Origin of the sequence: Paenibacillus sp. BIHB 4019, assembly GCF_002741035.1 — a bacterium.
Lineage (GTDB): Bacteria > Bacillota > Bacilli > Paenibacillales > Paenibacillaceae > Pristimantibacillus.
The window spans coordinates 3,520,686-3,577,500 of the sequence record NZ_CP016808.1; the positions used below are offsets into that span (position 1 = coordinate 3,520,686).

General features: G+C 47.1%; 57 protein-coding genes (2 of these 57 only partly in view). 33 read left to right on the forward strand and 24 right to left on the reverse strand.

The features are described 5' to 3' along the window. The 5 genes in view from BBD42_RS15030 to BBD42_RS15050 are tightly spaced (at most 29 nt apart) and all read right to left on the reverse strand, a layout consistent with a single transcriptional unit that may run on beyond the window. Positions 1-361: the start of an STM4011 family radical SAM protein gene (locus BBD42_RS15030; protein ID WP_099518804.1), read on the reverse strand. 524 nt of this gene lie to the left of the window's left edge; the window shows 361 of its 885 coding nt (coding positions 1-361); its start codon is at positions 359-361; its stop codon lies off the left edge, out of view. Continuing rightward, positions 358-1,716 (reverse strand): STM4012 family radical SAM protein, encoded by a 1,359-nt coding sequence (locus BBD42_RS15035; protein ID WP_237163523.1) that lies wholly within the window; start codon positions 1,714-1,716, stop codon positions 358-360. The genes BBD42_RS15030 and BBD42_RS15035 overlap by 4 nt, the downstream gene beginning before the upstream one ends. Before the next feature lie 26 nt (positions 1,717-1,742). Further along, complete coding sequence (locus BBD42_RS15040; protein WP_099518806.1) at positions 1,743-2,528, reverse strand: STM4013/SEN3800 family hydrolase; 786 nt, start codon at positions 2,526-2,528, stop codon at positions 1,743-1,745. 29 nt (positions 2,529-2,557) lie between these two features. Continuing rightward, on the reverse strand, positions 2,558-3,763 hold the full coding sequence (locus BBD42_RS15045) for an STM4014 family protein (RefSeq protein ID WP_099518807.1): 1,206 nt from the start codon (positions 3,761-3,763) through the stop codon (positions 2,558-2,560). After that, positions 3,763-4,605, reverse strand: coding sequence for an STM4015 family protein (locus BBD42_RS15050; RefSeq protein ID WP_099518808.1), 843 nt, complete (start codon positions 4,603-4,605; stop codon positions 3,763-3,765). Before BBD42_RS15050 ends, BBD42_RS15045 begins: the two co-directional genes overlap by 1 nt. A gap of 526 nt (positions 4,606-5,131) precedes the next feature. On the opposite strand from BBD42_RS15050, the gene BBD42_RS15055 reads away from it, so the two are divergent. Together BBD42_RS15055 and BBD42_RS15060 are read left to right on the forward strand one after the other, a co-directional pair. Beyond that, positions 5,132-5,551: a hypothetical protein gene (locus BBD42_RS15055; RefSeq protein ID WP_099518809.1), complete on the forward strand. Its 420-nt coding sequence runs from the start codon at positions 5,132-5,134 to the stop codon at positions 5,549-5,551. 48 nt (positions 5,552-5,599) lie between these two features. Beyond that, a complete protein-coding gene (locus tag BBD42_RS15060; protein ID WP_099518810.1) occupies positions 5,600-10,537 on the forward strand; it encodes a DUF4132 domain-containing protein in 4,938 nt (1,645 codons plus the stop codon). Positions 10,538-10,640: 103 nt separating this feature from the next. Here BBD42_RS15060 and BBD42_RS15065 read toward each other — a convergent pair whose 3' ends face one another. The 3 genes from BBD42_RS15065 to BBD42_RS15075 form a co-directional block, all read right to left on the reverse strand. Beyond that, positions 10,641-11,957 (reverse strand): DUF5050 domain-containing protein, encoded by a 1,317-nt coding sequence (locus BBD42_RS15065; RefSeq protein WP_099518811.1) that lies wholly within the window; start codon positions 11,955-11,957, stop codon positions 10,641-10,643. 181 nt (positions 11,958-12,138) lie between these two features. Further along, the gene (locus tag BBD42_RS15070) at positions 12,139-13,101 is read right to left on the reverse strand and encodes an alpha/beta hydrolase (protein ID WP_099518812.1); all 963 of its coding nucleotides are present in this window, start codon (positions 13,099-13,101) and stop codon (positions 12,139-12,141) included. 118 nt (positions 13,102-13,219) lie between these two features. After that, the gene (locus tag BBD42_RS15075) at positions 13,220-14,146 is read right to left on the reverse strand and encodes a DMT family transporter (protein ID WP_099518813.1); all 927 of its coding nucleotides are present in this window, start codon (positions 14,144-14,146) and stop codon (positions 13,220-13,222) included. A gap of 136 nt (positions 14,147-14,282) precedes the next feature. On the opposite strand from BBD42_RS15075, the gene BBD42_RS15080 reads away from it, so the two are divergent. Both BBD42_RS15080 and BBD42_RS15085 read left to right on the forward strand, forming a co-directional pair. Next, positions 14,283-15,179 carry a LysR family transcriptional regulator gene (locus BBD42_RS15080; protein ID WP_099518814.1) on the forward strand — a complete coding sequence of 299 codons (897 nt, stop codon included), beginning with the start codon at positions 14,283-14,285 and terminating at the stop codon, positions 15,177-15,179. Between the two features lie 130 nt (positions 15,180-15,309). Next, the gene (locus BBD42_RS15085) at positions 15,310-16,137 is read left to right on the forward strand and encodes a PPK2 family polyphosphate kinase (protein ID WP_099518815.1); all 828 of its coding nucleotides are present in this window, start codon (positions 15,310-15,312) and stop codon (positions 16,135-16,137) included. Between the two features lie 133 nt (positions 16,138-16,270). Here BBD42_RS15085 and BBD42_RS15090 read toward each other — a convergent pair whose 3' ends face one another. The 4 genes from BBD42_RS15090 to rbsK all read right to left on the reverse strand — a co-directional run bounded on the left by BBD42_RS15090 (position 16,271) and on the right by rbsK (position 19,886). Continuing rightward, a complete protein-coding gene (locus tag BBD42_RS15090; protein WP_099518816.1) occupies positions 16,271-16,867 on the reverse strand; it encodes an SMI1/KNR4 family protein in 597 nt (198 codons plus the stop codon). Beyond that, a complete protein-coding gene (locus BBD42_RS15095; protein WP_099518817.1) occupies positions 16,864-17,763 on the reverse strand; it encodes a hypothetical protein in 900 nt (299 codons plus the stop codon). The genes BBD42_RS15090 and BBD42_RS15095 overlap by 4 nt, the downstream gene beginning before the upstream one ends. A 199-nt stretch (positions 17,764-17,962) precedes the next feature. Continuing rightward, entirely contained in the window at positions 17,963-18,946 is a 984-nt protein-coding gene (locus BBD42_RS15100) for a LacI family DNA-binding transcriptional regulator (protein WP_099518818.1), read from the reverse strand. Positions 18,947-18,974: 28 nt separating this feature from the next. Beyond that, entirely contained in the window at positions 18,975-19,886 is a 912-nt protein-coding gene (gene rbsK / locus BBD42_RS15105) for a ribokinase (protein WP_099518819.1), read from the reverse strand. A 244-nt stretch (positions 19,887-20,130) separates the two neighbouring features. Here rbsK and BBD42_RS15110 point away from each other — a divergent pair, with 244 nt between their 5' ends. After that, a complete protein-coding gene (locus BBD42_RS15110) occupies positions 20,131-20,496 on the forward strand; it encodes a hypothetical protein (RefSeq protein WP_099518820.1) in 366 nt (121 codons plus the stop codon). 30 nt (positions 20,497-20,526) lie between these two features. Then, positions 20,527-20,817 (forward strand): hypothetical protein, encoded by a 291-nt coding sequence (locus BBD42_RS15115; RefSeq protein ID WP_099518821.1) that lies wholly within the window; start codon positions 20,527-20,529, stop codon positions 20,815-20,817. Positions 20,818-20,865: 48 nt separating this feature from the next. Here BBD42_RS15115 and fliB read toward each other — a convergent pair whose 3' ends face one another. The 3 genes from fliB to BBD42_RS15130 all read right to left on the reverse strand — a co-directional run bounded on the left by fliB (position 20,866) and on the right by BBD42_RS15130 (position 24,676). After that, on the reverse strand, positions 20,866-22,095 hold the full coding sequence (gene fliB, locus BBD42_RS15120; protein ID WP_216364939.1) for a flagellin lysine-N-methylase: 1,230 nt from the start codon (positions 22,093-22,095) through the stop codon (positions 20,866-20,868). Between the two features lie 180 nt (positions 22,096-22,275). Beyond that, entirely contained in the window at positions 22,276-23,340 is a 1,065-nt protein-coding gene (locus BBD42_RS15125; protein WP_099518823.1) for an ABC transporter substrate-binding protein, read from the reverse strand. 94 nt (positions 23,341-23,434) lie between these two features. Then, positions 23,435-24,676, reverse strand: coding sequence for a helix-turn-helix domain-containing protein (locus tag BBD42_RS15130; RefSeq protein WP_099518824.1), 1,242 nt, complete (start codon positions 24,674-24,676; stop codon positions 23,435-23,437). 348 nt (positions 24,677-25,024) lie between these two features. Here BBD42_RS15130 and BBD42_RS15135 point away from each other — a divergent pair, with 348 nt between their 5' ends. The 3 genes from BBD42_RS15135 to BBD42_RS15145 are packed head-to-tail and all read left to right on the forward strand — an operon-like array spanning position 25,025 to position 27,194. After that, entirely contained in the window at positions 25,025-25,504 is a 480-nt protein-coding gene (locus tag BBD42_RS15135) for a GreA/GreB family elongation factor (protein WP_099518825.1), read from the forward strand. Then, on the forward strand, positions 25,494-25,988 hold the full coding sequence (locus BBD42_RS15140) for a cation:proton antiporter regulatory subunit (RefSeq protein ID WP_099518826.1): 495 nt from the start codon (positions 25,494-25,496) through the stop codon (positions 25,986-25,988). Before BBD42_RS15135 ends, BBD42_RS15140 begins: the two co-directional genes overlap by 11 nt. 3 nt (positions 25,989-25,991) lie before the next feature. Next, positions 25,992-27,194 (forward strand): cation:proton antiporter, encoded by a 1,203-nt coding sequence (locus tag BBD42_RS15145; RefSeq protein WP_099518827.1) that lies wholly within the window; start codon positions 25,992-25,994, stop codon positions 27,192-27,194. 130 nt (positions 27,195-27,324) lie between these two features. Here BBD42_RS15145 and BBD42_RS15150 read toward each other — a convergent pair whose 3' ends face one another. The 6 genes from BBD42_RS15150 to BBD42_RS15175 form a co-directional block, all read right to left on the reverse strand. Beyond that, positions 27,325-27,993 (reverse strand): PspA/IM30 family protein, encoded by a 669-nt coding sequence (locus BBD42_RS15150; RefSeq protein WP_099518828.1) that lies wholly within the window; start codon positions 27,991-27,993, stop codon positions 27,325-27,327. Positions 27,994-28,020: 27 nt separating this feature from the next. Next, entirely contained in the window at positions 28,021-28,236 is a 216-nt protein-coding gene (locus tag BBD42_RS15155; RefSeq protein ID WP_099518829.1) for a PspC domain-containing protein, read from the reverse strand. A 203-nt stretch (positions 28,237-28,439) separates the two neighbouring features. Further along, a complete protein-coding gene (locus tag BBD42_RS15160) occupies positions 28,440-29,426 on the reverse strand; it encodes a FecCD family ABC transporter permease (protein WP_099518830.1) in 987 nt (328 codons plus the stop codon). Continuing rightward, complete coding sequence (locus BBD42_RS15165; protein WP_099518831.1) at positions 29,423-30,430, reverse strand: FecCD family ABC transporter permease; 1,008 nt, start codon at positions 30,428-30,430, stop codon at positions 29,423-29,425. Before BBD42_RS15165 ends, BBD42_RS15160 begins: the two co-directional genes overlap by 4 nt. A gap of 42 nt (positions 30,431-30,472) precedes the next feature. Then, positions 30,473-31,456: an ABC transporter substrate-binding protein gene (locus BBD42_RS15170; protein ID WP_237163483.1), complete on the reverse strand. Its 984-nt coding sequence runs from the start codon at positions 31,454-31,456 to the stop codon at positions 30,473-30,475. A 62-nt stretch (positions 31,457-31,518) separates the two neighbouring features. Then, entirely contained in the window at positions 31,519-31,980 is a 462-nt protein-coding gene (locus BBD42_RS15175) for a MarR family winged helix-turn-helix transcriptional regulator (protein WP_237163484.1), read from the reverse strand. A gap of 194 nt (positions 31,981-32,174) precedes the next feature. On the opposite strand from BBD42_RS15175, the gene BBD42_RS15180 reads away from it, so the two are divergent. The 16 genes from BBD42_RS15180 (at position 32,175) to BBD42_RS15245 (ending at position 45,619) form a co-directional block, all read left to right on the forward strand. Next, a complete protein-coding gene (locus BBD42_RS15180; RefSeq protein ID WP_099518833.1) occupies positions 32,175-33,428 on the forward strand; it encodes an outer membrane lipoprotein-sorting protein in 1,254 nt (417 codons plus the stop codon). A 144-nt stretch (positions 33,429-33,572) separates the two neighbouring features. Next, on the forward strand, positions 33,573-34,766 hold the full coding sequence (gene alr, locus BBD42_RS15185; protein ID WP_099518834.1) for an alanine racemase: 1,194 nt from the start codon (positions 33,573-33,575) through the stop codon (positions 34,764-34,766). Positions 34,767-34,997: 231 nt separating this feature from the next. Then, positions 34,998-35,279, forward strand: a complete 282-nt coding sequence (locus BBD42_RS15190) for a CopG family ribbon-helix-helix protein (RefSeq protein WP_046233825.1) — start codon at positions 34,998-35,000, stop codon at positions 35,277-35,279. A 3-nt stretch (positions 35,280-35,282) separates the two neighbouring features. Next, positions 35,283-35,633, forward strand: a complete 351-nt coding sequence (locus BBD42_RS15195) for a type II toxin-antitoxin system PemK/MazF family toxin (RefSeq protein WP_046233824.1) — start codon at positions 35,283-35,285, stop codon at positions 35,631-35,633. A 353-nt stretch (positions 35,634-35,986) separates the two neighbouring features. Further along, on the forward strand, positions 35,987-36,712 hold the full coding sequence (locus BBD42_RS15200; RefSeq protein ID WP_099518835.1) for a CpaB family protein: 726 nt from the start codon (positions 35,987-35,989) through the stop codon (positions 36,710-36,712). Continuing rightward, positions 36,712-37,557 (forward strand): CpaE/TadZ family protein, encoded by an 846-nt coding sequence (locus tag BBD42_RS15205; RefSeq protein WP_099518836.1) that lies wholly within the window; start codon positions 36,712-36,714, stop codon positions 37,555-37,557. Before BBD42_RS15200 ends, BBD42_RS15205 begins: the two co-directional genes overlap by 1 nt. Next, on the forward strand, positions 37,554-38,933 hold the full coding sequence (locus BBD42_RS15210; protein ID WP_099518837.1) for an ATPase, T2SS/T4P/T4SS family: 1,380 nt from the start codon (positions 37,554-37,556) through the stop codon (positions 38,931-38,933). Before BBD42_RS15205 ends, BBD42_RS15210 begins: the two co-directional genes overlap by 4 nt. After that, positions 38,926-39,861 carry a type II secretion system F family protein gene (locus tag BBD42_RS15215; protein ID WP_237163485.1) on the forward strand — a complete coding sequence of 312 codons (936 nt, stop codon included), beginning with the start codon at positions 38,926-38,928 and terminating at the stop codon, positions 39,859-39,861. Before BBD42_RS15210 ends, BBD42_RS15215 begins: the two co-directional genes overlap by 8 nt. A gap of 48 nt (positions 39,862-39,909) precedes the next feature. Continuing rightward, positions 39,910-40,800, forward strand: a complete 891-nt coding sequence (locus BBD42_RS15220; protein WP_099518838.1) for a hypothetical protein — start codon at positions 39,910-39,912, stop codon at positions 40,798-40,800. Positions 40,801-40,841: 41 nt separating this feature from the next. After that, a complete protein-coding gene (locus tag BBD42_RS31795) occupies positions 40,842-40,991 on the forward strand; it encodes a hypothetical protein (RefSeq protein WP_172455506.1) in 150 nt (49 codons plus the stop codon). Between the two features lie 41 nt (positions 40,992-41,032). Then, positions 41,033-41,179 carry a hypothetical protein gene (locus tag BBD42_RS31800; protein ID WP_155973668.1) on the forward strand — a complete coding sequence of 49 codons (147 nt, stop codon included), beginning with the start codon at positions 41,033-41,035 and terminating at the stop codon, positions 41,177-41,179. Next, positions 41,176-41,601, forward strand: a complete 426-nt coding sequence (locus tag BBD42_RS15225; RefSeq protein ID WP_099518839.1) for a hypothetical protein — start codon at positions 41,176-41,178, stop codon at positions 41,599-41,601. The genes BBD42_RS31800 and BBD42_RS15225 overlap by 4 nt, the downstream gene beginning before the upstream one ends. 80 nt (positions 41,602-41,681) lie before the next feature. Then, positions 41,682-42,170 (forward strand): hypothetical protein, encoded by a 489-nt coding sequence (locus BBD42_RS15230; protein ID WP_099518840.1) that lies wholly within the window; start codon positions 41,682-41,684, stop codon positions 42,168-42,170. A gap of 122 nt (positions 42,171-42,292) precedes the next feature. Beyond that, positions 42,293-43,522, forward strand: a complete 1,230-nt coding sequence (locus tag BBD42_RS15235) for a M24 family metallopeptidase (RefSeq protein WP_099518841.1) — start codon at positions 42,293-42,295, stop codon at positions 43,520-43,522. Positions 43,523-43,533: 11 nt separating this feature from the next. Beyond that, positions 43,534-44,013, forward strand: coding sequence for a PH domain-containing protein (locus BBD42_RS15240; RefSeq protein ID WP_099518842.1), 480 nt, complete (start codon positions 43,534-43,536; stop codon positions 44,011-44,013). Then, entirely contained in the window at positions 44,006-45,619 is a 1,614-nt protein-coding gene (locus tag BBD42_RS15245) for a PH domain-containing protein (RefSeq protein ID WP_172455507.1), read from the forward strand. Before BBD42_RS15240 ends, BBD42_RS15245 begins: the two co-directional genes overlap by 8 nt. A 52-nt stretch (positions 45,620-45,671) precedes the next feature. Here the strand turns inward: BBD42_RS15245 and BBD42_RS15250 are convergent, their stop codons facing one another. Continuing rightward, positions 45,672-46,316 (reverse strand): GNAT family N-acetyltransferase, encoded by a 645-nt coding sequence (locus BBD42_RS15250; RefSeq protein ID WP_099518844.1) that lies wholly within the window; start codon positions 46,314-46,316, stop codon positions 45,672-45,674. A gap of 2 nt (positions 46,317-46,318) precedes the next feature. Continuing rightward, positions 46,319-46,882, reverse strand: a complete 564-nt coding sequence (locus tag BBD42_RS15255) for a hypothetical protein (protein ID WP_099518845.1) — start codon at positions 46,880-46,882, stop codon at positions 46,319-46,321. A gap of 145 nt (positions 46,883-47,027) precedes the next feature. Here BBD42_RS15255 and BBD42_RS15260 point away from each other — a divergent pair, with 145 nt between their 5' ends. The 8 genes from BBD42_RS15260 (at position 47,028) to BBD42_RS15295 (ending at position 56,346) form a co-directional block, all read left to right on the forward strand. Next, entirely contained in the window at positions 47,028-47,630 is a 603-nt protein-coding gene (locus tag BBD42_RS15260) for a TetR/AcrR family transcriptional regulator (protein WP_099518846.1), read from the forward strand. A 151-nt stretch (positions 47,631-47,781) separates the two neighbouring features. After that, a complete protein-coding gene (locus BBD42_RS15265; protein WP_099518847.1) occupies positions 47,782-48,162 on the forward strand; it encodes an ATPase in 381 nt (126 codons plus the stop codon). A 168-nt stretch (positions 48,163-48,330) separates the two neighbouring features. After that, on the forward strand, positions 48,331-48,618 hold the full coding sequence (gene gatC, locus BBD42_RS15270) for an Asp-tRNA(Asn)/Glu-tRNA(Gln) amidotransferase subunit GatC (protein WP_056043972.1): 288 nt from the start codon (positions 48,331-48,333) through the stop codon (positions 48,616-48,618). A 67-nt stretch (positions 48,619-48,685) separates the two neighbouring features. Continuing rightward, a complete protein-coding gene (gene gatA, locus BBD42_RS15275) occupies positions 48,686-50,143 on the forward strand; it encodes an Asp-tRNA(Asn)/Glu-tRNA(Gln) amidotransferase subunit GatA (RefSeq protein ID WP_099518848.1) in 1,458 nt (485 codons plus the stop codon). A gap of 329 nt (positions 50,144-50,472) precedes the next feature. After that, the gene (gatB, locus tag BBD42_RS15280; RefSeq protein ID WP_099518849.1) at positions 50,473-51,918 is read left to right on the forward strand and encodes an Asp-tRNA(Asn)/Glu-tRNA(Gln) amidotransferase subunit GatB; all 1,446 of its coding nucleotides are present in this window, start codon (positions 50,473-50,475) and stop codon (positions 51,916-51,918) included. Between the two features lie 173 nt (positions 51,919-52,091). Next, positions 52,092-54,008 (forward strand): DUF4097 family beta strand repeat-containing protein, encoded by a 1,917-nt coding sequence (locus BBD42_RS15285; protein ID WP_150131556.1) that lies wholly within the window; start codon positions 52,092-52,094, stop codon positions 54,006-54,008. 71 nt (positions 54,009-54,079) lie between these two features. After that, positions 54,080-54,508, forward strand: coding sequence for a peroxide-responsive transcriptional repressor PerR (perR, locus tag BBD42_RS15290; RefSeq protein WP_056043983.1), 429 nt, complete (start codon positions 54,080-54,082; stop codon positions 54,506-54,508). Positions 54,509-54,672: 164 nt separating this feature from the next. Further along, complete coding sequence (locus tag BBD42_RS15295) at positions 54,673-56,346, forward strand: glycosyl hydrolase family 18 protein (protein ID WP_237163486.1); 1,674 nt, start codon at positions 54,673-54,675, stop codon at positions 56,344-56,346. 196 nt (positions 56,347-56,542) lie between these two features. Here BBD42_RS15295 and BBD42_RS15300 read toward each other — a convergent pair whose 3' ends face one another. After that, a protein-coding gene (locus tag BBD42_RS15300; RefSeq protein ID WP_231594383.1) for a YgzB family protein crosses the window boundary here: on the reverse strand, positions 56,543-56,815 show its 3' portion. Its footprint extends 78 nt past the window's final position; only the last 273 of its 351 coding nucleotides appear in the window; its start codon lies off the right edge, out of view — the gene reads right to left on this strand; it ends in the stop codon at positions 56,543-56,545.

Here is a 56,815-nt window from a genome sequence, read left to right on the forward strand (position 1 = left end):
TCTGACCGGGGTGGTAAGTAACCCAAAAAGCAGCTTTCTCCGGGTTTAGCCGGTTTGTCCAGTCCAGCTTCGTAGAGAGATTTGTCTGAACAGCTACTTTGGAAACATGGGACATATGTGACAGCTCAATCATAGCCTCGCGGTACCAGCGATGGATCAGGGCTTCGCCATAAGGGTTGAAAAAAATAGACAATTCATGGCCGGCGCGACCTTGCTCCCGAACCCAATCCATGAACGTATGCAATTGCTCCTCATCCTTGCGAAGCGTAGCGGAACTGTCTTTATTTTTGCTAAATGGGCAGTAGGGACAGTCATAGTTGCAGGAAGAAAGCGATCCCCGAAAATACAGCACCGCCTTCATGACAGCTCGTACCCTTCCATCAATTCTCTAATTTCACCAGAAATAAATTCATCGCCGATTGCATCGGAATAAGCCATGCCAAGCTCCGTTAGACGAAGGGTTTGCCCGGCGTCCATTATTTGCGCAAAACCGAGTTGAATCAGTTCAGCCAGTTCGGAGTGATCGGCTAGTGCTTCGCTGCCAAAACGTTCTGAATAGCTTGCAAGTAACAAGCCTTCGGCATGCAGCAGCGCTTTTAAAACAAACCGCCGCTTCTGTTCAGCGACATTTAATATAAATCCGTAATTCGCGGATTGGAAATTTTCTGTGGAAACATAATCGGCAATGATGCTTCTTGTAGCCGCTGCGCTTACACCATAACGGGATGCATAGTGCACTTCACGCGTATAAGAGCGCGCACCGCAGCCGAGTCCTGCCATACCTTCCTCCTGACAGCTAAACGGTAAAATATTTTTGTGCGTAAACGTTATTTCTTTAGCGAACCGCCGCATGGAAAATTGCTTATAGCCTGCCGCCTTAAGGCGTTCGCATGCAATATGATAGAGTTCCAGCCGTGCATCGATGCCTTGGCGCTGAATTTGGTCTGGTTTTAGAATAGTATGCTCTCGCGTATATAACGGGTAAATGAAAATTTCTCCTGGAGAGAAGCTAATTGCTTTCTCTAGCGAATAAATCCATGAATCGGTCGTTTGGCCCGGCAAACCATAAATCAGATCAATGTTCAGCAATGGAAAATCAAAAGCTTGCAGCATAGTAATGGCTTGTTCAGCAAGCTTAGGCTTCTGCGGGCGATAAATCGCTGAGGCCTCTTCATCGATAAAGCTTTGCACACCAATGCTGACCCGGTCAGTTCGGCGGTCTTTTAAAATTTGCAGCCGCTCTTCACTTACTGTATCAGGAGAGGTTTCCACGGAAATAGACGCCTGCGATGTATCCAGCCCCATAATATCTTCGGCAATTGTGAACAGCCGATTTAGCTGAGTAGCTTCAAGCAGCGTAGGCGTGCCGCCGCCAATGGCGAAGCGGGAAAAAGGCTTTCCTGTAATAATAGGAGCCCACTGCAAAGCTTGGCGTTCAAGTGCGTCTACATACTGCTCATGCACATGGGTACGGCGATCAGGCAGCGTAAATAAATTGCAGAATCCGCAGCGCACGCCACAGAAAGGGATATGCATATATAAAAAATAATAATCAGCCGGTTCGTGCTTCCAGAGCTCATCAAGGGGCAACGCCGGCGTTATTGGCCGATAAGCAGTCTTATGCGGATAGGAATAAAGATAGGAGCGGTAAGGGGAGGCGAACCAGCGCTTGCCCCATTCCGGCAAATCTGCTGGTCTCGTTAGTGATGTTGGCATAGACATCCGGCATCTCTCCTCTTTCATTATAAAATAAATTCACGGTACGGGACGTTCCATACAACCTCATGTGCCAGTCGATGGCCGTCATATCCGTCTTCGCCATAGGCAGTTCCATGATCGGAGAAGGCAAGGCAAAGGGTTTTGCCGCGGCTTCGCAGCGCATCGAACAATATGCCAAGCTGGCTGTCTACGTATCTCAGTGCTGCACGCTGTGACTCAATGGAGTCTTTTCGTGATCCGCCAGGGAGAAAATAATGATTCGGCCCATGAATAGCTGAGACGTTTAGGAACAGAAACAATCTTTTATGGGGATCAGCATTTTCCAGCAGCTTTAGAGCATGATTAACTTGATGTTCAGTAGAACGAGGGTTGGTAACACCAAAAGTCATGCGCCAGTAGCTTTCTTGAAAATATCCGGGAAGTACTTTTGCAAGCTTGTTTTTCTTAGTGAAAAAAATGACGCCTCCAATACATATCGTTCGGTAACCTGCTTCGGCAAGGCCGCTTACAAGATCAGGTGCATCAAACTGCCACGTATGGGGATGTGTTTTTAAGCCTGTATTTTTGGTATGGAATAATCGCACATGCGATGCTTTATCTGTATTAGCGGGTGTAGGGAGAAAGCCGCCAAAAAAGGCGTGATGTGCAGCATATGTAAAGCTGCCAGGCGTATGCCGCTTCTCCCATGGTCCATCTGCACATAAGTTGCGGCAGTTGGATTCTTCGAGCTTGGCTACATCATAACGCAGCGTATCGAGCGTAATCATGACAATATCATGGGAGCCCACGATCTGGTTCATATCAATCATCCTGAGCATCCTCTCTACGTAAGCTTTTACTACTTTAAATTAGACATTTGCCATTCGTAAGTATTCATTCCCTTATGCTCGGCATGATAAAGCAAATCGCCGAAGGGATTAACATCGCATATGTAGACCCGGCCCCGTTTTTTTTGTACAAGGACATCAATTCCCGCGACCGACGAACCAGTGAAAGCGGCAAGTGCGGATACTGCGGTAGCTTCAACCTGTTCTTTCAATTCAGTTGGCAGCGTGCCATCTGTTATGAAAAGCCGCTCATTGCGCAAATGCAAATTAGTAATTGGCGTGCGGCTTAGCCTTGCCAATGCATGGCAAGGGGAACCGTTAACGACAAGCTGCCTAATATCGTAGCTGCTGCCATTAATACTGTCTTTTTCAATCCAACGCTCAATTTGAGCACCTTCACCGCATACCCAATCAATAATTAAGCGGATCGTTGAATGATCGGTGTAACGCCGCAATTTACCAGAATTGTAGTAAAGCTGTTCGCCGTTATGTTGTTCTACACCAACCGTTGTAATTGCAATTTCTGACCCGGTTGCAGGATGCCGCTGATAAGCGATAATGCCTGAGGCTGCAGAGCCATAAGCAAGCTTAATGAATAAGCGGTTCATGCGGCTTGATTGAACAGCCGCCAGCAGCGATTCATAATCTTGAATAGAGCCAGCAGGAGCTGGCAGAGCAGGTGTGGGAACACCATTTTGTGAAAGCAGCTGCTGGCAGCGACGCTTGTCGAACATAACGGCAACATCCGCCGGATCGTTGACCCAGCGGATAGGAAATTCACTTTGCTGTGCAGCTTCACGGAGCTCGGCCAGCAAACGGCAGTAGCCACGGTACCATTGCCCTGGAAAAAGAATTCTTCCATATTGTTCGGGAAGCCGCAATGACTCGGCCGCAGTAACCGATAAGCCGCTGCTTAAATCTTTCCTGCTGCTCTCGAATTCTGCTCCCCAAGCAATTAATTCACGCTCCACAAGTGGATTTTCCCCGGGAGCCTCCAGCCGGATAATAATAGGCTTTCCTTCAAGGGGCTGTGAGTTTGCTGCCATCTGCTGAATCAATTCTCCTAAATGAATAGAACGTTTCAGCAAATCCGAATAAGGAAGAACGATAGCGGGAGGAAGCCCAAGCTTGTGTCTGGCAGCTTGTAGGCCAAGCGTACGTTTGTTGCCCGGGTTCCCAATTATCAAATAGGGCTGTATAGAAGCGGAAGCGGCCATTATTCCGTAATGAAGGGATAGCGCCAGTCATCCTCATCAGCATCTTGTTCATCGCTAAGATCAACAGAAAGACCAGTAGCTTTCCAGCGCTCAATCATTTTTTCGCTCATATAGTGGTAATTAAGATCTAAATGTTTAAGCTTCTTAACCCGCTCGCTCGTTATGAGAGCTTCTGCGCCTACGTCGGTTAGTGTGCCGTAAGACAAATCAAGCGTATCCAATTGGTCAACAATTGGTGAGTCAGCAATCGCAATAGCTATCTCATCCTGAATCTCGCTATTTTTTAAACCCAAATAGGTGAGCTTAGGAAATAGCTCAGGTTTTGCGACTGCCAAAACCTCTTGCAGCGATGCATCAAACCCATAATTATCTACACCGAGAAAAAGCTCGAGTCTGCGAAGCTCGGGAAGCTGGGAGCCAGCAATTTGTTTAATTACACTTTTCGGCAATCCGCCGCAAATAATTTTTAGTTCTTGAAGTGCTGCATGCTTCAGGGGCTCAAAGCTTAAATTAGTGCTTCCTTTAACCGTCAGGGAACGAAGATTAGGGTAGGCCTCAAGCAGTGGAGCGATGTTCGTCTGATTAATCCAGGATACTTCGCATTCCTCCGATTCCATATCTCCAAGAAACACGCTGCTTAATCCTGTGAAAATATGTTTGTGCTTAATGAGTGATTCGATGGCATCTTCAGGGCCGTTCTCATAGGCCTGTCCCCAATCGCCGATCGTAAGGACGGAAATGTTAGCTGCGTTCGGTTTTTCAGTGAGCTGTTCAATAAGCTGGGAAATGCGAACACCATTTTCATATTCATCGTAATCAACGGATAAACGAATCTCAATCATTCATAATCCCTCCAAAAGTTTCCATGTCAAAATTAAAAATAACACGCTCTGCTCAGCAGCGTCAATCCAGCTGCTTTCCTGAAAATGATTAAAAAACAATTTAGCATTAAGGCAAAGTTTCCAATAGAGGGTTATACCCAAACTAAGGGATGATCAAACATTCTTTTTTTAATGAATTAACAAATCCAAATAATCAAATGCAGAAGGAAGACGCTGGAATTTCATTGACTAAGAACATATGTTCCTGTAATATGAATTATAGAACCTATGTTCTCTTTTGGCAAGCCATAAATAGTAAAGGGCAATTAAACATACATGATGACGAAATATTAAAAATTTATGCATCGAGTTCTACAGCTGCAATATGTGTAAATAGTCTATGTCACGTATTTTCGAGTGTAATTGGTCCTAGCTGTTTAGAGATAATTTCATTATTTCCTCCTAATGGCATGAAGGGCGTCCTTTCCTTATTATGGTACTATTATGGTAGTCAGGGGACATTATAAGTATCCGGAGGTAGTCAGTCATGATTGTGTACATAACAGTTAAGAGCCTTGGTAAGAAGAAAAGCTATTTAGATCGTCTCGAATGGACATTTGCAAATAAACCGGATACGTTGAAAGCGCTAATTACGGACCTGATTACTGTAAATGTTCAGAAATTCAATCAGAAGGAGACGGATGTTCCGCTTGTGCCATATTTAACGCAGAGTGATGTAGAGCTGCAAGCCGAGACGGGAAAAGTCGGTTTTGGCTCTATATATAATGAGCAAAGGGCGAGCTTAGATGAAGCGCTCTGCACCGCATTGCTGGCGTTTGAAGATGGACTATACAAGGTATTTATTAATGGCGATGAAATCGAACAAATGGATAGTCCTTTACATATACAGGATGGAGACGATCTCGCATTGATTCGATTTACAATGTTGGCAGGTAGAATGTGGTAGCCAGATTGGTTCATATTTCAATTTAGATATACAGGAGGCTGTTACAATATGGAGTTGGAAGCGGGTAAGGAATATTTTAAAGAGATGCTGGATAAAGCGGGCACTTTAAATAAGGATGAATCTTATCGCAAGCTTGCCGTTCTAGTAATTGAATCTGCTAAAAATAGATATGTGGATAGCGACATGAAGAAAGAATTGAAGCAGCTGTTGACGCAAATAGCAGCAGAGGGTAATAGCAGCTGGTTTGAGCCGCTCGTTATTATTATGGACAAGCTGTTTGATGACTCTTATGCAGCTGTATTCCGTTATATTGTTAACTATTGCGTGGAGTATCCGCACAGCAATGGTTATTTGCGTCGTCCATTCCGCACGTCAAATTTAGAAATACATACAGAAAGAGTAGTAGAGAAATGCATCTCCCTCTTTTATATGCAGGCGGCGAAATTCGATGTGAAAGATTATTTAACAAAAGTGGATCATTCTTCTCTTTCGAATTACAACCGCCTTATGCTTGCCGCAGCAGATATGATTGCCTATGAGATCGACAGAGGCAACGAAGAAACATTTGAAGATTTAAGAGAAATTATATATGGGGACAATAACACCGCACTGCTATCCCGTTCTATGATTTCCGGCATATTTTTGAGCCACAGCGAACGGGCTTATCATATGATAGGCGAGCTTCTTGTTGCTGCCCGTCTGCAAGAAGGCTTAAGGCAAAGTATTGTCGAGCAAATGGACTCGGGTACGATTGAGGCTATGATATTTATGCTGAAAATTGTGGAGGAGAATAATTTAATCCGTTTTAGTTCAGTTGTACGTGCGCTGGACGTGTGGACAGGCCTGAATTTGGAGGCTGCTAATGCGCGTGTATCGAAGCAATGCCTTAGCTACGCCTTCCAGTCCCTTAGTAACAAGGCACTATGTGAGCAGTGGCTGGATAGCAGCAACGTAAATGAAGTATTTATGGCTTTGTGGTCGACAGCTGTTTATGAGGAAGATGATTTGAATGACAAGATCGCGTATTTAATGGGAAGCCAAGAAACGTACCGTAAAGTGGTTGCCCAGTATGTTCTTGCACAGAGCACCAATACAGCGATGCGTTTTGCCATTGCTAGAAATTGGCTTGATGAGACAGATTTTGAACTGCAGTATTGGCTTCTTGATAATTATGCCTATGGATATAGCTATGAATGGCATATGGATAAAGATAATACGTTGACCTATACAAGCACGCCCTTGCTTGAAGAGAAATCGGAGCGACAAAGCCATTTCCGGAAATTTTCTGCGATGCTGTCTGGGATGAATGAAAAAGAAATTACGAAAAACTCCCGTGTATTTGATTGGAGAAGTTATACGCTACGTGCCGATGATATAGTAAGTAAAATGCTTTATCTTATTGCTTACGATATGGACAATGAAATGATTGCTGAAATGATAGCTCTTAAAGATACATTGAGCCCTAGCATGCGTGGCGAGCTGCTAAAGTATTTCCTTCCCGATTTGAAAAATAATGCACAGCGAGGCTTTTTGTTTGCAAGCCTTTCAGATAAAAGTACAAGCAATCGTGAAATCGCGATTAGTAAAGCTGCCAAGCTTCAACTTAATGAGGAGGAGTTGTCCTCCATATCCGCTCTTCTAAAGCTAAAGAAGGGAGCGCTTCGCCAAGGTGCCATTGAGCTCCTTCTTAATCAGCCAGCGTCCAGTCTTAAGGCTGTAACAGAGGAACTGCTGCAAAGTAGGGTGGAGCTTCAGCGTCTGGCTGCGTTGGAATTGCTGACTGAGATGAAGGAAGACGGGCAGCACGCAAAGCTGTTTGCGGAGCTACAGGATCAGGTAGAGGTTCTTACTGAGCCAACGGACAAGGAACGGCTATTACTAGCAAAGCTGAAGCAAGAAACCACCTATTCTTTAGCAAATGGTTTCGGCTTGTACAACCTTCCGGAGAAAGTGGATCGGCTTTTGCAAATAGAACCATTGCCGCTGTCAGCCTTGGAAGAAGTTAAGCAATATTTTACGTTGCCGGTGGACAAAATGCAGCGTTTTCTGGAAGGATTATCCGAGCTTATGCACGAGTATCGGGAGCATGAGTATGAATTTCAAGATTATTATGAGGCTAAACAGTCTGTACTTCTCGGGACAAGGCTGTCTACCACTAGCTGGCGCTATGATCCCGAAGATCCAACACCCGTATTGGATCGGTATCCCCTAGCTGAAGTATGGCGAAGTTATTTGGATTCGAGCGGTTTTGGCCCGCTTGAGCTAATGCAGCTGGAGTTTTATTGTCAGGCCAATTTCTTGCATCGCTGCTGTACGGGAGAATTGAATAGCTGGGAAATGTACAGGTCCAACGTTAAGGCGATAGAGAACTGGGGCAAGGAACTGATTGAAGCCATTTATCCAATGAATAAGGTGGCGGAAATGCAGGCGATTTATAAGCAATTGAATTATGAGAAGCAGGTCAATGAAATTATTGGCGCTTATATTTCAGATAGTGATAAGCGGGAGCGTTTTGACAAATCGAATCATGCGCTGCGTTTAATTATTAGCTGCTTTCCATATGACAAAGAGGATGAATACCAGGGCATTTTAAATGCCTTGACGAGTTTCTGGCGAAGCTGGCAAAAGTCTGAATTGCATAACGATGAGGCATTCAAAACGTATTTTGAAGTATATTACTGGTTATTTGCACTTCAGGACTACGATGGCTATTTGCTTGGAATTGGGGATTTTGCAAGGGCGTACAGCTTGGAAATACTGACTGAACATGAACTTATTCGATTATTAATGTCTAGACCAAGAAGCGATAATTATATTAGGGAAATGACTAGCCCGAAAAATCATGATTTAGACTCATATCCAGCAATTAAAGCTATTAATAATCGGATTATCGAGCGGGTTTTGGAAATTGAACTTAACCGCGGTGATCTTCCGACAGATGTCACCAAGCTTGCAACAAGCATTTCACATATTCAGGGGACTTCTTATTTCCTTCGTATTTTGACAGGACTGGATAAAGAATCATTCGTTCGGGGCTACATTTATAGCTATGGCAAAGATACGACGAAGAAAGAATCGTTCAGCCAAATGCTTAAAGTATGCCACCCTGCTGCGGGGGAAAACGAAGAGACGTTGAAAGAACTGCTTAAAGGTAGCAAAATAAGCGAGGTCAGACTGCTTGAAGCCGCGATGTATGCACCGCAATGGGTTGATATTATAGCAAAATATTTGGGCTGGGATGGTCTGCGAAGTGCAGCCTGGTATTTTCACGCTCATATTAATGAGACGTTTTCAGGAGAGAAAGAAACGATTGTAGCACATTATTCTCCGATTTTGCCGGAGGACTTCAACGATGGCGCATTTGATGTGAACTGGTTCCATTCGGCCTATAAAGAGCTGGGAGAGACGCGGTTTGACCAACTCTATCAGTCTGCAAAATACATTTCGGCTGGTTCCAATCACAGACGCTCTCAATTATTTGCCGATGCGGTGCTAGGCAAGCTTAAGCTTGCAGATTTGAAAAAATCAGTAGCAGATAAGCGCAATAAAGATCATTTGCTGTGCTATAGCCTAGTTCCATTGGAGCAGGACAAGCAGCGTGATGTACTGGAGCGTTATGAATTTATTCAGCAATTTCTTAAAGAAAGCAAAACATTTGGAGCCCAGCGCCGAGCTACAGAGTCAAAAACAAGCTCTATTGCATTGGATAATTTAGCCCGAAATGCAGGGTACACAGATGTTGTTCGTTTAACCTGGGATATGGAAGGGCGGAAAATCGACGAGCTTCTGCATTACTTTGATCCTGTCGCTTTGGATGAGGATGTGACGGTACAGCTTATTATTGATGAAGAAGGAAAAGCAGAAATCCGTTTGCTCCGCAAAGACAAGGAGCTTAAATCGGTTCCGGCCGCTTTTAAAAAGCATGAATACATGGAGACGTTAAAACAAATTAAATCGGAGCTTTCCGATCAATACAAGCGGGCGCGCAAGGAGCTTGAACGCTCCATGGAAACAGGAAGTCTCTTCACTAAGGAAGAGATTAACAAGCTCGCGAAAAATCCGGTTATTGCGCCTTTAATTAGGACATTAGTATTTGGTGCCAATGGAAAGCTCGGTTATTTTGAAAATGGGGCGCTGCTGGGAGCAGATGAGGGGTCATATGAAGTTGGCGAAGGCGAGGAGCTGTTTATTGCCCATCCTCTGCATTTGCTAAATAGCGGACTGTGGAGTTTGTACCAGAAGGATATGTTTGATAGGCAGTTGAAGCAGCCGTTCAAACAAGTATTCCGGGAGTTGTATATACCGAATGCTGATGAACTGGCTAGTGGTGCGATATCCCGCAGATATGACGGACACCAGGTACAGCCTCGTAAAACCGTTAGCTTGCTGAAAAGTCGTTTATGGACGGTAAGCTATGAGGAAGGGCTGCAGAAGGTTTATTACAAGGAAAATATCATTGCGAGCATTTATGCGCTTGCTGATTGGTTCTCGCCATCGGATGTCGAATGCCCGACGATCGAGACCGTCCGTTTCTTTGACCGCCATACTTATAAACCGATTGATATTGAAAATGTGCCGCCGCTTGTCTTCTCTGAAGTGATGCGTGATGTGGATTTAGTCGTCAGTGTGGCGCATGTAGGCGGAGTAGATCCTGAGGCGAGTCTGACAACGATTGAAATTCGCCAAGCTATCGTTCGTGAATCGTTGCGCTTGCTCAAAATTGACAATGTAAGATTGGAAGGCAATCATGCTTTAATTGCAGGACAATTAGGCGAATACAGCGTTCATTTGGGCAGCGGTATCGTATATAAACAGGCTTCTGGTGCAGTTGCCATTATTCCGGTTCATTCCCAGCATCGCGGCAAGCTGTTTCTGCCGTTTATAGATGAAGATCCAAAGACAGCAGAGATTTTATCCAAAATTGTTCTGCTTGCACAAGATACAAAAATTAAAGATCCGCAAATTCTTGAGCAGATTAAAAGGTAAAAAATCAGATATTTTATAAAAGAAAAAGAGGAGCAGATTTTAAAATTCTGCTCCCCTTTTTTTAAAAAAGCGGATTTACCTATTAGGACTAAAAAATAGCAGCTTATTGTTTAGCAACAAGCAGAACGCGGCTAATCGATTGCTCGCTAAGCGTGGATGCCGTTTTGCCATCGCTGCTCAGTTGGAACAACTGCCCGTAGCCAGCGTCCTTGGAGTCGTCATTGATGTAGTAAATGCCATCAACGTCTTCACTAAGCTGCATATAATCCCAGTTCAATCCAGGTATCTTTTGAACCGACAAATCCGATTTCAGCAAATAGCTGGCATTGTCACCGAAAAAGATTGTAGAAGTGATTTTGCCGCCTGACATAATGTTGTATACGGAATGAAGCTTAGAAATGTTAAGATTTTTTTTGCTGGTAACTTTATTGTTTTTTATCGTGGCAACATAACCTTTGTCCGCTGAATCAATAAAAGCCACTTTGTCAGTGCCTACATTTGCAATATCATAGACGCCTGTGCTGTGCAGGGAGAAGGTTTTGCCGCTTGTGTTCAAGAGGTAGCCTTTACCGGTGCTATAGTTGAAATGCCCTTCGGAATCAAGGCGAATGCCTTTATTGAAGAGGTAGTACGTATTTTTTGCCCAAATACCGGAATATGCAGCATTTGCATCAATTGGAGCATTTAAGTTGAGGGCTTTAGCTGCGCCGCCTTTTTTAGGAACGCTATAAAGCACGATGCAGTCAAGCGAATACATTTGTTCTTCCGGCTTGGTATTGACAATAATATTGACGGAATTAGCAGTTGTTTGGATATGGTGATCCTGCTCAATCGCACCCGCTGCAATGTATTGCACTTGTCCTGCGCCTGTAACTGCTTTGGAGGCTACCCATGTGGAACGACCATTACGCACGGTATTGTAATAGATTTTTCCATCAATGATTTTGAATTCTTCAAAGTCTGTATCAGCTTTATCAGCGATTTGTTTTGCTTCCGATACAGCAGCAGCATTAGCAGAAACCGAATAGATTTTCCCAGCGCTTGTCATGTAGTAAAGCGTTCCATTCACAATGGAATAGTGCAGCACATCGTTATAAAATACTTCATCTTCGGTTGCTGTGCCGTCGATCGGCAAACGTAGCAGCGTAGTTGATCCGCTGTAAGACAAATAATACAAATAGTTGCCACCGCGATTCAGTGCAGTACCGGGAACGTCAAAATCCTCCATTATGAGAGCGGCACCAGTGCCATCTGTTTTAATACGGAACAGGTCTTGGTCAGATGTGTAATAAACATAACCGCTGGCGTTTGCTGCTGCCTCGGCTGTCGGTGCTGTTACTGTGCCGAAGCTAGTAAACAGCAGGGTGAAAATAAAAAGCATGCAAACATTCTTTTTTGTGAAAAGGTGAAGCTTATTCATTACTTAATCTTCCTTTCTAGTGCTGTGGAATAGTATTTGCTGTAAACAACTCTCTTTTAGTGAAAAAAAGGAAGCTGCTTGAATACTTATCGGTTTATAGGACGAAAAACATTATACTAATATTATAATTATTTATACAAAATTTATTGAATAAACATGGGAGAAGCTGGTGCGAGTTGTGTTATTTGGCGGTTGTTGAGGCAAGATTAGCGAGAAATTGCAGGACAGCAGCACTTAATTGTTCAAGTCCTGGCTGTTCAATCGGAAAATGTCCGGCTCCTTCCAGCAGCACCAGCTTTTTCGGACAAGCCAATCTATTATAGAAGCTTTCGCTAAAAGCATATGGGGTCATGGGATCGGCTTCTGGGTGAACCAGCAGTACAGGACAGGAATTAAAGTTTTCTGGCTGCACTTCCGGCGTCATGTTCAGAAAAGTTCTTAGCAATTTAAGAGGCACACGGGTTGCTGCTGCACGGGGATCCTCCATAATAAGCTGGGCTAATTCCGGATGGTTGGCTATTAGATTCATGCGCGATACTTTGGAAACAGGCAGCCGAAATGAATCTAGTAAAATGGGGAATGCATCCATTAGCCATTTGCCATACACCGCTACATATTTATTAGGGGCAAGCTGGAGTCGCATAGCAGCGTCACTGGTGTCTACGAAGGTTGTAGCAATTAGACCTTGCACATACGGACTACGGGCAGCAACATGATAGGCGAGCATGCCCCCAATGCTGGCGCCGAGCAGTACGATAGGCTTGCCATCACGTTTATATTCGCTTTCAACTAAATCAACTAAAAGCTGGATCCAGTCTTCATAACGAATCGTTCTGGAGGGAGGGCTTAATTGGCTGAGCCCATAGGGAGGGAGGTCCGGAGCGAGCATTTCATAGCCGTGCTTTTGCAGCAGCTTGCCATAAGGGGCGAATAAACGGCCATTGCCTCCAGCACCATGCACGAGTACAATTTTGAGCGGACTTTCGGGTGCGGGCAAACGATCTAAGTGAATTTCACTATTATTCCATTGCCACCATTCTTCAATAGGCAGGTTATTTTCTTTTAACTGTATTTCTTCAGGGAAAAATCGTTGATAGCTCTCCCAGTAGATGCTGTTATTATTGTAATCTCTTTGTTTGTTCATCGTTGATCGCTCCTGTTCTGCTATCTATTATGAATGGATGAATTCATAAATAGCAATGCAGGCTTATAGGTCGAAACGGCTAATTTGCGTAATGCGATGCCATTTTTCAAGAGAGTGTCTACTGTAGTGCCTCTTTTTCCCTAGCTCTACCCGGAACTTGAACCGGGCCCTTAACGGGCAACGGAGCGCCATCATGGCGCTTCCATTTTATTTCGGAGGCGACGACAGCAAGCAGCACGAGCGCTGCTCCGACATAGCCCTGCGGCGGCAAAATTTCATGTGCAAACCAAAAGCCTACGGTTGCCGCAAACACAGGCTCCAAGGCGAAAATAAGCCCCGTTCGCGTGGGTGTCGTGTATTTTTGGGCAATGGGCTGAATAATGAAGCCAAAGCCGCTGCATAAAAGGCTTAGCGCAAGCACAGCCCCCCAGCTGGCAGGCGTTTGCGGCAAAGTCGGGGTCTCGAACAGCAGCATGCCGATTAAGCCAAAACCGCCCGCAAAGCCTAGCTGTAAAATGCCCAGATTCAGCGTGTTTGAAGTTTTCGCCGCCGAGTTCGTTAATATAATATAAAGGGCATAAAAAGCAGCTGACAGCACGCAAAGGATATCTCCACCCCCGATGCTGAATGGCAGTTTTAGCGTCAGCAGCGCGATGCCGGTAAGGGCTAGCACAACACTGAGCCGCATGGATGGAGCAAGCTTCTGCTTGAACAGCATAACCGACAGCAGCGGAACGAAGATGACGGTCATGCTTACAAGGAAGCCGGCATTAGACGTCGTAGTCGTCTTAAGCCCGAACAGGATGCAGGCAAAAACGGCGAATAGGAGGAAGCCGAGCATCGCACTATATTTAATCGTGCGCCAATCTGCCTTGCGCAGCGATTTCCAGAAGAGAAGAGACGTAAGCAGGAAGGCGAGTCCGAAGCGCAGGGCAATTAAATTAAAGGCAGCAATGGATTCAAGCCCTATTTTCATAAATAAGTAAGAACAGCCCCAAAATACGGTTGCGAGCACGATGAGTAATTCGGCGTTTCTAGGTTTCATGAGATTTATCTTCTCCGACTTTAATAGAATAGGCTTATGGGCCGAAACCTAGTATACTGGGGTTTGATATATAAGTATAACGGGGATTTCTTGTTTTAAACATGAGAAATGCTCATGTAAATAGAGGAGACGCAGGATGAGCATTAATAAATATGAAATATTCGTACAGGTTGCGCGGCTTGGCAGTTTAACGAAGGCGGCGGAAATACTCGGCTTTACCCAATCGGGCATTAGCCACGCGATCAACAGCTTGGAGAGTGAAATCGGTTTTAGGCTGCTGCAGCGCAGCCGCGCAGGCATTCAATTGACATCGGAAGGCGAGCGGCTCTTGCAGCCAATGCGCGAGGTGCTTCAAGCCAATGTCCGATTGCAAGAAGAGATCGCTGCAATCAGGGGGCTGGAGGCTGGAACGATTCGTATCGGCACGTTCACAAGCGTATCCGTCCACTGGCTGCCGCGGATGATGAAAGCTTTCCTGAACGATTATCCGCAAATTGAATTTAAGCTGATGGAGGGGGACTATCAGGAGGTTGAGGAATGGCTGGAGGAGGGGCAAATCGACTGCGGTTTTTTCTCCTTGCCCACGAGTGACAAGCTGGAGGTGTTCCCGCTAAAAGAGGATCGGATGCTGTGCATTTTGCCCCAGGAACATCCGTTGTGCGGAGCCGCCTTTTTCCCGCTTGCGCGGCTTGCGGAGGAACCATTCATTATCCCTAAAGCGGGCTCGGATCATGACGTTCGGCGTGTGCTTAAGAAGGCGGCGATTACGCCAAACGTCAGATTTGAGGCGGGTGATGATGCGGCTATTATTGCCATGGTTGAACAGGGACTGGGCATTAGCATATTGCCTGAGCTCGTAATTGAAGGGCGCAAGCATCATGTCCACGTCATGGAGCTGGAAGAACCAAGCTTTCGGTCGCTTGGCATCGCCGTCCATTCTATGAAGTTTTGCTCGCCTGCTACGAGGCGATTCCTTGCCCATGTACAATCATGGCTGGAAAAGCAGCAGCTATTGCAGGCCAATAATGCATAACTAAGGTGTGGAATTCATTAGGGCTGTGGAGTCTATCAAAAATTCAATTACAGGGTAAGATATTGGATAGGCGCAAGATTGATAAGATTGGCACAAAGTGGAATACTGGTACATAAGGAGCGTGAAACAGATGGCAAAAAACCATGAGCAGACGGCGAATAAAAAGGTTGTTTTGAGCAGCATCGATCCAAAGGATAAAGGTTCCTTTAACCATAAGGAAGAGGTGGAGAAGGAAGCGCTGAAGCTGAAGGAGGAATTGGAGCAGCTTCAGGAGAAGCTCGCGGCTGCGAAGGAGCAGGCAGTGCTGTTCGTCATTCAAGGGATGGATTGCAGCGGGAAGGATGGCGTAACGAAGCATGTGTTTGCCGGGCTGAACCCGCAGGGCGTGTCCGCTCATAGCTTCAAGGCGCCGACGGATGTGGAGAAGCGGCATGATTTTATTTGGCGGGCGCACAACAACGTGCCGGAGCTGGGCCAAATCGCGATTTTTAACCGTTCTTATTATGAGGATGTTTTGATTACAAGGGTGCATGGTGCAGTGTCCGACCAGGAGGCGAAGCGGCGCTTTAAGCATATTAACCATTTTGAGTCGCTGCTTGCGGATAGCGGGGTTAAGGTTGTCAAAATCTTTTTGCACATTTCCAAGGAGTTTCAGCTGGAGAAGCTGAAAAGCCGAATTGAGGATTCGTCGAAAAATTGGAAGTTTGACCCGTCGGACCTCCAGGAGCGGAAATACTGGGAACAATATCAGGGCTATTACGAGCAGCTGTTTGAAAAATGCAGCAAGCACGCGCCTTGGCATATCGTGCCTTCTGACCATCGCTGGTACCGCAATTATGCCGTGCTGCGCATTGCTGTGGAAGCCTTGAGAAGCATGGAGCTCCAAGAGCCGCCAGCGAATCCGGAGCTGAAAGCTTTTCTGAAGGAAATCAAGGAGCAAGAGCAGGAGCAGTCATAACGAATGCGGTCATAACGGATGCGTTTTTAGTGAATGCGTTCCGAATGAATAACGAAATGAAAATAACCGGTCATGCATCGCAAATCACAATGCGGTACATGGCCGGTTATTTTTTTACAAGCCGAATCAAGCGCTAGCTAAAGAAAAAATCCAAATATTGCTGTCCATGCTCGCGTCCTATAATCGCCGGGGCAAGCTCCATGGCGCGTTCAATAAACTCGCTCTTTACTTCGGAATCCTCGTCCGTGGCATCGAGTTCGAATTCCTCTTCCTCTACCTTCATCAATGCAGTAGTCATGGCGAAAAAATCGGACAGCGAGGCAGCGATTTGCGAATGCCGCTTCTGAATGCTGCCGTATACCGGCCCTTGCGGATCGGTCGAATCAACGATAAGCGCATCGCCATTGTAATCGGCGAAGACGATCCAGCCATCCGGCCATTTCGGATCAGGAGCAAGTCCGGAAGCCGTCATAATCCAGCGCCAGCCCTGCTGCGCCCGCTCCAGCTCCGGCAAACGGAAAAATTGCACGGCCAGAACACCGCCAATTATCGGATGCTCCTGCAATTCTATACAGCTGTAAAAGGTTCGCAGCGCTTCTCCAAGTGGAAGCGGCTCCTGAACGGGCAGCGGCTCATCATGATAATAAACCTCGCCAAGGTCAATGTCATGCCTCCCAAATACGGAAGCGAATTGCTGTAGTTGCGTCATTAATGTACTATTTACGCTCATGTAGCGTTCCCCCTCGTCGTCCATTTTTCCAAAATATCAATTAAATCTTCCCTTAATAAATCTACACGGTAGCTCAGCTTTTTCTTGCGCAGCTTTTCTTCCAGCAGGTCCACAATAACGAGCAAATCCGCTTTAAACAGCTGCTGCTGCTCCTGTAAAGACAGCTCGCCCTCCGCTCTCGTAAAATGCCTGGTCACCTCTAGTTTAAGCTCGCCCTTGCGGGAAGCCAGCTTGCCGACAGCGAATTTCGGCTTTATGTAATACCCTTGCTCGAACCCTGCTGGAACATCGTTTTGCTCATGAAAATATTCATACTGCAGCGTACGCTCGGCATCATCATGATGGCTAAAGAAGCAAGAAATACCGATGTAGCTAAAAGAATCGCCGTAAAGCTGCTGACGCATATGTTCATCCAGTGCGCTCCGCAGTTCGCTCAGGCTGTTTATGAAAGGCTTGGCTGACAGCTGATAGTTGCCGGAGCGGACGAGGCGCAGCGGATTTTTCGGCAGCAGATTGCGCTGGGAAGCAAAGGCGGCAATGCCATAATCGGTGTTGTCGCTGCCCTCATGGATGACGAAGCTGTCTTGCCGCTTGCTCCAGCCTTTGCAGGAGCCTTCGATCTGCTTGAAGGTGCGGGTGCGCAGCTCGGTGTAGAAGGAGCCGCTGATCCATTTTTCCGCAACTGCCTCTACGGGTGTCAAGGAAGTTCCCCAGCCAGTAATAGCAAGCGCCTCGCATACACGTACAAGCTCATTCCACTGCTTGATGTTGGCATAATGAAAAAGCCGATGATATTCGGCGATGAGCAGCTCGCGAAGCTCGTCCATAACCGGAGCCGCTTGAATGACTTCGTTCAGCTGCTCGAGCGTTTCTGTTTCAAAGATGGATCTAAGCATCGTAAATTCCCCCTGTAGAAAAATAGTAATCAGAGGCACCAGGTTATCTCTTATTATGCCATACCATTCCTTCAATTTCCTGTTTAACGGATGCATGGAAAAAACCTTCGAGATCCGCAGCAGCACAAGCGGAGTCGAAGGTTCATCTGTGCTGATATCAGCAAACTGAAATCAGTAAACGGAAATCAACATACCGAAATTAGGTCGTTGCTTTCTGGAGCAGCGCTACTTCCAGCTCATAGTTGCAGCGCTCAAGCGGCTCGTTGTTAATTTGGCGAATTAAATAGTTCATAGCGGTGCTGCCGAGCGTATAAATTTGCTGGGAAACGGTGGTCAGCTCCGGATATACCATATCCATTCGAACACCGTCGAAGCCAATTAGCTTCACTTGGGAGGGGACGGATACGCCAAGCTCATGCAGCGCCTTAAGCGCTCCTGCGGCCATAAGGTCATTGCCGGCGAATACGCCGTCCACATCGGGATGCTGGCGAAAAATATTTTTCATTGCCTCGTAGCCTCCTGCAACGCTGAAGTGGCCGAATGCGGTTAGGCTAGGCGTAAACCACGGCAGTTCAGAGCACATTTCCTCATAAGCGAGCGTTCGCTCACGCGCGGAATGCACATGCGATGGTCCGCATATATGGGCGATTTTGCCGCATCCCGCATCCAGCAAATGCTGCACGGCGAGCTGTCCGCCATAGCGGTTAGCTGCTGTAATCGTAACAATTGGATGGTCAGGAAAGCTTTTATCAATGACGACGATCGGAATCGACCGTTTTTGCAAGGCAATAATTTGCTCGGGTGAAATGGTATAAGAAGAAACGATAATGCCATCAATTTGTTTATTGATTAACGCTTCTATATACCTTTTTTCCTTGTCGGGATTATTGTCCGTGTTGCAAAGGACGAGCGTATAGCCTTGGGAGGCGGCTGCATCCTCAGCAGCACGGGCAATTTCTGGGAAAAAAGGGTTCAAAATGTCGGGTACCATTAAGGCGACTGCAGCTGTTTTTTTGCCCGCGAGGCTCCTGGCAATCGTATTAGGCTTGTAGTTCAGCTTCTCGGCAGCGGCTTGAATGGCGGCTTCCGCTTCCTTGCTTACATATCCGCTTTTATTGTACAGCCGAGAGACAGTGGCAACCGATACGCCGGCCAGCTTGCTGACATCTCTGATCGTGGTCATAAGGGCTAGATCCTTTCAAAAGTGAGCTTTAGTGTGATGCTTGCTGGATGAAAGCTTCGACATCCTTACGGAGCGGCATTCCGCTTTGGGCACCTAGCTTGGTGACGGATAGTGCGCTTGCGGCAACGGCGAACTGGACAGCTTCCTCTAGAGCGGCTCCTTCGCTTAGCTTCACAGCTAGTGCACCGTTAAACGTATCGCCTGCACCAGTCGTATCTACAACTTCGACCTTATGTCCCGTTACATGGCCTTGCGTCCCCTCCGCTGCTTTGTAATAAGCGCCGTTGCTGCCTGCTGTCATTACGATAGGATGCGGATACTGCTCCAGTAAAGATTCCGGAGTAGTTTGGCGCTCTAAACCCGTCACAATAGCCAGCTCAAATTCATTTGGCGTAATGAGATGCAATTGGGCTAGCAATTCCTCCGGCAATCTCACAGCAGGCGCCGGGTTCAAAATAACCGGTACGCCGAGTGAATACGCGAGCCTAATGGAAGCTTCGACCGTTTCAAGCGGAATTTCATGCTGCAGCATGACCATATCTGAGGCAGCGATGACATCCTTCAGTGCAAGGACATCTTCTGGAAGCAAGCAGTGGTTTGCCCCTGGAATAACGATAATGCGATTGTCGCCTTCGGTGACGGTAATGGCAGCGATGCCGGTAGCTTGATGAGGAACCGTTTTCACATATTGCATATCGATACCCTCAGCGCCAAGCGCGTCCCTTAGCTGCTGCGCCATCGTATCCTCGCCGACACAGCCGAGCATTGTAACCGCAGCCCCAAGTCTTGCGCAAGCGACTGCCTGATTAGCGCCTTTTCCGCCTGTAAAGCTGGAAAAAGCGTTGCCAATTAACGTCTCCCCTTGATTCGGCATCACATCCGTTTCTGTAACCATATCAATATTCAAACTGCCAATAACGGTAATTTTTGCTTGGGACATAGGAACACCTCTTGTTTTTGATTATGTGATGTGTAATCGGTTACACATGGTTGCTTCTCATTTTAAATAGCCCGTGTGCCATTGTCAACTATCAAACCTTATGATGAAGCTAGTTCTATTGGCTTAGCTGAGTCAAATAATCAGTCGGCAGACTGATATTATCGGGTTATAGCCGTATGATACAATTGTGAAATCATGTTTTTTGAGTTCCGGGGCATAATGGCCTTGGCTGGGAGGTGCTTTTATGGGGAATGCAGGACTTACATATAAGCTGATGACGGATCATGGGGAATTTAAGAAAGAAGAGATTAATATGTCGGTTATTACGGATATCATATATGGATTTGAACCGGATTATGAGGATTTTATCGTGCTCGAGCCGAGCTTGCCGCTAGACAACAGCATCTATTTGCAGGCCGCAACCGAAGGGAAAGGCATGATCGGCTTCGTTGTGGAAATCCGGTTCGTGTATGCCGATGATTCGTTCAAACACTATGATTACAAAACGACGGATAAAGGCGAGATTGTTCGAATGTTTCTTGAATATTGGGGAGCACAGAAGCTGCCTGACCACTCGCAATGGAATGATATTACAAGCACGTTCACGTAATTGTTACATAAGCTTAAGCGGAGGAGTAACATGCAGTACAAGCGTTTTATTCTTTTTTCAATCGTCATAATGGCATTGCTGATTTTACTCGTTAATACGAGCTTGTTTCAGGAAAATGCGGCTAAGGCAGCTTCCCATTACTATGTTCGCTCTCATTACGCGAGCAGCGAGTTTACTTTTCTGAAAATTATTTATGATACTGACCACGGTAATTATACGGTTACATATAAGGACAATATGGAGCAGCAGTTTAGCTTTACGATGGCTCCGCGCTATTTTCCTGTATTTGTGCGTTATGATCCGCTGGAGAGCCGCCTCTAAATAACAAAAGTTCCGACCCCTATCAGTGGAGGCTCGGAACTTTTTTATTTAGTCATTTTTAATGAGCAGGCTCATATAGCCTAGCGTATGATAGCCTTGCTTTTTAAAATCATCAAGGATGTTTTTAAGAAACAGCGCGGTATGTTCATAGTTTTTAGTATAAGATTGAATGAGCTTTACGGTCAGCTCCTCGCTTAATTGTTGATGGTGCGCAGCTATGCCGATAAGATGCAGCTTAATCATGGCAAATTCGGCCACGAGCATTTGATAGCTGTCAAAAACAGGGATGTTCACATGCATTTCCGCAAGCATCCGGCTATATAAATGATTCAAAATGAAATTCTCTAAAACGTGCGCATGCTGATCCATAAATGGCTTGTAATAATGCTCGTAAGAGTAATTGTAGGTACCTGCAATTGCTTCCAATGAGCTTCCATTTCGCGTCATTCCTTGTTTGTAATCATGGATACACTCCCGGTAGCGGGCATTCCATATCGTATCATCCAAAATATCCATCAAATAATTATTCAAATATTGCAGTTGAAAAATAGCATCTAGCGGATATACATTATAACTGCGCAGCTCATCGTTGCGGGCAACCTCTTCCCGAAACTGAACGCATAAATGAGGCAGCTCCTTATATTTTTTCTCATCCATCAGCAAGTTGACATTATCGCAAAACACACCAAGCAGAATAAGGCGATGGGGCAGGCTGAATTCCCTATATTTCATAATCTCGATCATCATCTTGCGTATTTCAGGAAAGTAGAACTCCGGGCGATTCGGATCCAGAGCAGCGGCTGCTTTATGTTTATAGGTAACGGAGCCGATGTGAGCTAAATCAACGTCAACTAACTCCATCGCTTGCTCATCAAGCAATACTAATCGGGCCACCTCCGGGCAAGAAAGCTGGGCCGTCATTTCCAAGGCATTGCCTGCCTGATTAATGACACGGGGGTAGGTTCGGCATGTTTGGGACAGGTAGGATTCGCCGAGTTCTAATTGAATCGAGCACATTCCTTGATCAAGCATGGCACAATCGCCTGTATTCGGGTTCAACCGCATTTCAGCATAATCTTGAACGCTGCCCTGCGGTTTAATGGATAAGTTTTGCTTCAATTTGCGCCTTAAGCTAGTATGGGTTACCGATTGGTATTTCGTGTAGGTATGTTTATCAATACTGATCCCCCACCAAGCGCAGCAAGTATCTTCACAGGCAGAACCAATGCAAGCAAACTGCTTCATGTAATTAGGGACTTTATGTTGTGGAGATGTCATGCGAACCTTGAAACCTCACTTTCTTATTTGTTTTAAACATTATATATTTCAAAAATAGTGTAATAAGAAGAATAAATTCATGTCAAGCTGTATTTAAGTGAAAAATTACAACACAAAAATCCCGAACACCCCATATACATGGGATGCTCGGGATTTTTTATAGCTTGCTAGCCCAACTATTTAATTAGAAGAACCGAGCTCCGCCACAACATCAACCATTTTCATGCTGTTTGCTAGAGGGCCGGAGCTGATCCAATGTCTTGCATTTACGAAAATGACATGGCCCGCTTTAACGGCCGGTACCGATTTCCACACGGCGGATTGCTCAATCGCGCTGAAGCTTTCCTTCGCCTGTTTAATTTCCTCGTCTGTGCTGCCGGCTCCGCCGAGCGTAACGAATAAATAGTCAGCCTGCAATTCGGGCAGCATCTCCAGCGAAATCGTCGCATTTTGAAAATTAGGCTGCTCCTGATGCCACTTTTCAACGGTTGGATCCAGCTTTATTCCGAGCTCATTGTATAGAACACCGGGATAGGTTGGCCATTCGATTTGCGTTTTTTCATCGATATAATTAGGGAAATAGACTCGGAAATCTTTGGCGGTCATGCGGATGAAGGCTGCACTTTTGCCTTCCGATAGAAGAGGGGTCAGAGCTGTTCTCGCATCCGCAGCCTGCTGATCATAAGCGCTGATAACCGCTTGTGCTTGATCCTCCATGCCCAACGCTTGTCCAATAGCTGCAAGCGAATTTCTCCAATCCTCACGATCGTATACGATGGTTGGCGCAATTTTGGAAAGATTGTCATAACCTTCTTGCATAATCGCGGTGCTCGCAATAATCAAATCCGGTTGGGCTGCAACGATCGCTTCGAGATTCAGGTTATCGCCCCAAATTTCCAAAGTGGCACCTTGCTCTATAAGCTTGTCGTTTAAATAATAGCCTTCGCCAATCGACATTCCGAATACGATCGGCACATTTAAAGCGAGCAGCATATCCTCCAAATTAATGGAAGCAATCCGCTCAGGGTCCGCTGGAAGCTCAGTTGTGCCAAAGGGATGTGTAACCTTGAGCGGCTGTTGATCGGAAGGAGTCTCCGGTGAAGAAGCGGAAGGTGAAGCGGTCGAGACAGTGGAAGAAGCCGAACTAGACGGCTGCCCGCTTCCTGAGTTGTTCCCACATGCTGACAACAGCACAATAGCGGCAGCAAGAGCAATATACAGGAAGGAATGACGGTACAAATACATGATGAAACCTCCGTTTTGACAATAATGGTCAGGCTTATAATGATCAACACGTATTATACGCTCCTGCCGCTTTGCAAAACATGGACATTCGTGTTTAGTTCGTTCTAAATAATTCTTCTGCCTGTTCTACCATGAGATTGTGGGCAAAAGGAGAGTAGTCTAGCCAGGGGCATTCCTGTATTCGCCGCACATTTCCCGCTTTTACAGCTTTAAGCTGTGTCCATACGCTGCTATGCTGAAGCTGTCGCCACATGTGCTGAGAGGCTTGGTCAGAATCAATAATAAGCAGCAGACGATCTCCCGTAAAAAGAGGCAGCTCCTGCTCCTTAATCTCATGCAAAATCGATATATTTTCTGAGTCATAAGGGCAGTTTAATTTCAAATCCTCATATAAGACAGCCCCTCCGTTACGCCGTCCATACACAACGATATGTCCCTGCATGAGATGAACAATTGAAATCGTATCCCCTTGAAAAAGCTTCCTGACCCGCTCCCCGGCACAAGCCGCTTTCTGATCATAATTCGCGAGCCAGCATGCAGCGTCCTCTCCTTTACCAAGCAGGGCTGCAATTTGCCTGAACTGCTGCCGCCAGTCTAGCTCAAGCCAAGGAATGACGACGGTGCGGGCGATTTTGCCGATGGAGCCTATTATCTGTTCATTCACCATATCGTCGCATAAAATGAGCTCGGGCCTTGCCTGCTGAAGCGCACTGCGATTATAATCAACTAAATCTGGCTCCATTCGTTTGGATCGTCGAAGCGGATAGGGAATATGCTGAAAAAAAGCATGACGGTGCACATCCCTTTGCGGATCGACCTGTGCGGCACACGGAATAATGCCTAAAGCGAGCAAATGTCCGGCATAGGGAAAGGAAAAGGAAGCAATTCGTGTATTCGTCCACGCTGCATATTGTTTTGGCGTTATGCCTGCCGCTTTCTTAAACTTACGGCTGAAATAAAATTCATCCTCAAAGCCGACTTTTTCGGCAATTTCCTTAATCCGCAAATTAGAATGCAGCAGCTGCTCCTTCGCTTTGTTGATCCGGATGCTGTTCAAATAATCAATGGGGCTTTGCCCGACCCAATGCTTGAATTGATGGGAGTAATGCCATAGGCTCATGCCTGCGATGGAGGACAGCTTCTGCCGGGTCATGCCTTCTGCATATTTTTCATTCATATAATGGATAGTTCGGTCGATCATGGCTTTCACTTCCGAAGGCCAGTTTTCGTGTTCGCTTAAAGCCGCCGCCGGCTGCTCGAACTCGGCCTTGGCGGCCTGCTTCTTCCAATAACTGTAACTGTCGTCCGCTTGCAGGACGGAAGCTGGTTTTCTCATTTTCGCGTCCTCCTTTTTAAAGAAGCTTCTGCATTTATATTTTTCAACAGCTTAGCGCTAGCGTTCACTTTTCTGCTTGCTAATCATTTAATGAGAATTGTTATCAATTGTAGTTTATACGAAATCAATAGTCTATACAACCTCTTTCCCGTTTTACATCAGCATAGCTTCCATAGCTTCTCCTGTTAGATTTAAATAATAGCTGGACATATATTATTTGTTTGGTAAGCTTGTTATAAGGCCTCTGACGCAGAGGCCTTATATTATTTTAGGAGGAGAACAGCATGGAAAAAGCGGTTTATTGTTTATGCAAAATCAGTAATGTACGCATAGGGAGTGAGGTCTACTATGAACCATAGTATCGGTTTGTCCTATGCCCAAGAACAGCTTGTGTCGCAGCTTGCCGTGTTAGGTGTCGAGAGGAAACGCTTCCTCGACGCCTATTTTGTTATGCCGGGGAAAGAGCGTATGGAGATGGAACAATTTCTATTTTTGTATACGGAGGCCGTGCAAGAGCTGCTCTCGGAAACGGACGTGCTAATGGAAGAAAAGCTTCAATCCCTAGTGCTTATTGGCAGCCATATTACGATTGAATATCCTGAATATGAAGCGTTGGATTCCTTTACCATCGTGCTGCCTGAGCAGGCCAATCCAGACGAAAATCTCATTTCCTTCCTGTCGCCTGTTGGCAGGCAATTGCTTTTGGCCCGTCTAGGCGAGTCGATCACTGTAGCGACACCATCGGGCCCTATGCGTGTCATTCTCGCTTCAATCAAGTACACTGCTAACCAATTTTCCAGGGAAGGAGGAGCTGTAAATGGATCTTAGAGAATCTGAATTGCCCGGTATTGGCCGAAAATACAGCCTGCGAACCCGCAGCGGGGAGCAGCTGGTTATCGTCGTTCATAACGATGAACGAAGGGATATTTTTCATATGGACGCTGATGAGCCTGATGAGATGCGGTCAATGGTCACACTTGATGACGAGGAAGCCAGAGTCGTATCGGCTATCCTTGCGGGCATTACCTATAAACCTAAATTTCTGGAAAACCAGGAAATAGCGTTAGATAGTTTAGTTATCGAATGGATTCGGCTGGAGCCTTTATCTAAATGCGTTGGCAAGCGGATTGGGGAGCTGGATATTCGCAAAACGACGGGTGCGACCATTTTGGCCGTAGTAGAGAAGGATAAGACGAAGCATATTAATCCTGGAGCGGAATACGTGTTTACGCCAGGCGTAACATTAGTCGTGGCAGGTGAACGCATTCAACTGAACCAATTAAAAAAACTTTTGCTGAATGGGGCACTTTAGCCCATGGAGACGCTCATATTTGAAGTCGGGATGGCACTGGCGCTCATTACGCTGACAGGCTTGCTTTCAGCGAAGCTTCGCTTCTCGGTTATTCCGTTTTATATTTTGATCGGGATGGCTGTAGGACCGCATGCGCCGCATTTTTGGATTATTGATTTGCGGTTTATTGAGAGCTCCTCCTTTATCGAATTTATGGGACGTTTAGGCATTTTATTTTTGCTGTTTTATTTAGGGCTGGAGTTTTCGGTAGCGCGGCTGTTGAAATCAGGTAAAGCGATAATCGTAGGCGGCTCCTTCTATGTCGCACTGAATTTTATATCAGGGCTGCTGCTTGGCTGGATTACGGACTTGCCCATCAAAGAAACGCTAGTCGTTTGCGGCATTATGACCAGTTCCTCCACTGCTATTGTGGCAAAGGTGCTGGTCGACTTAAAGAGAACCGCGAACCCGGAAACAGAAATCATTATGGGTATGATCATGTTTGACGATTTGTTTATTGCGGTACACATATCGATTTTAACGGGGCTCATCTTGAGCGGCGCATCTTCTTTTTGGAGCGTTTTGCTAATTTCTTTGACTGCGCTTGCCTTTATCGTTGTATTTTTATTTGTGGGCAGGAAAATTATTAAATATATTGATTTTGCGCTTAATATTAAATCGTCAGAGCTGTTTCTGCTGATGATTATGACGCTGCTGTTTCTGGTAGCGGGCTTCTCGGAAACGCTGCATGTAGCAGAAGCGATTGGAGCATTGATGATCGGACTTGTACTTGGCGAATCCAGGCATGTGAAGCGGATCGAGCAGCAGGTGTTACCCTTCCGCGATTTTTTCGGGGCGCTGTTTTTCTTTAGCTTCGGATTAACGATCGAACCAGCATCCTTGGGCGGCGCGGTAGGGATGACGCTGATCGCGGTGCTATTGACGCTGGTTGGCAATTTGGGAGCAGGCATGCTGGCGGGCCGTATTTCAGGCATTTCGCCAAAGGCATCGCTTAATGTAGGCTTTACGCTCGTTTCCCGAGGCGAGTTTTCCATCATTATGGCGAACATCGGCAAAGCGGGCGGTTTAATGGCCTCCATTCAATCCTTTGCGGTGCTGTACGTCTTAATTCTTGCTGTGCTCGGCCCTTTGCTTACGAAGGAGTCCAAGTGGATCTATCAAAGCTATGAGCAGTTGCGGAAGAGACTGAGGCGCTCAAGAGGATAACGGCGGTGTGCGAAAAAAGAACAGGAGATACTCAGAAAGCAGATTGCTGCTAAATGAGTGGCTCCTGTTCTTTTATTTCATCCTCGAAATGGCAGCTTTGCCGCCAGAGGACGGCGACAGCCGTTTACGCTTAGCTGACGGATTTCTTCTGCAATAACCGCTGCAGCTCTTCCTCTACTCTTGCGCTTTGCTGCGCATTTTGCTCAGCAGTTCCTGTTGGGGCACCATCCATGCTATATGAAGCTTTGGACAATTCCTGCTGTGCTTCCCGTTCCATCAGCTTCTGTTCAATACGGTCAAAACCTCTGGAAGCGAAGCTTCCGTGCAAGGAATCTGCTGATGAATAGCCAGCGGCTCCGTCTGTTTTTTTCATGCGCAGCACGAGCTCCTTGCGTTTTTCATGCAGCCGAACTTTCTCTTCCTTCAGCGACTCCAGACGCAGACCGAGCTCAAACGCGCTCTGTTTGGCCAACTGAAGCAGCTTTGTAGTTTCTTCTTTCTGATCGGCATAAGCCAGTTTTGCTTCAAGTGCAGCACGGGCTTCTTCCTCGCGTTCACCTGCGACCGCTTGCTCTGCTTTGCTTTCATAGTAGTCGGCTTGTTGCTGCAGCTCCGAAAGCTTTGCCAGAAAAGCACGCTCTTGCGCCTGCTGATGCAAGCTCTCTCGTTCAGTGTTTGCAATGTCCTCGTCCAGATCCCGTAAATACTGGTTAAGCATCGTCACCGGGTTTTCCATTTTATCTAACATTTCATTGGCCGCTGCCTTCGTCATACTAAATACACGTTGTAAAATTCCCATTCTATCATCTCTCCTCAAAATTAATTTTTAGTAGTTATCAGAAAATCCGAAATTGCCATGTGGAGCCTTTGGAACAACTAACGTCGCAATGAAGTAGGCAAGGATGACTGCACCGCAGCTGAAAAGGGAGGCAAAAATAACAAGCAATCTTATAATAGTAGGATCAATGCCGAGCCAGTTTCCAATTCCTCCGCAGAGACCGGTTAGCTTGCTATCCGTCGTTGATCGAAATAATTTTTTCATAACGTTCATCCTTTCCCGTGTTCGTCTATGTCCTTATTGTAATGCGCTACGCGAGATTGCGTAACGGACCGCAGTCCGTTCAGCATACTAGCCTTTAGGCGGGCATCAACGCGACAAATGGCGGGGGAAGAAAAACTATAGCTCGGTAATTAGAGAAGGAATGAATAAAAAAGAAGCCCAGGGCTGCGTAATATCCCTGGGCTTCACTTTCTCTTCTGCTCGAAACGAAGCAAATAGATAAAATAAGGAACTCCAATAATTGCGGTTAGAATGCCGACTGGTATTTCGATCGGGGGCGCTAAGCCTCTGCCTATGCTATCTGCGATAACTAGAAGAAGTCCACCGCAAAGAGCAGCGACGGGAAGCGAATATTTATGCTTCGGTCCAACTATCCTTTTAGCCATATGAGGCGCAATCAAACCTACAAATCCGACGGATCCGACAGTTGCTACACAAAGACCAGCCAATGCTACGGCAATGCTCAGAAGAATATAACGTGCACGATTGCTTTTCACCCCTAGGCCGGTCGCAATATCATCTCCGAAATGCAGCACATCCAGCTTCAAAGACATCCCTATGACGATAGGAATGAGCAGAATAAACCATGGCAGTAATCCATACAACTGGTCCCATCCTCTCCCCCATAAGCTGCCAGCCAGCCATAACAGCATGACATTAGCGTTCACTGGAAACTTTATTAGAATAAACTCTGTTGCAGCCTGGCAAATCGCTCCAAGCGCTATGCCTACTAGAGCTAAGGTCGACGATTTTGCGCCGCTTTTATGGGTAAAGACCATCAGTACAACAGCTACTAAAGCAGCACCAACAAATGCAGAAACCGGAAGGATGAAGATAGGCGAATTCGGTAAAAAAACGATAACACTAACCGCAGCGAGGCCTGCTCCCTTGGTAATGCCAATAACATCCGGGGAAGCAAGCGGATTACGGAGAATACTTTGCAGGATCACTCCTGATACAGCTAGTCCTGCACCAGCCAATAGAGCAAGAATGACGCGAGGAATCCGGAAATGGTTAACAATATAAGCATATTCGCTATTTGAACCCCGAAGAATAGAGATCGTTTCTCCAGGTGATACATACTGGCTTCCAATTCCGACTGCACAAAATGCGATAATACCTGTGACTGCCAGCAAGACTACAATGAGAATAGAAGGGCGCACTCGCCTCATCTCTTTATCCCTCTTTCTTTTCGTGCTAAGTATAAAAAGAAGGGCCCGCCTATTAAAGCTGTTACAATTCCGACGGGAGTTTCAAACGGGTAGGCGAGAAGCCGCGCGAGCGCATCCGCATAGGTTAGAACGACCGCCCCGAACAGGGCGGATAGCGGCAAAATAACCCGATAATCCTGTCCAACCATTTTTCGCACGATATGCGGCACCATTAAGCCAATAAAACCAATCGGCCCAGTTACGGACACAGCCGATCCAGCTAAAATAATAACGATCGCACTAGCAGCCAGACGGATCAACGCAACTCGCTGTCCCAGACTTTTCGATGTTTCATCACCCAACCCTAGAATAGAAATAGAGCCAGATAATAGGATCGCAGTTGTAAGCCCGATAATCGACCAAGGCAATAACTGCTGAACAGCGTTCCAATTCGAGTTATTTAATGAGCCTGCTAACCAGAACAAAACGTCGGTTGCATTTTCGTCGAATAAAATGAGTCCTTGGGTCAAAGAAGATAATAAAAAGTGAATCGACATGCCTGCTAACGCAAGCTTAACGGGGGTCAAGCCCCCGGCAGAAGCACAGAAATAAATAATGGCCCCGCCGAAAGCTGCCCCTGCAAACGCAAAATAGACCAGATGAATCGAAGTCGCACTCGAAACAAGCACAACCGAAGCAACAACGGCTAGCGATGCGCCTGCATTAATACCAAATACTTGCGGGGAGGCTAACGGATTTCTGGTCAAGGCTTGCATAATTGCGCCTGCCACTGCTAAACCAGCCCCGACAAGTCCACCGACAAGCGCTCTTGGCAGGCGAAGGGTCTGAATAATAAGCTGTTCTTTGCTTCCTGTCCATACAAACAACGATTTAATCGAAGAGCCCGCACTAATATCCGTCACGCCAATGACAATGCTGGTGAATAATCCAATAATAAGAAGCAGAGAGCCTATCGAATAGACAGCAAGCACGTTTGCTTTCTTTCTTGAAGGTAACGTAACCACTAGCTTTAACACATCCTAGCGAGTATTGGAATGTAGGGAGTGCTATTTGACATACAGCAATCGAATGGCATCGGATGCAATCGTCTCGGCAGCCTTCAGCCCGCGATATCTTGTCCACACATAGCGGTCAATCTCATCGAATATTTGATCATTTTTCACAGCACTTACCGATTGCCAAAGCGGATTAGAAGACCATTCCTTCAAAATTTTATCGTCCACAATTGTCACGTAGAGCACATCCGGGTTCAATTTCACAAATTGCTCCAAGCTGATATTTTCTCGTGCTGTCTCGCTTTGCATGGCATTTTTGATTCCAAGGATTTGATGAAGCTCTCCATAAAAAGATTCAGATCCGTGCACAAACACGCCGTCCTCACGGAAAGTAGCAAGCAGGACCTTTCTATTCTCGTCAGCCGGTACTTGTTTTTTTAAATCTTCAATAACAGCATGATGTTCCGCCAACAGCTTTTCAGCCTCGTCGCCTTTACCTGCGGCTTCACCGATTTGGCTGAAGGAATTCAATATTTCCTGATAGCTCGCATTCAAGCTTTTGAGAACAATCGTTGGGGCAATGCCCTCCAATTCTTTATAAATCGTCTTATGGCGGGAAAGATCGGCAATAATAAGGTCAGGCTGAAGCATGCTGATCGCCTCCAGATTTGGCTGGCTGCGTGTTCCTACCGAGGTATATTCAAGTTCCTTGCCTGCAATGTTAACTACATCTTTATTTGAACCGTCATCGGTAATACCGACCGGGGTTACATTCAACGTTAATAAAGCATCAAGGAAGGAAAGCTCAAGAACGACAATTTTCTTTGGAACCTGCTTTAATGCAGTTTCTCCCATCTCATGCTTAATGACATACCCTTGTTCCTCTGCTGCCGTCTTAGCTTCGCTTGTATTCGCAGTTTTAGCAATGCTGTTTCCAGAGCTGGAGCCGCAACCGGCAATAACGGTTATTACGGCCATTATAAGAAGGGTGACAAAGGCTAGTTTGGTTGTCTTAAACTGTGTATTAATCTGCATGTAGTTGTATCTCCCTTATTAACAATAATTATCATTATCATTGACTTAGTAAAAAAAAGGCCTCATATTGAGTCCCAATATTGCAGTCCAGGCCTGTCTTTTGCGAAACCCTTCATAATATGGCTCCATAGCTCTTTTGCCTGCGGGTCGAATTGGCCGAACACCGTATCGAACTGGGCTTGTTGTGCTGCCATTAATTCGTCGAACAATTGCTGACCATTCTCGGTTAAAAACAATCGTTTGCTTCGTTTGTCCTTCTCATCGGGCATATCAACAACGTAATTCCGCTGTTTCAGCTCACGCAATGGATGATGAAGAGCTTGCTTCGATACTTCAAGCGCGTGGAACAGTTCATTTACATTTAAGCCGGGCATGCTGCCTATAAAAAACAGAATACGATGATGTCCACGATTAATCTGATACGCTTCAACGATTTCTTCCGGAATCTCGATAATACTTCTGTAGGCAAAGTAAAACAACGCGATTTGCTTGCTCAAATCCGTTCCATAATTGTTAACTGTCAAATTCATGTTCCCCCTTTCAATTGCTTATTTTATGTCACCTTAAAAAATAAGTCAATTATGTTGACTTATTTTTTTGCGAAAAATGATCTAATGAATAAAAATAGAGCCAAGCCATTGCCAGTCCGCATAAATGTCCAAGTTCCCTCATACACATGAATCAGATGGCAAAACATTGTGAAGAGGGGTTGATTTTAATGCGTCGCATGACATGGGCCGCGGCAATGATATTATGTTTTTCACTCGTATTGGCTGCCTGCGGGACGAAGGATGCCGAGTCCGTGGTGAAGGATCTGGACAAGGTAGTAAATGGGCTTGAGAGCTATCAAGGAAGCGGGACAATGACACTGCATACGGGCCAACAGCCGCTTACCTACAAGGTTGAAGTTTCTTACCAGAAGCCGCAATATTACCGCATCAAGCTGACTAATGAAGAAAAAGACATTACTCAAATTGTACTGCGCAATGACGATGGCGTTTTCGTCCTCACGCCACGCCTCAATAAAGTATTCCGTTTCCAAAGCGATTGGCCGCAAAATCAAGGCCAGGTTTATTTGTACCAGACGCTCGTGCAGAGCATTTTGCTGGATAACTCGCGCCAATTTGCTTCTGAGGAAAGTGCCTACGTCTTCGACGTTATGGCTAATTACAATAATGGATCATTGGCGCGGCAAAAGATTTGGCTCGACAAGTCAAGCTATAAGCCAGTCCATGTTGAGGTCAGCGATGCCAATGCTGCGCTAATGGTCGAGGTGCAGTTCAATACGTTTGAATTTGGCTCCAAATTTGATAAAAGCGTATTCGAAACAGAGGCTAATATGAAGTCGACCCCATCGAGCAGCGGCACAGGCGAGCAAGCAACTTCGGCAATGCCGGAGGACAATGCCAATAACAATGGCACGGACAATAATCAGGCATCTGGCCCAGACAATAATGCAGGCGGGCAGAGCGAAGTGGACAGCAGCACAGGCATCTCTGGCAATGCCAATACGGATGGCAATTCGGAGCAAAACAACGGCACCGATCAAAATGCGAGTACAAATCAAAATACAGACGGCAGCTCAAATGCAAATGAAGAGGCTAATGAGACAAGCGCGCTGCCGGATGATGGCGTGTTCCTGACAATGGCTCCGACGTATTTGCCGGATGGTGTCGTTTGGAAAGACAGCAGTGATGTGGAGTTCGCTGGAAATCCTGGCCAACTGACTCGTTACACAGGCGTTTACGACTTCTCGCTCATTCAGACACAGCCTCACGATCAAGCAGCCTCGCTAGTCCCAGGCACCTTGGTGGATCTTGGCTTTACGTGGGGAGAGCTCACCTCGGGAACCGAGCAGCAAACGCTCAGCTGGACTTATGAAGGCGATCAGTTCAGGCTGACAAGCGCCACGCTGCCAGAAACCGAAATGATCAAAATTGCCCAATCCGTGCAATCGGGCGTCGATAAATAGGAAGAACCCTGAATTTCCAAGACGTGCTAATCAAATCCGGCAGTCATTTCATTGACAGTCCTCACGGCAACGTATAACATTAATACTATTGATGTTTACTGGCCTTCATGTATGGGGCTGCCGGATAAGGAGAAGGTGAACGACTTGGAGGGGTATTATCGCCCAACACGGGTAGAAATTTCTTTGGATGCGCTGCGCCGCAATTTGAGCGTGTTTCGAGCGCATATGGGCGAGGGCGTACGCCTGATGGCTTCTGTGAAAGCCAATGCTTATGGCCATGGAGCGGTGGAAATTGCACGGGAAGCTGCGAGCAGCGGAGTAGATTATTTAGGGGTCGCTTTTCTGGATGAAGCATTGGAGCTGAGACGGGCAGGCATTTCCATCCCTATATTGGTGCTTGGCTATGTTGCAGCAGATGCGCTGTGGCTGGCAAGAAAACATGATATTACGATAGCCTTGTTTCGCGAGGATGTATTAGAGGCAGCGTCCAAGCTGCCAGCTCCGGATGAGGATCATTTTAATAATAAGCTAAAGGTTCATATTAAAGTAGATTCCGGCATGGGACGGCTTGGGCTCATTGGAGCGGATGCGGCTATCCCTTTTATTGAAAAGGCGCTTTCCGTTCCCCAGCTCGAGGTCGAAGGGTTGTTTACCCACTACGCCCGTGCGGATGAGCATGACAAAAGCTATACGATTTTGCAGCATGAGCGTTTTCAGGAAGTCGTTCGTTATGTGTTGCAGCAGAAGCTGCCGATTCCGATCATTCATGCGGCCAACAGCGCTGCAGGCATGGATACGCCGGAGCTTGCAGGCAATATGCTGCGGCTAGGCATTAGTATGTATGGCCTTTACCCTTCGGATGAGGTGCGTCATGATGAGCTGCAGCTGGAGCCTGTATTGTCGCTTAAGACAGAAATCGTCATGGTGAAAAATGCACCTTCTGGCTGGGGCATCAGCTACGGCACTCGTTATGTGACGCAGGGCGAGGAGCGGATTGGCACGCTCCCGATTGGCTATGCCGATGGTTTTAGCCGGATGCTGACAGGCAAAGCGCAAGCGCTCGTTCGTGGCGTAAAGGTCCCTGTCCGCGGGACGATCTGTATGGATCAGTGCATGATTGCGCTTGATGCGGCGGCGACGGAAGCTGGAGAAGCCGTAGAGCAAGGCGAAGAGGTTGTACTCATTGGCGAGCAGGGCAATGCGCGGATTTCTGCAGAAGAGGTTGCGAAGCAGCTCGATACGATTAATTATGAGGTTACCTGCATGCTGGCCGCTCGTGTACCGCGTGTCTATTTTAAGGATGGAAAGGCGCTATCCGTCGTAAATCCTTTAATTTGACAGCATGAGCGTTCGGGAAAAATTTCAAATGCCATTTTTACGCAAAAAAAGAGGGATTTCACCATTTGTCTCGAATTAATGCTAGGTCGGGTTTAAAGACGCTAAAGTACGTCATGTTCGTACAGCATATTTGATATATCGCTGACATAGATATGTTGAAGTATAGAGGGGCCTTATTATTGCAATAATGTGTATTAAAGGTTGTGGAAAAGTTTTGGAGGTGCTTGTTCGGTGGCCAATGTGCAGAACACCAAGAGGATCATGATTAGCTTGCCGGATCATTTACTGGAGGAGGTTGACGGTATCGTAGCTAAGGAGAACTCTAACCGCAGTGAATTTATTAGGCAGGCTATGAAGCTGTACCTTGTGGAAAGAAAGAAACGGCAAATCCGCGAGTCCATGCAGCGTGGGTATCTGGAGATGGCGAAAATCAACTTGAACATGGCCTCGGAAGCTTTTCAAGCGGAGGTAGAGGCTGATCACACGCTCGGCCGTCTTGTAAGCGGGGTGTAGAGCTTGATCGTAAAACGTGGAGACGTGTTCTTTGCTGATCTGTCACCTGTCGTCGGATCGGAGCAGGGAGGAGTGCGGCCTGTTCTTGTCATTCAGAATGATATCGGCAACCGGTTTAGTCCGACCGTCATTGTGGCGGCCATTACCGCGCAGATTCAGAAGGCGAAGCTCCCTACACATGTAGAAATGAACGCGGCTGCACATGGCTTTGACCGGGATTCCGTCGTTCTGCTTGAGCAGATTCGAACGATCGACAAACAGCGGCTGACCGACAAAATTACGCATTTGGACGATGAAACGATGCGTAAGGTCGATGATGCGCTATTGATTAGTGTAGGCCTGATTGATTTTTAAAAATATAAGCATTTATAAGTTTCACACTTATAATGGGCTTATATTTCTCGGAATGAAACGTGCCGCGCCGCCAGAGGATGGCGACAGCCACGGGCTAAATCCTGTGTAAATGCGCTTTTTTATAGCATCCGTTGATGCTGTAGGGGAGCGCATTTGTGCATGAACGGCGTTTGAAAATTTATTATAAAAAAAGATGGACAAGAAATGTATCCTTTGCTATTATGTGGTTAATCAAGAAACAAACCAATAACATATGAGCAATATTTAGCGAAGAACGCTAGTAGTTAAGCCTTTTACAGGCTGCTGCTGCGTTCTTTTTTTGTTGTCTGCTAATGGCTCGGAAGGGGGAAGGAATGAATAGAAGAAGGAATATTTGGATCAGTGTGCTGGCTGCGCTGTTGTCGGGTGCGCTTGTATACGGCCTGTTCCAGATTCAGCAGCTGCAATTGCAGCGTCAAGAAATGGTTGCTGTCGTCGTGCCCAAGCGTTTTATTATGGCTGGCGCAACTTTGCTGGCAGAGGATCTCGCTTACCGGTATGTACCGAAAGCCGCTTACGACAATGGGATGCTGCTGGATGCTGCCACTGCTGCGGGAATGGAGACGATTGTACCGCTCGGCAAGCAGGAACCGATTCTCGGTTGGAAAATCGACCGCTTTCACCTGCTGCCGGGCAGCGGCGAGTCGACCTTCCAAATTCCGCGCGATTATGTACGCTCCATCTCTAACGGCATTCGCGCAGGGGATAAGGTGGTGCTGTATTTATCCGGTGAAGGAGAAAGTGCCGGGCGCCTGTTTGATCAGGCAATTACAGTAGCGTCGGTCAAATCCTCAGGCAATGTTGAAATTGATAATATGGACGATCCGAATCTGCTCTCCTTAGCGGACGGGGATAAGGAAAAGATGTACGCCTCCCGGCGTGAGGCCAATGGCATGATCGATTACATAAACCTCAATCTGACCGAGAGGCAGTGGCTTGCAGTTGATGGCTATTGCAAGGATGGAAGCCAAAAGCTTGTCATTGCTTTCAGTCCGGAATCGCTCAATGTTGTAGATGAAATGAAGGAGGAGCAGCCTTGATGGAGCAGCGAATACCGCTCATTGCCTTTGTGGGAACGACGCCTAATATTGGGACGACGACAGCGGCTTTTGCGGCTGCATACCGAATGGCCGAAGCCAGCGGCCTGCATGTCGGCTATTTATGCCTGCATCTTAAGAGCGCGAAGCTCCATCGCTACCTCGGCATCAAGGAGCCGCAAAGCACGCTCGACAAGCTGCGGCCTGAGCTGCAATCAGGCTCGCTGACACCGGGAAGATTGAAGAGTGCTATGCATGTGGTTGAAGGAAGAGAGAATTTGCGAGTGCTGTTCGGCAATGTTGTGCGTGATCAGGCCGAATTTTTTACGCCTGAAGAGGCCGAGCATTTGATCCATATTGCAGGGCAAACCTTTGAGGTGCTTTTTATGGATGTCAGCGCTTATTGGGATAATGCAGCTACCGTTTGTGCATTGCGGCTGGCGAGTACGCGAATTGTAGTCACGACCGGTGCGCTTTCCCATTTTCAGGAGGATGGAAGACGCTGGATCACACAAATTTCTCCGTTATTCGGCCTGACAGCTGATCAATACAATACCGTTATTATAGAGCCCCCATGGGGCAGAGGAGGCTATCGAATGAAAGATATTTGCAAGGAAATGGGTACGGTGAAGCTAGGTGAAATGCAAATGACGAAGGATACATTTATCCATATGGACAGCGGCAAGCTTGGTCAATGGCTGGGGGAAGATCAGTTGGGCAGGACTGCAATGAAAAAACCATCGCAGCAGTTAATGCAGCGATATGGCATTCGGACTATAGCTCCTGCTTTTAAGCTGCAGCCTTGGTATCGCAAGCTGCTCTCGCATCGCAATGAGGCCCGCTCTTGAAGGCGGGGGACAGCCGGTTTTCTCCTTTTGATTATTCAGCCCAGTTGAGAGTGGGGGCGACTGGAAGCAAGGAAGGAGAGGGCGAAGACGCGCACCTGCCAGATTCGTCACATGAAGCGGATTTTGACAGGCTCGCTGATGAGATGAAAGCTTTTTTGGCAGCGCCGCGTGGGCTGAATGATGAGGAGCGAAGGCAGTATAATGAGACGCTGAATCGTGCTGTTCTTGGGTTTATGCCAGAGCGGGAACAGATTTATGCAGTTATTAATGATCGGCTGCGGCGACTGCGCATTCATAATCAAGATGGTGATCATCATCCCTATCAAACGCTTGCTGAGGCCTTGTTCGCTGAGGTTATTGGGCTGAATGTGCTTGAACTCATTTTGCAGCATAAGGATGGGCTGGAGGAGGTGCAGGTCGTAGGCACGCAAATTTATGAGGTTCGCAGTGGCGAGGCTGTTATGTCGAAGCATCAATTTGCAAGCGTTCGCGATGTTGAGCGTATTCAGAGCAACTTGGTGCTGTATAACAATGATCGGTTTACCCCGCGAAAGCGCTGGGCGGAGGTCATGCTGAGCGACGGCTCGCGCGTCACGATGACGGGATTCGGTTTCACCTCGAAGCCGACGCTGACAATTCGCTTTTTTACAGTTAAAAGCTTTGGCCTGCCTGTACTTTGCGAGCCGGAATACGCAACGATAAGTCATGCGATGCTTGCCATGCTGCAAGCTGTGCTGCATGCGAGATTCAATCTTATTATTATTGGGCCGACGAATTCCGGCAAAACCCATTTCATGAAGGCGCTAATTGCAAGCCTGCCTGATGAGGAGCGGATCATTACCATTGAAGGGCGCTTCGAAATGATGCTCGGAAGAGACTTTCCAGCGAAAAATATCGTCGAATATGAAGCCGACGAGGACGACCCCCAGCACCAGGCCAGCCGGGCGTTTAAATTGGCCCTTAGGCAATCTCCTCAGCGCATCGTGCATGCGGAGATTCGGGACAGCGATGCGAACATTTATGTGAGAGCCTGCACGAGAGGACATTCCGGCAGCATGACAACCGTGCATGCGAATGCGCTGGAGGATGTGCCGGAGACGATCACCGATATGTGCATGCTGGATGGGCGCGGCATGAATCCGGAACGACTGACCAAACGGATAGCCGAATATGTGGTGGAGATTGGAATTGAAATGCGCAACATTAGAGGGCGGCGCGTCGTATCGCGCCTTGCTGAAATAGGCTGGGCGGACAACGAGGTGAAAGTGCGGGATTGGGCCGTTTATGATGAAGCGCTGGAGCAGTGGCAATATCCGCAGAGGCCTTCGCAGCGAGCTATGAAGAAGCTGGCGAGGGGAGGTTTGTTTTTTGACTAGGCTGTATGTAATTGGAGGCGGTGTACTGCTATTTTTGTTCCTGTTTATTATGGTTGCTGTTTTGCTTATCTTGTGGATGGAGAGGCATGAGCGGTTAGCTAGACTAGCCTATCGGCAGCGAGGGCGCTTCCGCCACCTTCTGGAGCAGCGACTGCAGCGGATGGACAAGCTCTATCGTCCGCTTGCCGATTTATTAGAGGCGCTCCAGATCAAGCTGCAGCCATTGGCATTTTTATGCTTGTCGGGCCTGCTGCTGCTGATTGGGCTGGCCGCTGGCGGATTGTTTTTTCAGACGATAAAAGGCACCTTGTTGTTCGGGTTTGTACTGGGCTGCTTGCCATATACAGTGCTGCGAGCGCTGCTCGTCCAGCGTCAAATGCAGACACAGGTCGAATTTTTGCCCGCCATTGAGCTGTTTTATCAGTGTTATTTGGTGAACGGCGGGGTGCAGGTGAGGGCAGCGCTGCAGCGAACGGTTGATGAAAGGAGGCTGCTCGGCCCGATGAAAGCCGTTTTTGAGCAACTATATCGCAATTTGTCTGTCCGTGGTGATGATGAAGCGAGTTTGCGGATTTTTGTTGCATCGCTTGGGCATACGTGGGCGGATTACTTCGCTAATATTTTGCGCGTTGCTCTTGCCGAAGGCGTGCCGATGGCAGATGGCCTCAAAGATTTGCTGACGGATATGCGCAATGCGCGGCGGGCGAATGAACAGGAACGGAATCGGCTGCTGGAAATCCGCATTGCCAATTTTACGCCGGTGCTGTTTTTGGCTTTATTTATTGGCATCAATATGCATTATAACGAGCAGAATGCCTACTATTATTACGTTCTGGACGCGAAGGGCAGAGATATGCTTTTAAATGCGCTGCTGCTCATATTTGGCTCCTTTTTAATGGGACTATGGCTATCTCGAAAAAAAATGTAAGCTGCTGTGCATTACGTATATGCAGGCAGGAAAGGAGGCGAGGCTGCGATGCATCATTGGGTCGAAATCGGCGTGCGTACTGGAGCAATTGCGGCCCAGTTTGTATTCGGATTTATTGCAGTGGCCGCTATGCTCAGGCTGCTGCCGCAGAAGAAGCCGCGCTGGCTGCATCTCACCGGAATCAAATGGCGGTCAAGAAAAATACCGGATGGATGGCTTAGCAAGCTTAAGCTCTCAAGGGAACAACAATCCTATGTCGACCGGGAAATGCTGCTCGCCGGATGCGGAGTGGAAGTAGACCCCGGTTGGTACGTAGCTGCTCGCAAATTGCTGCTTATTGTATGGCTAATAAGCATTTCTATCTGTTTAACTGTAAGTGCGGGTCAGGGCCAGGACAGCATAATGGCCTATTTAACCGCATTGCTCGTTTTTTGCTGGATTTTGCTGCTTTGGGATTTGCCATGGCTGCGGCTGCTGCGCAAGCTTCGATCGGAACGCATGACTAAGGAAATTTATGTAATGAGCAATCAATTGCTTTATTTGGCTGATTCGTCGCTGCATATTCATACGAAGATGACCCGCTGCATCCCGTATACAAGAACGCTTCGCAGCGATTTGGAGCGATTGCTGGCGGAATGGTATCACGATGCCGAACAGGCATTGCGCCAATTCAAGCTCAGAATGGGAACGGATGACGGGATGAGCTTTGTAGAGACCATTGATTCGCTTCGCATCGATGACAGCGAGGAGTATTATATGCTTTTGCGTGACCGCATTCAGGAGTATAAGGAGAAGCTGGAGCTTGCCAAAGACAGCCGCAAGGAGACAGCGTCGTATTTGCTCTTTATGCTTGCGGGAGTTCCTATTTTATATACGTTTCAAGTTTTTATTTATCCATGGGTGATGGAGGGGCAGAAGCTGTTCGCATCATTGGGCTGAGGATTATAAATATCCAACTTGCAAAAGGAGGTGAATTCGCAATGCGCAATATTTTAATGACCGTTATGCTGTTAGTTGTCGTTATTTTGCTTTTCAACGGCATTATTGCTAAGGATACGACTGGCACCAGCAGCCAAATCCAATCGCAAGGAGACGCTACCAATGAAAAAATCAGCAAGCTGCTGCAGTAGGGTTTATGGCCAGCGTTAGCGGCAAGGAGAGGGGGAAGGCGATGAGGAGCCTGCTGGCAGCCATTTTGCTGCTTGTGACGATCGTTATGATTTACTCTGGAGCTGCAGAAGGGGATCAAGGAATGAAAAAACAGCTCGAACGCTCCGGTGATGCCACAAGCAGCTATATAAGGACGATGAGCCCATGAAGAGCATTTTAGTATTTGTGCTGTTCTCAACGATTTTATGCTGGCTGATGTTCTCGCCTATTTATAAACATGTGCTGATTGTGCGCCAGGCTGTACTGCAGCAGGAGGTTGATTATTTGCTGGAAATCGGGGCGAGCGGCAAGTATGGCTACATCAGTCCAGAGATGCTTGAACAGTCGCGGCAGCGGCTGGCGAAGTTCGGAATGAAGCCGGAAGCGCTGATTTTTGAAGTAGGGTCCGATAATGGCGAGCAGGCAACGAATTCGGCTATGCCCTTGCTGCGAGGAACAGGATTGATCGTTCTGCTTAGCTATCCTTATGAGGGGCTGTTTCAATTGGATCGCTTAATCGGCGTGGAGCCGCCTCATGAGAATGGCAGGCTTCGCGCTACAGGCATCAAAATGAGCGAATATGTACCTTGAAAGAAGACAATTGCAGCCCTATTTGGGCGCATGTAAAGCTGAATAACCAAATAAGTGAACAGGCGATAGGGAGTTATGCTATGTATAAGCTGACGATCATTGTGCTGATGATGACAATCTGGCTCATGCTGCACGTTATGCAAACAGATGAGGAAATTGCGATGAAGACGCTTTTCCAGGGCAAGCATGCGTTAAACCGCGCCGTTCATGCGGCTGCGCAGCAGATCGATAAAACTGCGCTAGGAGACGGTGTCGTCCGCATAGATCCAGTGGCAGCCGAAGCGGCAGCAAGCCGTTATTTACAAGGCAATCTGCAGCTTGATGCAGCAGGGCAGCCGCTCGGCAGCTCCTTCCTGCACGATCCGGTTAAAGTTTTAGCTTTCGAGGTTATTAACGGGGAGCATACTTTTCCTTATCAATACGTAAATTCGCAATACAGCTATGAAGCTACGCTGCGCCGACCAGGTGTTGTCATGATCATTAAGGTTATGAACCCAAGGGTGTTCACAGCGCTTGAGCCAATTGAATGGACGATTAAAAGCGTATCCGAGCTGACTTTTGATTTTTGAACATATAAAGGGAGAGGTTGATCATAAAACTGCTTGCGGCAGTTGCCTTGCAGTTGACTGCCATTTGTAAAATTGTTCTAATGAAGGGGAGGGATAAATGATTTTGGGAGTTGAGCACAACGATGGATAAGACGACGATAACGAGAGACATACCGGATGACTTGGTTCAGGAGCGCATAAGCAAGCTTCAGTTGGAGATGGGCAAGAAGGCGATTGACGGCATGCTGCTCACGCAAAATATAGATTTGTATTATTACACAGGCTCGATGCAAAATGGTTACGCTTTTGTTCCTGCCGAAGGCGCGCCCGTGTTTTTCGTCAAACGCAGTCTGGAGCGTGCAAGACTGGAAACGCTGGTTGCTGTGGAGCCATTAGGCTCATTCCGACAATTCGGCCAAACGCTTGCGGAGCGTTTTCCGCAATTGTTTAAGGCAGGAGCTTCTGCTACTGTGGCTGTAGATCTTGATGTGCTTCCAGCACAAACGTATTTAAAGCTTAACCAGCTGCTGCAATCGGCAGGTGCAGGCGAACTAGTTGATGGTTCTGCCCTTATCAGAGGACAGCGGATGATTAAATCGCCTTGGGAAATCAAGCGAATTGAAGCAGCGGCGCAGGCTGTGGATGAGGCGTTAGGCGAAGCTTTGAATGTGTTGAAAGAGGGCATTACAGAGCTAGCCTGGATAGCCAGAGTGGAATATGAGCTTCGGCTCCGCGGGCATATCGGCTTGATGCGCATGCGCGGCTACAATCAGGAGGTAGCGACAGGGATGGTGACGTCAGGAGCTGCCGCAGCGGTACCTACTTATTTTGACGGTCCGGCAGGCGGACTTGGTTTAGGGGCTGCTTCTCCGCAAAGCGTCAGCCGCAAAGTTATCGGACGCAATGAACCGATACTCATTGATGTGGGCTGCTGTATTGACGGCTACATTATTGATCAGACGCGTACTGCGGTTATTGGAGAGCTTACAGAGCAGCTTGCTCATGCTTACCGAACTTCGGAGGAAATGATGCGCGCAGCGGAAAAAGGGATGGTTACCGGGACGCTATGCTCAGGACTTTATCTCGCTTCGCTTGATCAAGCGGCCGCTGCGGGGCTTTCTGCGCATTATATGGGGTATGGCCTTGATCAAGCAAAGTTTCTTGGACATGGAATTGGCCTTGAAATAGATGAATGGCCTGTACTGGCCCGCGGCTTCGATCTGCCGCTCGCTCCCGGGATGGTGCTTGCAGTTGAGCCGAAATTTACTTTTCCCGGCCAGGGAGTTGTTGGGGTAGAGAACAGCTATGTCATTACAGATGGAGCTCCTCGCCAGCTTACACGAACGAAAGAGCAGCTAATTGTATTGCCATAGGGGGACTAGAAATGAATCGGGCTTTAACGCAGAGGGTCGATAAGGATTACGTAAAATTAATCCGAATTGAGGCGGCAATTGCAGCGGCAATTGGTTTCTTAATTGTATTTGGTTATGGGATATTGGCTCTATCGAAAGAGTGGACGCTTATTCCGTTATGGATCGGACTTGGGGCCGTTGCGGTTTATAGCGTGTTGGATATTTGGGTAGTGCCAAGCATTCGCTACCGCCGATTCCAATACGAATTGTTTGCGGAAGAGCTTGAGCTGCAATACGGGCTAATCATTATTAAAAATGTGCTCGTTCCCATGGTTCGTGTCCAGCATGTAGAGCTTGAAAGCGGACCGCTTATGCGAAAGTTTAAGCTGGCGAGCGTAGCAGTTGTAACGGCAGCCACGATTCATCGCATTAAGGGGCTCAAATTGGAGAAAGCCGAGGAGCTGAAACGCAAAATCGGACAGCTTGCGAAAGTGGATGATCAGCATGAATAATCCACGAAGACTGCACAAAGTATTTATTATTTTTACGCTGTTCCAGTTTGTTAAAGGACTATTGCCGCTTATTATTATAACTCTGCTTAGAAAATCGGGATTTCTTGGGCTGGAGTGGTATTGGTATGCAGGAGCTGTGGGGTTGATTTTTCTTGCTTTGTTTTTTGGCTTTCTAGAATGGCGAACCTTCACCTATACACCGGAAGCAGATCGCATCGTCATTCGAAAAGGCGTATTATTCAAGGATGAGAAGACTATTTATTATGGACGCATACACTCGGTCAATGTGGAGCAGCCGTTCTTGCAGAGGATACTTGGTGTAGCGGAGCTCAAAATTGAAACGCCGGGTGGTGGGAAGAAAGCAGATGGCATATTGCCAGCGCTCACTGTACGCGATGCAGAGCAGCTTCGCCAGCAACTGCTGACCCATCAGCACGAAACGGTATTAAGGGCCGCTCATCAGGCAGGCGATAGCAATCGCGTGATCAGGCTGGATAAAGATGCCGATACCTCAATGCATGGAGCCAGTGCAGTACCGATAGATGGTGCCCATGGCATTTCAGCCAGCAGCGAGTTTAGCGGCTTGAACCATAGCGCGAACGGCCTCTCTGAACTAGAAACAGGAGCAAGGCAAACTTTTAACGATCAAGACAGCGCATATTTTCGCCTGACAAACGGACAGCTGCTGCTGGCAGCAGCCACTTCTATGAATTTAGGTCTTGCGCTTGCCTTTATTGCGGGTATTTATTCTTTTGCTGATGATTTTCTGGAGAAATTTGCTCCAATGCGAATATTTGAAAGGCTGTATGCGGAATCGAAAAGCCTGGTGCCCGGCTATGTCGTCATCGGCATTGCTGTCGCCGCAATTTGCGCATTGGCAGCGGCTTGGGCACTATCCATCATTTTGTACATTATTAAATACAGCGGATTCGCTGTTCATCGCGAAGGTAAGCGAATATCGGTATCATACGGCATGCTGGACAAAAAAGCCTATCTATTTGATCCGAACAAGGTACAATCCGTCCTCATTGAGGAGGGGATTTTCCGGCAAATGATAGGTTATGCCCAAATTAAGCTTCAAGTTGTCTCGTCTGACAAAAACGAACAGCTCATGCTTCATCCTTTTGTGCCAGTAAGGGAGCTGGCCCATGTGATTAGCCATTTTGTGCCTCAGATGAAGCTAATGGAGGTAGATGCCCACGCCCCTAAGCGGGCATTGCTTTATTACATGCGCATCGAGCTTGCTGTCGCTCTTCTCCTCTGCGGTGCCGCATTCGGATTCTGGGGTACAGCCGCCCTGTGGTCGCTGATGCTTATTCCGATTGTTTACTTATGGAGACGGGCTTGCCATAAAGCTGCTGGAGTAAGACTGGAAAACGGTCAATTAACACTGCGCCGGCGTAATTTTGCAAGAATCACCTACCTGGTACGCCGGCCGCAAATTGTCGCCATGAGGGTGAAACGCAGCTGGGGGCAGCAGCGAAAAGGTTTAGTATCTTTAGGCGTGCGTACGATGGGAAATGCGAGTGATTACACTGTAGCTGTTCTTGACCATAACGATGTAGAGCCCATATGGAACTGGTTCAGCAGGGAGCAACGGAAATAATGTGGTGGAAATTAAGCCTATCCTGGCAATGCTTCTGGCTTAATATGTTCGCTCAGGCTCGCTGTCCTTTTTTATAAAACATGCAATAGACAGGCAAATGACCAATTTGTAATTCCTGGCTTAATGCAAAGGCAAACCGGCGATATAAATTTACATTATCGTCGTTTTCTGTGTCCAAAGCTACGCCATGCGAATAATCGTCCGCGAGCGCTGTTTCTAATACATGCAGCAGCAGAGCTTTGCCAATTCCTGTACCTTGAGCATCGGGCTTTACGCCAATCATAATAAGGTAGTGATGCGGCAGGGCAGGTGCAGCGGTGCGGGTGACTCGCATATAGGCATTAAGCTGGCCCAGCGATTTACGGGATATACGCGTTAATAAAGGAAGCAGCCTTCCTAAGAGCAGCAATCCGCCATTTATTTGTTGAAGCTTGCTTTTGTGCGGCGTCTCAATGACGTATGCGCCAAGCAAGCTTTCTTTTTTGTATATCCCCCATATTTCTTCATTTAGAAGGAAGGTTTTATCAAATATAAAAGACAAGAAGGCCTGTGTGCTTTTTCTTGCTCGATTATCGAGCTTTGGATCACCAAAAATATAGATAAATAATGGGTCTTTTGCAAAGGCGCTGCCCATGACAGAAAGGAAGGACTTTTTATCTGACTTGGCAAGCCTGACAACATGGTAAGAATGGCTCATAATTAGCTATCCGAATGCTGTAAGGCTTTGCCATAATGGTCGACAGCGAAGCTAAACAGCACCTTCAGCATGAATAGCAAAAAAATAATGAGCATATAGGGCTCCAAGTGTGGCAGCATAGGCATAACGCCCATTCCTATAGATAAAAGCAGGCCTGCAACGAACAGCTGTGTATGCTTGCCAATCAGAGCATTTACTATGAATGCGCCTACGATTGTGTAGAGCCAAACGCTGACAGCATAAACGACTGCCGTGTCCAGCAACAGCGAAACTGCCACAATATGAACATGGATGGCTATAAATACAGCTCGATTAATTTTCCGGCTTGCATAAAAATTGCTTGTTGAAGCGGTGAAATTAGCGAGACAGCCTGAAAAAATATCGAAAACCAACAATAAAGCCAAAACACTGCGCCAAAATGGCAAGCCTGCTGTAAGCTCAGGAAAACTTACATATAACGCAGCAGTCAACAAACCTCCGAACAGCAAAATGCTTAAAATCGCGATTAAGCTCTGTTTCTCACCCAATACATCATGCAGAAATGAAGGGATTTTTAATGGCTTCAAAGTCGCTCCTCCTAATTATGTAGCATTTATATTAAATCACTACAAAATTATTATAACTGCGAAAAGAATAATCTTCAATAGTTTTATATCCGTATTATTGATTTACTCTAAAACTTCCCCTAAACTAAATAATGAGGTGGAGAAGATGAACGGCTTCGAACGAAGGAAACAGCAAAAACTTGAGCAAATATATAGCGCAGCTTTCCAACTTTTTTTTAATTTTGGCTTCCAGAAGGTTAGCGTGAATGAAATTGCAGATAAGGCGAAAGTCTCGCCAGCAACAATTTATAATTATTTTAAAACCAAAGAGCAGCTCTATTTCGATATGCTTATGGACTGGATGGATAAGCAGTTGGAGCAATATGAGGGAATTCTGGGTTCAGATAGTCCTTTCCCTGAGAAGACGAAAGAAATAATGTTATGCGAGGCCAAAAATTTAAAGTTGCTATCCGAAGATTCCCATCAGGCGGCATTTTCTGGGCAAGCTGAATTCGTAAGCTTAATGGACCGGTATAATGAACGGAAGGTCGTGCCTTTTTTTAAGCGTTTTGTTGCGATGGGCAAGCAGGAGGGCTATATTCATTCTGATATTAGCGAAGAGATGATGATGCTTTATTTTACAATGTTTAAAAATGAGCTCAGCCGGCATTGGGAAGCCCCGGATCAAGTAGGTGGAAACATGCTGAGCCTGGAGCAGCTCGTGGAATTTTTTTTCTACGGACTATCCAGACAAGGGCGAACACCATAATTTGAATCACAGCGAGTGACGCTTCTTCACTTAATGTTTTTGTTGGCTCGCAGCTGGCAAGGGGACACTTTCAATCCCTATTGGACACCGCTACTATTTTTTAGTAGGATAATAGTTATAGGTTAGCGTCCGATAGACAGGAGTGAAGACGATGCTTAGTTTGGGAGCTAAGGTAATTATTATATCTGATCATTTTGAGCAAAATCTTCCCATAGGGGAATATGGTTATATAATTGCTTACGATCGCAATGCCGACAACGTATTTGACTACGTGGTGCGCGTTCCGGCCGCCAATCGCAATTTTTTGCTGCCGGATGAAGATGTGGAGCTTGAGGATGTGTTGCTTCAAGAAGAGGTTGACCGCATCGAACGCGAATCGCTGATCGACTTTGCGCTGGCTACTCATAATGAAGAGCTGTTTATGCGCATAATGAGAGGCGAGGAGGCTGCCCCGGAAGCGGAGCCAGCTGCTGCTGAAGGCCAAAGCCAGAAGGATTTTATAAGGCAGGTTAATTTGAAAGCTTGGATTTAATAAGCTTCTGCGAGATGACCCTTCCGCCAGGTGCGGGGGGGTCATCTGCTGTTAATGGGCATGGCAGAACTAAAGCGTGCTAGCCCTCGTTTGTGCACTTTGTCAAAATGTGATTCTAGGCTATAATAGAAAGAATGATTGCAGGCTTAAGAAGGGGGAGGAACATTCATGAGCATTACGATTAAAGATGTCGAGCATGTTGCGAATTTAGCTCGCCTTGAGCTGTCTGACGAGGAGAAGGATAAATTCACCGAGCAGCTTAATGCGATTTTAAAATATGCGGAAAAGCTGAACTCGCTTGATACGGAAAACGTCGAGCCGACCAGCCATGTGCTGCCGATTACGAATGTGACGCGCGAAGATGTAACGCATGAATCGCTGCCGATTGAGAAGGTGCTGCTCAACGCGCCTGATGAAGAAGACGGCCAGATTAAAGTACCAGCTGTATTGGAATAGTCCGCATGATCTAGCGCGATAGCCATAAATGCTTGCCGCGCTTTTATATTGAAGGGAGGAACATGTTTTGTCACTGTTTGATTTGCGTCTTCAGGATGTACATAACAAGCTGAGCCAAAAGGAGCTTTCCGTCACTGAACTGGTTGATGAATCCTTTGCTCGTATTAAAGCAACAGAAGCTTCCATTCAAGCGTTCCTTACGCTAAATGAAGAGGGAGCACGCCTGCATGCAGCGGAGCTGGACAAGCAGCTTCAAGCAGGAGCTGAACGCGGCTTGCTTTTCGGCCTTCCGGCTGGAATTAAAGATAATATCGTTACCGAAGGCTTGCGCACAACATGTGCCAGCCAGTTTCTAGACAACTACAATCCGATTTATGATGGAACGGTTGTCAGCAAGCTGAAATCGGCGCAATCCGTCACGATCGGCAAGCTGAACATGGATGAGTTCGCGATGGGCGGCTCGAATGAAAATTCCAGCTATTATCCGACGCGCAATCCATGGAATACGGAATATGTACCAGGCGGCTCCAGCGGTGCTTCCGCAGCTTCCGTTGCGGCAGGCCAAGTCTATTTCTCGCTTGGCTCCGATACGGGCGGTTCGATCCGCCAGCCAGCAGCTTATTGCGGCATTGTCGGTCTTAAGCCAACATATGGCCTTGTTTCCCGTTTTGGCCTTGTCGCTTTCGCTTCATCGCTTGACCAGATCGGTCCTTTGACTAAAAATGTTGAGGATTCCGCATTTGTGCTGCAAGCCATTGCTGGCTATGATGCAAAAGATTCTACTTCCGCGAACGTAAGCATTCCTGACTATACGTCTGCCTTGACCGGAGATGTCAAAGGTTTGCGCATTGCAGTACCGAAGGAATATTTGGGAGAAGGCGTTGATCCAAAGGTTAAGGAAGCGGTTTTGAATGCACTGAAGGTGTATGAGAGCCTTGGCGCAACATGGGAAGAGGTTTCGCTGCCGCATACCGAATATGCTATTGCGGCTTATTATTTGCTTGCGTCTTCTGAAGCTTCATCCAACCTGGCTCGTTTCGACGGCGTTCGTTACGGCGTCCGCGCAGACAACCCGGCGAACCTGATTGATTTGTACCGCAAATCGCGCAGCGAAGGCTTCGGTCCAGAAGTTAAGCGCCGTATTATGCTGGGAACGTATGCGCTTAGCTCCGGCTACTATGATGCGTATTATTTGAAAGCGCAAAAAGTGCGCACGCTCATTAAACAGGATTTTGACCAAGTATTTGAAAAATACGATGTCGTCATCGGACCAACTGCCCCAACAGCAGCATTCAAGCTCGGCGAGCAGGTCGGCGATCCGCTGACGATGTATTTGAACGATATTTGCACGATTCCGGTCAGCCTTGCAGGCGTTCCGGCGATCAGCATTCCTTGCGGCCAAGCGGAAGGCTTGCCAATCGGATTGCAAATTATCGGCAAAGCCTTCGACGAGTCGACGGTTCTGCGCGCGGCCCATGCCTTCGAGCAAAATACCGAATTCCATAAGCTGCGTCCGCAGCTCTAATATATTCAACCTTATGGGGCTGACCTGCAGATTTTGCTTGTAAGGGTATTTTACAGGTTTAGCCTGATAGGTTTTGCCTTGTAAGTTTTCTTATTTAGGTTGTCTTATGTAGGTTTTACCTTGCTATAAAAGCTAGCTTGCGACGCGATATTTACTTTTTTTGCTGCCATAGAAGCTAGATGATAAAGGCAAGCGGAGTGAAGAGGTTGAACTAAAGATTGGGCAACAGCGATTGAAAGTCAACCTTTTCACGCAGCGCAGCATCTTTTTCATCATGCTTTATGCCACCGAAGTAAACTCGCCCAGCAAAATTCTAAGGAGGATTAACGATGTCTGAAGCGACTCAATATGAAACGGTAGTCGGGCTGGAGGTGCACGTTGAGCTGCACACCAACAGCAAGATTTTTTGCGGCTGCTCCACCGCTTTCGGAGCTCCGCCTAATACGCATACCTGCCCGGTCTGCCTCGGTCATCCCGGCGTGCTGCCGGTGCTGAACAAGCAGGCGGTTGAATACGCAATGAAGGCGGCGATGGCGCTCAATTGCACAATTGCCGATGTCAGCAAATTTGACCGTAAAAACTATTTTTATCCCGATTCGCCTAAAGCTTATCAAATTTCGCAATTTGATCAGCCTATCGGCGAGCACGGCTGGATCGATATTGAAGTAAACGGCGTTACGAAACGAATTGGCATTACCCGTCTGCACTTGGAAGAGGATGCAGGCAAGCTGACTCACGTTGATGGAGGTTATGCCTCGCTCGTTGACTTTAACCGTGTCGGCACGCCGCTCGTTGAAATTGTTTCCGAGCCGGACATTCGTACACCTGAGGAAGCGAAAGCTTATTTAGAGAAGCTGAAAGCGATTATGCTTTACTGCGAAGTATCGGATGTGAAAATGGAAGAGGGCAGCTTGCGCTGTGACGCAAACATTAGCCTTCGTCCTTATGGACAAGAGAAGCTTGGCACTCGCGCTGAGCTGAAAAACATGAACTCCTTCCGCGGTGTTCAGCGCGGTCTTGAATATGAGCAATGGCGTCAGGCCGAGGTGCTGAACGGCGGAGATAAGGTTGTTCAAGAAACTCGCCGCTGGGATGAGGCGCAGGGCAAAACGATTTCAATGCGCGGCAAGGAAGAGTCGCATGACTATCGTTATTTCCCGGACCCTGACTTGGTTCGCCTCTATATCGACGAAGAGTGGAAAGAACGCGTCAAAGCGTCGATTCCTGAGCTTCCAGATGCACGTAAAGCCCGCTATACAAGCGATTACGGCTTGCCTTCCTATGATGCTGATGTTATTACGGCATCTAAGAAAATGGCAGACTTTTTCGAAGCAAGCTTGTCCTATACGAAGGATGCGAAAGCTGTATCCAACTGGATTATGGGCGATTTGCTCGGGTATTTGAACTCGAACAGCCTGGAGCTGTCCGATGTGAAAATTACCGGGCAAGGGCTTGGAGAAATGATCGGGTTGCTGGAGAAAGGCACGATCAGCAGTAAAATCGCCAAAACCGTCTTCAAGGAAATGCTGGAATCCGGCAAGCTGCCGCAGCAAATCGTAGAAGAGCAGGGCCTTGTACAAATTAGCGATGAGGGGGCAATTATTGCCATCGTCGATAAAGTTATTGAATCGAACCCGCAATCGGTCGAAGATTTCCGGGCTGGCAAAGAGAAGGCAATCGGCTTCTTGGTCGGCCAAATTATGAAAGAAACAAAAGGCAAGGCGAATCCGGCAATGGTTAATAAAATGCTGCTGGAGCGTCTGCAGCAAGCTTAAATAAGCATAATCAACCTGCCCGTTGATTGATGCCAATTATGCAAGAGCTGTCCACTAGCTGGACGGCTCTTTTTTTGCATTTTAAAGCAAAAGTCTTGCCAGGCGGGCATCTATGGTACAATAATAAGCAATAAACTTGCACATACGGAGGACATGTTTTGCAGGAGCATGGGATGAAAACGGGACGTAGGAAAAGTCGACTGCTTACGGTGCTGCTGGCCTTTCTATGGCCGGGAGCGGGACATTTATATACAGGGGAATATACGAGAGGGCTGCTGCTTGCCGCTGGTATTTTGCTTGATGGCGGGACCATTGTCCGTCTGGCGGATGCCGATGGCGCGAAGCATTTGCTGCTTATTGTTTACTTAGGGCTTGCGCTGCCTGTATTTTATTTTATTAGCGTCTACGATGCGCTGCAAAGTTTGGATCGGCGAACGGAAACACAGCCCGGCTTAAAGCTTAGGGATGGCATACTCATAATGGTGGCAGGCATGTTGCTTATGCTGCTGCTGATGCTTAGGCAGCCGACTACGCTGTTCACTTGGTTTGACGATGCGGCGAATTATGCGGTAGGCCCTGTTCTAGGTCTGCTTGCGGTAGGCTTAGTTTTGCGTCAGCGGCTGGCAGCGGTGTTTCGGCTAGGAAGCTTCACCGCTGCATTATTTATTGCAGCTGCTGGCGGATTGCTGTTGTGGGATGAAATACACAGCAGCAATGTTTTTGCGCTCATGCGTTATTGGTGGCCTGCGCTGTTTATATGTTTGGGAGGAGAGCTCGTTGCCTACAGTCTATTGCAGCGGCGGACGCGTAAGCAATTACGGCTTGATTTGATCGGAAGCATGGCAGCGGTTGTCATCGCAGGCTTTGGTTTCTTGGTAACGCAATATGCAGATTTGCCTTTTCGCTGGATTGATCAATATGTCGATTTGAATGGCGCACAGGATTACGGCGAGGAAAAAGGCTTTCATTATCAGAAAGAAGTGCTGGTTGTTCCCATGGAAGAAAAGACGACAGCTATTCAGATTTACAATGTGAATGGCAAAGTGACGCTGCAAAGCGGGAATAATGATTATATCAGTGTAGATACCGAGGTATGGGTTGATATCGATAATCAAGCTGAGGCTGATAAAATGGCCGAAAAAGCGAAGATTGAGGCGTCATCAAGCGGTGAGAAAATTACCTTGCAGGCCAAAAGCAGCAGCTACGGGGACAATGGAACGCGCAAACCGCGTATCAATATTACCGTAACTGTGCCGCGATTGCCGAATGTTCAGGTAGAGGAAATTGCCGAGCCTGACCTTGATCTTGAGTCGGATGATCCAACTGCGCAGGAGAACAATACGCCAAATCCAAGCTCGTCTAATTCGTCTAATAATGTGGAACAAGCCTCTGCTTCAATCGCGACAACAACATCTACTCCCCAGCAGTCGCCACAACAAGTGGAGGAGCAGAAGGATGAACTGCCGATGAGACAGCTTTCTATACTTGTGCATACCGATAATGGGCCGATTAAAATTAAAAACCTCGATGCTCCCGGAGGTGTGGAGCTCTCCAGCGATACAGGCGAAATTTTAGCAGAAGGAATAAATGGCAGCATTCAAGCAAAAGCAAATAATGGAACGATTACGCTTCGTCATATAACGGGTGATGCGAGTATAACCTTATTAAATGGGGCTGTTACCGCAGCATCTATTACAGGTAATGTTTTTGCAGAAGCGACCAATGGGGCTTTGAAGATGACGAGCATTTCCGGAGATATAGAAGCCGATACGAAAAATGGGAAAATCAACATTAATGAAGCGAGCGGCTCCGTTAAGGCTGCAACCTTAAATGGCGGCATCGAGCTGGCGAGCTCGGTAGTCGGCGGTGACTGGGATGTTGATAGCTCCGTAGGGGAAATTAAGCTGACTGTCCCGCAGTATGGCAGTTACACGGTGTATGGATCAGTCACTTTTGGCGCGATTACGACGAATTTGCCGCTCGAAGTGAGCAAAAAAACAGTGCGGGGTACGGTTGGAGACGGGAAATACCGTTTGCAAATTAATGCTAATAACAGTATTGCCATACAGTATGCCGGTGCGGAGCAATAACCGCATTCATTGACAAATCATTTTGAAAACACGTACAATAGCTTTAACTACTAACGAAAGGCGTGAGGGGAATGGGAGCCGTTAATGCAGCATTGCAGCAATTAAAAATGAATGGTGTCCGTATGACCCCGCAGCGTCATGCCATTTTAAGCTTTTTAATGGAATCGATGACTCATCCGACAGCCGATGAAATTTATAAATCACTGTCGCCTAATTTTCCAAGCATGAGCGTGGCGACCATATATAATAACCTACGGTTATTTGTAGAAGCGGGGCTTGTTAAGGAATTGACCTATGGGGATGACTCCAGCCGCTTTGATGCGGATACATCGGAGCACTATCATGCCATTTGCAATGACTGTGGCCAAATTGTTGATTTTGAATACCCGCCGTTGCTTGAGGTGGAGCGTGTCGCATCGCAGGAGACCGGTTTTATCGTGCAAGGGCATCGAATGGAAATTTACGGTTCCTGCTCTACCTGTGCGGCAGCTAAGAAATAACAACGAACATTCAAGAATGAATGAAACCTAACAAAATGATGGCGTGCAGGGAAGCGTTCAACCGCGGATATGCACGCTTTCGTCTTTTATAAAGGAGCGAGATACGCTTGGAAACTATGCTTCGCCGAACTCCTCGTCGCCGCAAGAGCAGTGGGGCTCGGAATATGCTTCTCTTTTTAATCATTATATTGGCAGCAGGCGGGGGTTGGTTTGTATACGACCGCTACATTCCTAATTTTAAACAGACGATTCCCGATTATGGGGTGAAAAATCCAATCGTTGTTCATGGCGAAGTAATGAAGCAAGGTGCCATTATTGAAAATAACGAGGTGAAGCTGCCGCTTCCTGTGCTTCAGCAGGTGCTTGGAGCAGACCAGCCTATACGCTATGAAGCGGATAGCGGATCGATTATTTTGACAACAGCGAATAAGGTGCTGCGTTTGCAGACAAATTCACTGACAGCGACCGTGAACCGCAAGCCGTTTGACTTGACGATTACAGCTGAGGTGCAGGATGATGTCGTTTATATTCCAATAACGCCGATTGAGGAGCTTTATGGCCTGCAGACGGAGTATGCTGCAGATTCAGGCGTTGTCACCTTGCTTCAGTCGGGTGAGGCTATTCAACTGGCAGAAGCGAAGCGGGAAAAAGGAGCGGCCATACGGACAGAGCCTACGATTCGGGCGCCGATTGTGGAGAAGGTTCCACTAGCGGGCAAGCTCAGAGTTTGGGGGGAAAGCGATGGCTGGCTGCTCGTGCAGGGACCGGATGGGCATCCTGGGTATATGGCTAAGGATAATACGGCTCTTGCCAGCATGGAGCAAATTGCGCCTAGCGATAATGAAACGGATTTTGTTGCTTGGAAAGTTACAGGCAGCAAAATCAATCTTACATGGGAAGCTGTATATCAACGCAAGCCAGATCCAGCTACCATTCCGGAAATGCAAGGCGTCAATGTCGTCAGTCCTACCTGGTTTGAGCTTCAGGATGAGGATGGCACAATTAAAGGCAAAGCTGATCCCGTGTATGTAAAATGGGCCAAAGAGCAGAAGATGCAAGTATGGGCGCTTTTCAGCAATGGGTTTGAGCCTGATCGGACGAGCGCGGCGCTTGCGACTGTAGAGACGCGTTTTCATATGATCCAGCAGCTGCTTGCATTTGCCGAGCTTTATCATTTGCAGGGCATTAATGTAGACTTTGAAAATGTTTATACGAAAGATAAGGAAAACCTGGTCCAGTTCGTCCGCGAGCTGACGCCGCTGCTTCATGAAGCGGGTCTAGTCGTATCTATAGATGTGACGCCTAAGTCGAACAGCGAGATGTGGTCTGTTTTTCTCGATCGTAAAGCGCTTGGCAAAGTTGTAGACTATATGATGGTTATGGCTTATGACGAGCATTGGGCGACAAGCCCGGTTGCGGGTTCGGTTGCTTCGCTGCCTTGGACGGAGCAAGCTTTAAAGAGAATATTGGACGAAGATGCTGTTCCTGCGAGCAAGCTTATATTGAGCATGCCGCTATATACCCGAATTTGGACGGAGACCGAAGAGAATGGCGAAACCAAGGTTAGCTCTAAAGCGCTTGGCATGGATAAAGTGAAAGAAATCATTACGCAATACAAGCTGAAGCCTGTGCTCGATAGGGATGCTGGGCAGCATTATGTGGAGTATAAGGAAGAGGAAGCACTGAAACGCATCTGGATTGAGGACGAGCTGTCGATCAAAGCTAGAGTTGCGTTGGTTAAAAAGTACGGGTTAGCTGGAGTAGCAACCTGGCAGCGTACCTTTCAAACGAACGCGATCTGGAAAACGATTGATACCGCATTGAATAAAAAAACGTAAACTGCAATGATAATTCTACAATTTTATTAAAAAGAAGGCTATCGCTGATCACGCGATGGCCTTCTTCTATTCCTAGATATAAATTTACAGATTTCTTCTTCTAGAGCAGCTGCTATTTTAGTGCAAAAAGGACGCTGCCCCTTTTTGGCGGCAACGCCCTTTTAAGCTTATGTAACTTATTTTTAAGAGCAGCGTACTATTCGGAAGGAGCATGCGTGGCTTGCGCCGGATCGAGTGTCAAAATCGTCTTGCAGAACATGCAGCGATCCGTTTTGCCGAGCATTTTCGTCGGGCGATTACATTCGGGACACGTTAGCATCGTTGCACTGGTTGACATCATGCCTGCCCAGAAATAAACGGCAACGCTGACGAGCAAGGAAATCATCCCAATAACCATAAAAATGGCGGCAACGATTTTACCAGCTTGTCCCCAAAGCACGATTCCGGCTGTACCGAGAATCATAACACC

Coding starts and splice junctions, on each gene's coding strand:
- BBD42_RS15035 (WP_237163523.1), bottom strand. CDS start 1,716: ATGCCAACATCACTAACGAGACCAGCAGATTTGCCGGAATGGGGCAAG.
- gatB (WP_099518849.1), top strand. CDS start 50,473: ATGTCTGAAGCGACTCAATATGAAACGGTAGTCGGGCTGGAGGTGCAC.
- BBD42_RS15245 (WP_172455507.1), top strand. CDS start 44,006: ATGAATAATCCACGAAGACTGCACAAAGTATTTATTATTTTTACGCTG.
- BBD42_RS15155 (WP_099518829.1), bottom strand. CDS start 28,236: ATGAAAAAATTATTTCGATCAACGACGGATAGCAAGCTAACCGGTCTC.
- BBD42_RS15065 (WP_099518811.1), bottom strand. CDS start 11,957: ATGAATAAGCTTCACCTTTTCACAAAAAAGAATGTTTGCATGCTTTTT.
- BBD42_RS15235 (WP_099518841.1), top strand. CDS start 42,293: ATGGATAAGACGACGATAACGAGAGACATACCGGATGACTTGGTTCAG.
- BBD42_RS15205 (WP_099518836.1), top strand. CDS start 36,712: ATGGAGCAGCGAATACCGCTCATTGCCTTTGTGGGAACGACGCCTAAT.
- BBD42_RS15085 (WP_099518815.1), top strand. CDS start 15,310: ATGGCAAAAAACCATGAGCAGACGGCGAATAAAAAGGTTGTTTTGAGC.
- BBD42_RS15045 (WP_099518807.1), bottom strand. CDS start 3,763: ATGGCCGCTTCCGCTTCTATACAGCCCTATTTGATAATTGGGAACCCG.
- BBD42_RS15125 (WP_099518823.1), bottom strand. CDS start 23,340: ATGTATTTGTACCGTCATTCCTTCCTGTATATTGCTCTTGCTGCCGCT.
- BBD42_RS15265 (WP_099518847.1), top strand. CDS start 47,782: ATGCTTAGTTTGGGAGCTAAGGTAATTATTATATCTGATCATTTTGAG.
- BBD42_RS31795 (WP_172455506.1), top strand. CDS start 40,842: ATGCGCAATATTTTAATGACCGTTATGCTGTTAGTTGTCGTTATTTTG.
- BBD42_RS15170 (WP_237163483.1), bottom strand. CDS start 31,456: ATGCAGATTAATACACAGTTTAAGACAACCAAACTAGCCTTTGTCACC.
- BBD42_RS31800 (WP_155973668.1), top strand. CDS start 41,033: ATGAGGAGCCTGCTGGCAGCCATTTTGCTGCTTGTGACGATCGTTATG.
- BBD42_RS15055 (WP_099518809.1), top strand. CDS start 5,132: ATGATTGTGTACATAACAGTTAAGAGCCTTGGTAAGAAGAAAAGCTAT.
- BBD42_RS15180 (WP_099518833.1), top strand. CDS start 32,175: ATGCGTCGCATGACATGGGCCGCGGCAATGATATTATGTTTTTCACTC.
- BBD42_RS15250 (WP_099518844.1), bottom strand. CDS start 46,316: ATGAGCCATTCTTACCATGTTGTCAGGCTTGCCAAGTCAGATAAAAAG.
- BBD42_RS15240 (WP_099518842.1), top strand. CDS start 43,534: ATGAATCGGGCTTTAACGCAGAGGGTCGATAAGGATTACGTAAAATTA.
- BBD42_RS15285 (WP_150131556.1), top strand. CDS start 52,092: ATGAAAACGGGACGTAGGAAAAGTCGACTGCTTACGGTGCTGCTGGCC.
- BBD42_RS15060 (WP_099518810.1), top strand. CDS start 5,600: ATGGAGTTGGAAGCGGGTAAGGAATATTTTAAAGAGATGCTGGATAAA.
- BBD42_RS15100 (WP_099518818.1), bottom strand. CDS start 18,946: ATGACCACGATCAGAGATGTCAGCAAGCTGGCCGGCGTATCGGTTGCC.
- rbsK (WP_099518819.1), bottom strand. CDS start 19,886: ATGTCCCAAGCAAAAATTACCGTTATTGGCAGTTTGAATATTGATATG.
- fliB (WP_216364939.1), bottom strand. CDS start 22,095: ATGACATCTCCACAACATAAAGTCCCTAATTACATGAAGCAGTTTGCT.
- BBD42_RS15090 (WP_099518816.1), bottom strand. CDS start 16,867: ATGAGCGTAAATAGTACATTAATGACGCAACTACAGCAATTCGCTTCC.
- BBD42_RS15230 (WP_099518840.1), top strand. CDS start 41,682: ATGTATAAGCTGACGATCATTGTGCTGATGATGACAATCTGGCTCATG.
- perR (WP_056043983.1), top strand. CDS start 54,080: ATGGGAGCCGTTAATGCAGCATTGCAGCAATTAAAAATGAATGGTGTC.
- BBD42_RS15115 (WP_099518821.1), top strand. CDS start 20,527: ATGCAGTACAAGCGTTTTATTCTTTTTTCAATCGTCATAATGGCATTG.
- BBD42_RS15160 (WP_099518830.1), bottom strand. CDS start 29,426: ATGAGGCGAGTGCGCCCTTCTATTCTCATTGTAGTCTTGCTGGCAGTC.
- BBD42_RS15110 (WP_099518820.1), top strand. CDS start 20,131: ATGGGGAATGCAGGACTTACATATAAGCTGATGACGGATCATGGGGAA.
- BBD42_RS15145 (WP_099518827.1), top strand. CDS start 25,992: ATGGAGACGCTCATATTTGAAGTCGGGATGGCACTGGCGCTCATTACG.
- BBD42_RS15050 (WP_099518808.1), bottom strand. CDS start 4,605: ATGATTGAGATTCGTTTATCCGTTGATTACGATGAATATGAAAATGGT.
- BBD42_RS15140 (WP_099518826.1), top strand. CDS start 25,494: ATGGATCTTAGAGAATCTGAATTGCCCGGTATTGGCCGAAAATACAGC.
- BBD42_RS15220 (WP_099518838.1), top strand. CDS start 39,910: ATGCATCATTGGGTCGAAATCGGCGTGCGTACTGGAGCAATTGCGGCC.
- BBD42_RS15260 (WP_099518846.1), top strand. CDS start 47,028: ATGAACGGCTTCGAACGAAGGAAACAGCAAAAACTTGAGCAAATATAT.
- gatC (WP_056043972.1), top strand. CDS start 48,331: ATGAGCATTACGATTAAAGATGTCGAGCATGTTGCGAATTTAGCTCGC.
- BBD42_RS15295 (WP_237163486.1), top strand. CDS start 54,673: ATGCTTCTCTTTTTAATCATTATATTGGCAGCAGGCGGGGGTTGGTTT.
- BBD42_RS15135 (WP_099518825.1), top strand. CDS start 25,025: ATGAACCATAGTATCGGTTTGTCCTATGCCCAAGAACAGCTTGTGTCG.
- BBD42_RS15080 (WP_099518814.1), top strand. CDS start 14,283: ATGAGCATTAATAAATATGAAATATTCGTACAGGTTGCGCGGCTTGGC.
- BBD42_RS15070 (WP_099518812.1), bottom strand. CDS start 13,101: ATGAACAAACAAAGAGATTACAATAATAACAGCATCTACTGGGAGAGC.
- BBD42_RS15200 (WP_099518835.1), top strand. CDS start 35,987: ATGAATAGAAGAAGGAATATTTGGATCAGTGTGCTGGCTGCGCTGTTG.
- BBD42_RS15075 (WP_099518813.1), bottom strand. CDS start 14,146: ATGAAACCTAGAAACGCCGAATTACTCATCGTGCTCGCAACCGTATTT.
- BBD42_RS15225 (WP_099518839.1), top strand. CDS start 41,176: ATGAAGAGCATTTTAGTATTTGTGCTGTTCTCAACGATTTTATGCTGG.
- BBD42_RS15095 (WP_099518817.1), bottom strand. CDS start 17,763: ATGCTTAGATCCATCTTTGAAACAGAAACGCTCGAGCAGCTGAACGAA.
- BBD42_RS15150 (WP_099518828.1), bottom strand. CDS start 27,993: ATGGGAATTTTACAACGTGTATTTAGTATGACGAAGGCAGCGGCCAAT.
- BBD42_RS15040 (WP_099518806.1), bottom strand. CDS start 2,528: ATGATTGATATGAACCAGATCGTGGGCTCCCATGATATTGTCATGATT.
- BBD42_RS15130 (WP_099518824.1), bottom strand. CDS start 24,676: ATGAGAAAACCAGCTTCCGTCCTGCAAGCGGACGACAGTTACAGTTAT.